Consider the following 57671-nt stretch of genomic DNA (forward strand, 5'->3'; position numbering starts at 1 on the left):
GTCACGCTGGACGAGTCGGTCAGCATGGCGTTCCTCGTCGTGCTCGAGTCGATGACCCCGGCCGAGCGGGTCGCGTTCGTCCTGCACGACGTCTTCCGTTACTCCTTCGCCGAAGTGGCCGAGGTCGTCGGCCGCACCCCGGCGGCCTGCCGCCAGCTGGCCTCCTCGGCCCGCCGTCGCATCCGCGACGCGCAGGCCCCCGCGACCCCGGCGGCCCGGCGCGCCGGCATCGTCAGGGACTTCAAACAGGCGTGGGAGGCCGGGGACATCGACGCCCTCATCGGCCTGCTCGCCCCCGGCGCCACGGCGACCGGCGACGGCGGCGGACTCGTCAGTGCCGAGCCGCGGCCGGTCGAAGGCGCCGAGCGGATCGCCCGGTTCTTCGCGGACCGGGCCGGTGCGGTGCCCGGCGTGACGATCGTGGAGCGCACGGTCAACGGCCAGCCCGGTCTGGTGGCCCGGCAGGACGGCGTCACCGTGTCGGTGATGGCGTTCGACGTCGCGGGCGACCGGATCACGCACATCTGGGCGGTGCTCAACCCCGACAAGCTCCGGCCGTGGACCACGCGCTGACGACGACGGCATCCGCGTCGACACGTACGCTTCATGACCGCAATCATGAGCAATCAGTCATTGCGGTATGTCAGATGATGTTGTTAGGTGGGGGGAGCGGGCCGCTCGACACATCGACCGTTTCCACTCTCGCAGGAGCGTGTCATGACAGAGGCGACACCCCGGTTGGCGACTTTCCCCCTGGCGCGCGAACGCGCCTTCGATCCACCGGACGAACTGGCGCGCCGCCGCGACGAGGCGCCGGTCCAGCGGATGACGTACGCGGACGGGCACGAGGGCTGGCTGGTGACCGGCTACGCCGAGGCGCGCGCGATCTTGGCCGACAACCGCTTCAGCACCCGCCCCGAACTGCTGCACTCGCCGATCCCCCAGCGCGGCGAGTTCAGCAAGGAGCCGCTGACCCCGGGGTTTTTCCTGCGCATGGACGCGCCCGAGCACACCCGCTACCGCCGTCTCCTGACCGGCCAGTTCACCGTACGGCGGATGAAGCAGCTCGAACCGAGGATCCACGAGATCACGGAGAGCCGGCTCGACGCCATGGAGCGTGAGGGCGCCCCCGCCGACCTCGTCGAGTCCTTCGCACTGCCCATCCCCTCGCTGGTGATCTGCGAGATGCTCGGCGTGCCGTACGAGGACAGGGAGAAGTTCCAGCGCGACTCGGCGGTGCTGGTGAACCTGGACTCGTCGATGGAGGACGTCCGGGCGGCGGTGCAGGACCTGCTCTCCTACCTGCACGGCCTCGTCGAGCTGAAGGCGAAGGAGCCGGGCGACGACATGCTGAGCGGTCTGGTCGCGGGCGGGGAGCTGACGACCGAGGAGCTCGGCGGCGTCGCGCTGCTGCTGCTCATCGCGGGGCACGAGACGACCGCGAACATGCTCGGCCTCGGCACGTTCGCGCTGCTGACCAACCCCGGACAGCTCGCCGTCGTGCGGGACGACCCGGCCGCCGTGGACAACGCGGTGGAGGAGCTGCTGCGCTACCTCAGCATCGTGCACATCGGGCCGACCCGTACGGCCTTGGAGGACGTGGAGGTCGGGGACGCCCTGATCAGGGCGGGCGAGTCGGTGACGCTGTCCCTGGGAGCGGCGAACCGGGATCCCGAGCGGTTCGAGGGCGGTGACACACTCGACGTGACCCGGCCGGCGCACGGGCACCTGAGCTTCGGGCACGGCATCCACCAGTGCCTGGGCCAGCAGCTCGCCCGGATCGAGATGCGCATCGCCTATCCCGCCCTGCTGCGCCGCTTCCCCAACCTGCGCCTGGCCGTGCCGGCGCGGGACGTGCCGCTGCGCGCCAAAATGGCGATCTACGGTGTGCACCGCCTGCCGGTGCTCTGGTGAGGAAGGCGCTGGGGGAACGATGAAGATCAAGGCGGACACCGGCCGGTGTGTCGGTGCGGGGATGTGCGCGCTCACGCTGCCCCAGGTGTTCGACCAGAGCGAGGACGACGGGACGGTCGTGGTGCTCGACGCCGAGCCCCCGGCCGCCCTCGGACCCGCCGTGAACAGGGCCGTACAGCTCTGCCCGTCCGGAGCGCTCTCCGTTGGGAGGTGAACGCGTTGAGGAGTGAACGCGTGGAGGGCTGAACGCGCGCGACACGCTGGGCCGGGTGACGCTCAGCGACTTGACGGGCACGATCCGATGCTGTTGGCTGGTAACCGGCTGTGCAAGCCATTCTTGTGGGTGACCCTGGAGCCCCGTCCCGGCCGTCGAAGGCCCGGGGCGGGGCTCTTCCCCTGTCCGGGGACGCTCTGTCTCAGGCCCCGACTGTCCGCAGCGGGGTCACGGCATCGGGCAGCGGCAGACCGCGGGCCTTCCACAGGCGGCGCATGCGGTCGGGATAGTCGGTGACGATGCCGGCCACCCCCATGTCGATCAGCCGGTCGGCCTCGTCGGGCTCGTTGACCGTCCACACCACGACCGGAAGGCCCTGCCGGGCCGCCCCGGTCATCAGCGCCTCGTCGACGAGCACACGGTCGGGGGACAGCGTCGTCGCCCCCACCGCCGCGGCCGCCGCCGCGAGGTCGCCGCCGGCCTCGCCGAGGCGGATGCCGTTCATCCAGGCGGGAGTCATCGTGTCGCGCTCGACCAGGGCGTAGCGCCGCTCGACCATCGGCCTGGCGATCTCCAGGATGCGCCAGTCGAAGCTGAGCAGGGACGCCTTCGAGAGCCGGTCGTGCCGGTCGAGTTCGTGCACGACCTCCTCGACGAACCGGCGCGGGTCGGCGCACAGGCCGGGACGGGTGGGATCGGACTTCAGCTCGACGTGGAGGCGCACGTTGTCCGCGCCGAGCGCGCCGATCAGGCCGAGCACCGCTCCGAGCGTCGGCATCCGGGTGTCCGGCAGCGGCACCTGCGTGAGCGCGAAGCGGTCGTCCGGCCGCTCGGGCAGCCGTACGCCGACGTCGAGGGTGCGCAACTGGGGCAGCGTGAGCGCGATGATCGGCTTGCCGACGTAGGGGAACATCTCGTCCCCCGGCGCGGCCATCCCCGTGTCGGCGCTGGTCACCGGGGACACGTGCAGGTCGTGGGTGAGCACGAGCTGCCCGTCCGCGGACATGGCGACGTCGAACTCCAGCGCGTCGACCCCCAGCTCCAGCGCGAAGGCCAGGCCGGGCAGGGTGTTCTCGGGCCTCAGGCCCCGGGCGCCACGATGCCCGTGCAGCTCAACGTATCCATGCACAGCGGCGTACCTTACCGCGTCGCCCGTCCGCGGCCCGGAACCCTCCGGTTCCGGGCGCGTACGCCACGAATCATCAGATGAGGGGACGAATCTGGATGGTCTGGGTCCGGCCCGGACCGACGCCGATGGCCGAGATCGGGGCGCCGCTCATCTCCTCCAGCGCCCTGACGTACGCCTGCGCGTTCGGCGGCAGGTCGTCGAACGTCTTGGCGCTGGTGATGTCCTCCTGCCAGCCGGGCAGCTCCTCGTAGATCGGCGTGGCGTGGTGGAACTCGGTCTGCGTCATGGGGATCTCGTCGTGGCGGACGCCGTCGACGTCGTACGCCACGCAGACCGGGATCCGCTCCAGCCCGGACAGCACGTCGAGCTTGGTCAGGAAGAAGTCGGTCACGCCGTTGATCCGGGTGGCGTACCGCGCGATGACCGCGTCGAACCAGCCGCAGCGGCGGTTGCGGCCGGTGGTCACGCCGTACTCGCCGCCGGTCTGGCGCAGCCAGTCGCCCTGCTCGTCCAGCAGCTCCGTCGGGAACGGCCCGGAGCCCACACGGGTCGTGTACGCCTTGAGGATGCCGATGATCCTGGTCAGGCGGGTCGGCGGGATGCCCGAGCCGGCGCACGCGCCGCCCGAGGTGGGGGAGCTGGAGGTGACGAAGGGGTAGGTGCCGTGGTCGATGTCGAGCAGCGTGCCCTGACCGCCCTCCAGCAGCACGACCTTGTCCTGGTCGAGCGCCCGCGAGAGCACGAGCGAGGTGTCGGCGATGTGCGGGCGCAGCCGCTCGGCGTAGCCGAGGTACTCCTCCAGCACCTTCGCCGGGTCGAGCCCACGGCGGTTGTAGATCTTGGTGAGGATCTGGTTCTTCTCGCCCACCGCGGCCTCGATCTTCTTGCCGAGGATGCCGGGGTCGAGCAGGTCCTGCACCCGGATGCCCATGCGGTAGATCTTGTCGCCGTACGCCGGGCCGATGCCACGGCCGGTCGTGCCGATCTTGGCCTTGCCGAGGAAGCGCTCGCTGACCTTGTCGATGGCCTTGTGCTGGGGCATGATCAGGTGCGCGCTGGCGGAGATCAGCAGCCGCTCGCAGGAGATGCCGCGCTCGGCCAGCCCGTCGATCTCGCTCAGCAGCACACCGGGGTCGACGACCACCCCGTTGCCGATGACCGGCACCACGTCGGGCGACAGCACACCCGTCGGGAGCAGGTGCAACGCGTACTTCTGGTCGCCGATGACGACGGTGTGGCCCGCGTTGTTGCCACCCTGGTAACGCACGACGTAGTCGACGTCACCACCCAGCAGGTCGGTGGCCTTCCCCTTGCCCTCATCGCCCCACTGGGCGCCAACGAGAACGACAGCCGGCATGGTCTAACTCCCGCACCAAGACGAAAGCCCCTGACGCAAGCGCGCAGGGGCCTCTTGCACACAGAGACTACCCGAGGGGCATGCCGCGGGTGAACGCGGTCTTAACTCGCGAGACGACCGCCGCGGCCGGGGCTCCGTGTACGGAAGTCCGTCAGTGGCCGGCCGTCAGTGGTTGGCGGACAGCGCCTCCGCGGCGGCCGCGCTGCTGTCACGCAGGAACTGGGCGCAGCGCTCGGCCTCGTCCTTCTCGCCGATGGCGTTCGCGGCCCGGGCGAGGGCGTTCAGGCAACGCAGGAACCCCTGGTTCGGCTCGTGCTCCCAGGGGATCGGCCCGTGGCCCTTCCAACCCGCCCGGCGGAGCTGGTCGAGCCCCCGGTGGTAGCCGGTACGCGCGAAGGCGTACGAGGTGACGGCGTGGCCCGCCGCGAAGTAGTCGTCCGCCAGGGCGCCCCAGGCCGCGGAGTAGGCGGGGAAGCGCGCGGCCACGTCGGCCGCCTTGGCGCCCGACTCGAGCATCTGCCGCGCCTCGGGGTTGTCCGGCAGCAGGGTGGGCGGCGGGCCGGCAAGGAGGTTCTCGTGCGTTTCCATGTGGACAGTTCTACCTGCCGAACACCCACAGGGGTATGGGCCGCCCGGCGGGAACGGAGATCGATACAAGAATGGATCTTCCGTTCCCGCGTTCTCCCTGGTCCGCGCCAGGGACGGGTGGCAGGGTCCCCGGCCGCACGGCCGGGGAGTGCGTCACTTGAGCTTGGTGCCCGCCGAGTTGAGCTGCTGGCACGCCTCGACGATGCGCGCGGCCATGCCGGCCTCGGCCGACTTGCCGTACGCGCGCGGGTCGTAGGCCTTCTTGTTGCCGACCTCGCCGTCGACCTTCAGCACGCCGTCGTAGTTGCGGAAGATGTGGTCGACGATCGGGCGGGTGAAGGCGTACTGCGTGTCGGTGTCGATGTTCATCTTCACCACGCCGTACGAGATCGACTCGCGGATCTCCTCGAGAGTGGAGCCGGAGCCGCCGTGGAAGACCAGCGAGAACGGCTTCTCCTTGCCGTACTTGGCGCCGACGGCGTCCTGGATCTCCTTGAGCACGCTCGGGCGCAGCTTGACGTGGCCCGGCTTGTACACGCCGTGGACGTTGCCGAACGTGGCGGCCACGATGTAGCGGCCGCGCTCGCCCAGGCCGAGGGTCTCGGCGACGGCCAGCGCGTCCTCCGGCGTCGTGTAGAGCTTCTCGTTGATCTCGCCGACGATGCCGTCCTCCTCACCGCCGACGACGCCGATCTCGATCTCGAGGACGACCTTGGCGGCGGCGGTCTTGTCGAGCAGCTCGGAGGCGATCTGGAGGTTCTCGTCGAGCGGCACGGCGGAGCCGTCCCACATGTGCGACTGGAACAGCGGGTCCTGGCCGCGCGCCACGCGCTCGGCGGAGATCTCCAGCAGCGGGCGGACGAACGAGCCGAGCTTGTCCTTCGGGCAGTGGTCGGTGTGCAGCGCCACCGTCACCGGGTACTTCTCGGCGACCACGCGGGCGAACTCGGCGAACGCCACCGACCCGGTGACCATGTCCTTCACGGTGGTGCCGGAGAGGAACTCCGCGCCACCGGTCGACACCTGGATGATCCCGTCACTTTCCGCCTCCGCGAAGCCGCGCAGCGCGGCGTGCAGGGTCTGCGACGAGGTCACGTTGATCGCCGGGTACGCGAAGCCGCCCGCTTTGGCGCGGTCGAGCATCTCGGCGTAGACCTCTGGAGTCGCGATAGGCATGCGAAGTCATCTCCTTCTGACGGTATGCGGCGTGGCAAGTATCCCGAAGGCCGAGCCGATCGGGAAAGCCGGGGCGGTTCAGGGCGCCGGAAAGCCGCGGTCATTCCGCGATTCGCGGTTTTCCACAGCTGCGCCGCTTCTCAGTCTCATCTCATCGGGGACAGGTAGGCTCGCCCCGTGGACGTGCTCTTGGACCTTATTGACCCGAAGTGGTGGCTGAGCATGCTCGGCGCCTTCGCGACGATCGGCGTCATCGCCATCGTATTCGCAGAGACGGGGCTGCTCGTCGGGTTCTTCCTGCCCGGTGACTCGCTGCTGGTGACCGCTGGAATTTTCAGCACCGCGGCCGCGGCGCACGGATTCGGGATCGCGCCCCTGTCGCTGCCCGCCCTGCTGATCGGCGCGCCGCTGGCGGCGGTCGCGGGGGCGCAACTGGGCCACTTCCTGGGGGCGAAGGTCGGCAGGAGGATGTTCGACAAGCCCGACTCCCGGTTGTTCAAGAGGGAGCACGTCGAGAAGGCGGAGTACTACTTCGAGAAGTTCGGCCCCGCCAAGGCCGTGGTCGCCGCGCGGTTCATGCCGATCGTCCGCACCTTCATGAACCCGGTGGCCGGTGTCCTGGAGATGGACGCGCGACGGTTCTTTCTCTGGAATGTCGTCGGCGGCGTCGTCTGGGTCGAGGCACTGCTGCTGCTCGGCTATTTCCTGGGCAGCAAGGTCGAGGGCATCGACAAGTTCATCCTTCCCGGCGTCTTCGTGATCGTCCTGCTGTCGATCATCCCGATCGTGCGCGAGGTGATGAAGAACCGCCGGGCCGCCGCCGCCGTCCCCAAGGGCCGCCACCACGCCGGCCGGTGACCTCGCCCCTCGCGGGCGGATGACCTGCGGGAAGTGCTAACGCACAAGAAGTGACCGACGAGTACTGAGATATGCCTCACAACCGCTACTCTCCCGGTTGTGGGACGCCACAGGTCTGATCCCCTCGGTATAGCCAGGCTGGCGCTGGTCGGCCTGGCGGTCGTGCTGCTGCTCGCCGTCGTCGTGATCGGCGCGAGGGCGCTGCTGTCCACGTTCGGATCGGAGGAGCCCGCGGCCGGCGCGTCCTCCACCCCGTCGGCGCAGCCCTCCGCCGAGCCTTCCGCGGAGCCCTCCACGCCCCGCGTGCCCACCGTGCGCGTGGTGTGCCAGGCCGACCGGTGCCCCGTGTTCGTCCGGGTGCCCGGCGGCGACGTGCTCATCGACCGGGACCTGGCCCGGGGCGAGCAGGCGTCCTACTTCGAGCCTGAGCTCGACGTCGTCCTCGACGACGCGAGCACGGTCCAGGTCTTCGAGAACGGAACCGCCAGGTCCCCCGGGCCGCCCGGCGAGCGGCAGGCGTTCAGCGTTAAGAAAGCCCCAGATCAGTGAGGGAGTAGGCGGAGCGATACGGCACACCGGTCGCGGCCAGCGCCTCGTCGCCGCCCCGGTGCACGATCGTCGCGATGCCCACGACCTGGGCGCCGGCCTCGCGCAGCGCCTCCACGGCGGTGAGGACGGACCCGCCCGTCGTGGTCGTGTCCTCCACCGCCAGCACCCGGCGTCCGGCGACGTCGGGGCCCTCGATCCTGCGCTGCAGGCCGTGCGCCTTGCCCGCCTTGCGCACCACGAACGCGTCGAGCGTGCGTCCGCGGGCCGCCGCGGCGTGCAGCATCGCCGTCGCCACGGGGTCGGCGCCCAGCGTGAGTCCGCCGACCGCCTCGTAGTCCAGGTCCTCGGTCAGATCCAGCATCACGCGGCCCACGAGCGGCGCCGCCACCCCGTCGAGGGTGATGCGGCGCAGGTCGACGTACCAGTCGGCCTCCTTGCCGGAGGACAGCACGACCCGGCCGTGCACGATGCCCTTGTTCTTGATCTCGTCCAGCAGTCTCTCGCGGTCACTCATGAGGCTCAGCGTACGGCCGGTCGCGCCACGCGGGCCGTACGGGTCCGGCGGCCGGACACGGCGTGCGACGACTACGGAGAGTAAAGAGGTCTCAGCGGTTTAGCCAGGACACGGACTGCGGAATGTATCGCCGTGCAACTCATCGTAATCGCGAGGTCGCAATGCGTAGAGAAGTCCGGCATACCGACATGGAACTGCTCGAGGCCGTGCGGGGAGGCGACACGGCGGCGTTCGGGACCCTCTATCGGCGGCACTCGGCCGCCGCGCGGTCGCTCGCGCGGCGGATCGCGCAGAGCGAGGACGCGGTGGAGGACCTCCTCGCGGAGACCTTCGCGAGAGTGCTGGAGGTGGTGCGGCAGGGCGGCGGCCCCGCCTCCGCGTTCCGGCCCTATCTCCTCGCGTCGCTGCGCCGCTACGCCGCCACCGGAGTGGCCGACCTGGCCGACGGCGACTCGCTCTACGTGGACCCGGAACTCGCCGGGCTGGAGCGCTCGCCGCTCGCCCGGGCGTACCGCTCGCTGCCGGAGCGCTGGCGCGCGCTGCTGTGGCACGTGGAGATCGAGGGCGGCAGCCCCGCCGACGCGGGTCCGCTGATCGGCCTGTCGGGCAGGGCCGCGGCCGACCTCACCCGCAGGGCCCGCCGGGGCCTGCGGGAGGCGTACGTGCGGCTGCACCTGGAGGACGGTCCCCGGGCCGAGTGCCGGCCGATCGTGTCGATGATCCTTCGCTATCTCGAGAGCGGCCTGCCCAAGGGGGAGGCCGCCACGGTCGACGCCCACGTGGCCGAGTGCATCGACTGCCGGTCGGTCTTCCTCCAGCTGGTCGACCTCACGCAGGAGTTGCGGGCCGTCGTCGGGCAGCTGGTCGCCGGGCCGGCCGTGGACGACTACCTCGCCGGCCTCGCCACCTCCACCACCGCGCGCTCGCGGACGTACGGCGGGGTGCGGACGTGGCTGGAGGCGGCCCGCCATCACCTGGGGGTGGTGAAGAGCCGCGCAGACCGCCACATGAGGGGGGTCCTGCGGGCCGCGCGCGACCGGCCCGCGGGGCGGGCGCACGAGCTGCTCCGGGGGGCGTACGCCCAGGCCCGGACGACGACCCGGCGCGCGTACGCGAGGGCCGGCGCGCTGCCGAGGGCCGCGTACGGCGGGGCGCGGACGACGGCTCGGCGCGTGTACGGGAAGGCCGGCGCGCTGCCGAGGGCGGCGTACGTCCGGGTGCGGGCGGCGCTGGCGCGGTTGTCCGCACTGGTGCGGAGCGTGCCGACGCCGCATCGGGCGGTGCTGGGAGGCATCGCCGTGGCCGGCCTCGCGACCGCCGCCTTCCTGCTCGTCGCGCAGCCGGCCGAGATGCTGTCCGCGGGCGGCTCCGGGGAACGCGCCCCGGACCGGCCGCGGCCCGCGGACGGCGCGGCTTCGTCGCGGGCCGCGGCCGGTGACACCGGATCGGCGGGGATTCCGGTTCCGTACGATCGGCCGAGGCCGCATGCGGTGACGTCCGGGAGCGCCGCCGACCAGCCGGACGCGGGCATCGCGCTCGGCATGCCCGAGATCACCGGCAGAGCCACTCCCGGTGCCGATCAGGGGGTGCCGCGCGAGGAGACCACGGAAAGGCGGCCCGCTCCCGACCGCGCGGGTGCGGAGCGCGCCGGCCGCGAGCGCGGTGAGCACACGGTCGCCGGCACGGGCGGCGGGGGACAGGTGAACCGGCGTCCGGCGGGCGGACGCCCGGTGGGGGAGCAGGGCACGGTCACGGCCCTCCCGCGCCGCGAGCAGGGTGCCGGCCACGCGGATGCCGCGCGGGGCCCGGTTCCCGAACGGCAACGGGTGCGGGGTCAGCTCTCCCGGCATCCCTACCAGGCACATCCCGAGCAGGCCCGTGCCCGGGCCGGCACCCGCGCCGCGGCGCAGGGCGGCGCGCAGACGGGCTCGCGGCAGGAGCTCGGGGCGACTCGTGACCGGCGCGAGGCACAGGCCCGCCAGGCCGCCACGGGGCGCACCCCGCTCGTACGGCAGGGCGGCTCGCAGGCCGGGGAGCGCGGCCGTGAGGCCCATGGGCCCGCCCGATCGACGGGCCGCAGCGACGCCGGCGCCCGGAAGGCCGCGGGAAGCCCGGGGAAGGCGAAGGAACCAGGGGGCGGGAGAAGGGCGAAGGAGGCGCTCGCCGTCGCCGTCGATCCGCTCGGCGCACTGCTGCGCGGCCAGCCCGGGCTCGTCGCCGTACGACTGCGCAACGCGGGCGACGCCGCCACCGATGACGTCACCGCCCAGGTGACTCTGCCGCCCGGCGTCCGTTACCTGGGCCAGGACGGGCGGGGTGGTGCGGCGGGCACCTCGCGACAGGGCCACGAGGCGAAGCCGGGCGCCCTCGGGCAGAACGGCGCACGGCAGGACGGCGCGGAGCGCGGCAAGGCCGGGCAGGGGAGCGCGGCGGATAGGGACGCGGAGCGTGACAAGGCCGGGCAGGGGAGCGCGGCGGATAGGGACGCGCAGCGTGACAGCGCCGATCGGGGACATGCGGCGGGCGAGGGCGCGGACCGCACGCGGACGCGGAGCGGAACGGGCGACGGCTGGTCGTGTGAGGGGTCGGGGCGTGTGGTGCGGTGTGCCCGGGGACCACTCGCCGCCGGTGAGGTCACGGCGATCTTCCTGAAGGTGGCGGTGGCCGCGGACGCTCCCACGGGACGGGCGTTCGAGGTGCGGGTGCGGGCGGGGCTGCTGGAGACCACCGCCGAATCGACCGTGGGCGTGCGCGGCTCGGGCGCGGCGGCGCGCTTCGCCGCGGACGGCCGCATCGCCGCGCGAGTCGTCGGCAACGTGCTCGTGGGCTCCGCGGCGTCGTCCGGCGGCTGCGGCGCAGACGCGGGCGGCCGCGGCCGGAACTCGGGCGTCAGCGTGCCGGTCGACCTCGACAGGGACCCCTCGACGGGCACGTCCAGTTGCGCCGACCTCCAGCTGCCGGCCGGAGGCGAGGTGTTGTGGGCGGGCCTCTACTGGGCGGGCGGTGGGCGGGGGGCGGTGCCCGCGAAGGACATCCGGGTGCGCGCTCCGGGCAGGCCCGGATACGCGACCCTGACCGCCGCCGAGGTCGCCCGGCGGGACCTGCCGGGCGGCTCCGGTTATCAGGCGTTCGCCGACGTGACCTCCCTCGTCCGCGCGGCGGGCGGTGGCCGCTGGTGGATCGCCGGCGCCCCGGCGCGTGCGGGTACGGTCCGGCACGCCGCCTGGGGTCTGGTGGTGATGGCCGCGGACGTGCGGCAGCCGTACACGCGGGTGGTGGTGCTGGACGCCGCGGCGGTGATCGGGAACGAGGAGAGGGCTCTGCGGCTCCCCCTCGACGGTCTCGCCCCGGACGGCGCGCCCGCGCGGATCGACCTGATGGTCTGGAACGGCGAGGGGGTCAGGGCGGGCGTCGTGACCATGGGGGATCGCGAGGACCGGCGCGGTCCGGGCACCCTGGGCCGCGCGGACGCCGGAGGCGTCGCGGTCGACACGCTCCACGCTCTCCTGGGACCACGTCCCGCGCTCCAACTCGCCACCAGACGCGACCCCGTCTTCTTCGGCGTCGCGGTCGTGAGCGCCCGGACGTGGTCTTGACATCCCCTGACTGGGCCGCCCGGCCGTCGCCGTCCCGCGTGTCCATGGACTCCGCGGCTCATACCCGTACGAGGGCGGCCGTGCGATAACAAATTGGTGGGAGGCGATACCTGGACAAACTGGTACGGTCGGCGTGAACGCTTCCGACCCCAGGGGTGTTGGCGTCCCCGATCCCCCACCAGGCGGGCGATGGCTGAATCGCCGGGATTCAGCCTCGCGGGAACACACGCTTGACTACCCTGAGAGGGCCACGTAGGAAGGGCGGTGTCGCGTGGATCGCTGCGCGCTGTTCGTTGACGCCGGCTACTTGCTGGCAGACGGCGCGATGGCCGTCCATGGGACCCGCCATCGCGAGGCCGTCTCCTGGGACTATCCGAGCCTGCTGCAGTTCCTGACGACCCTGTCAAGAGAGCGGACGGGCCTGCCGCTTCTGCGCTGCTACTGGTACGAGGCGACCGTCGAGGGCCGCCGTACGCCGGAGCACGACGTGCTGGCGGACATCCCCGGGCTCAAGCTCCGTCTCGGCCGCATCCGGCCGGGCCGCAGGGAGGGCGTGGACGCCCAGGTCCACCGTGACCTCATGACGCTGGCGCGAAACAACGCCGTCTGCGACGCGGTCGTGGTCAGCGGCGACGAGGACCTCACCCAGGTGGTGAGCGACGCACAGGACCTCGGCATCCGCGTGACCGTCATGCAGATCGCCACCGACGGCGCCTGGTCGGCGGCGCGCACCCTGCGCCAGGAGTGCGACGACCTCATCGAGATCGGGAGCGGCCATCTCCGGCCGTTCGTCACGATGCTCACCGGGGCGGACCCGAGCCCCGGCGCCGGCAACGGGCAGTCCCACGGCAACGGCCTCGTCCCCCACGGCGGAAACGGATCGCTGTCCAACGGGACCCACCTCAACGGATCCCAGCAGAACGGGACACAGCACAACGGGACACAGCACAACGGGACACAGCAGAACGGGACGCCTTCGCAGGGCAGCCACGCCGCCGGCCTCCACGGCGGCGCGGTGACGGGAGCGCACGGCGGCGCCCCGCCGCAGGACCTGAGCGTTCCCGGGACGGCCCTGAACGCCACCCAACCGCACCCCACGGGGACGCACACGGGAACACCGGGCACGGGAAGCCACAGCGCCGGGTCGCACGGTGTGGGCAGCCACGGAAGCGGCGCCCACGGCGCAGGCTTCCAGGACACCGGGTCCCAGGGCGCCGGGTCCCAGGGCGCCGGCTCCCAAGGCATCGGCTCCCAGGGCGCAAGCATGCACGGGACGGGCGCACACAGCGGTGGGCGTTCCTCCGCCGCGCACGCGCGTCCGGCTCTGCCGGCGCAGCCGTCCCCGCCGGCCTACAACGGATACTCGCCGGAGTCCCAGCAGCCGCCCGCCCAGCCGCGCCAGGCGCAGCCGCCCGTGAGCACACCGCTGCCGGCTCCCCCGGCGTCCGCCCCGCCGTCGCCGCCCTCGGGGGCCCAGCCGCCGTCGAGCAGCCCGCCGCCGAACACTGCGGTGCAGAGCCAGCAGTACGGGTCCGGCCACGCCGGCTACCCGCCCTCACAGCTGGGGCCGTACACGGGCCCGCAGCCCGCTCCGGTGCCGGTGCAGACCGGAGGCACCACGACGCTCGCCGAGGCGGTGAAGGCGGCGCACAAGGAGGGGCACGACTTCGGCGAGTCGGTCGCCCGTGACGCCCCCGCGCTGTGGCTGGAGGCCGTGCTCGCCCGCAAGCCCCGGATGCCGTCCGACCTCGAGGCCCGCCTCCTGCAGGGGTCCTCGCTGCCGATCGACTTCCTGCTGCACGACGAGGTCAGGCACGCCCTGCGCCGCGGCTTCTGGGACGCCCTCGAGCGCGCCCGCCGCTGACCCGGCCGTCCTTTCCGGGGCGGCTCATGGCGCGGCTCAGCCGAGAGCGTCGAAGCCGGCCCGCAGGTGGGCGACGCGTTCGGTCAGTTCGGCGACCGCGCCGTTGAGGGGCGCGTCGGCGGACTTGTCCGCCAGTTCGCGCACCCTCCGCAGCTCGTCCTCGACGGCGGTGACGCGGCCGGCCAGCTCGGCCAGTACGGAGGCGTGGTCGCCGCCTTCCGGCAGCTCGTTCGACAAGCGTTCACGCAGCAGTGCCGCCTGCTCGGAGAGCCGCCGGTTCATCGTGTAGAGCTCGACGAACACGGCGACCTTGGCGCGCAGCACCCAGGGGTCGAACGGCTTGGTGAGGTAGTCCACCGCCCCGGCGGCGTACCCACGGAAGGCGTAGTCGGGGGCGCTGTCGACCACGGTCAGGAAGATGATCGGGATGTTCCTGGTGCGCTCTCTCCGCTTGATGTGCGCGGCGGTCTCGAAACCGTCCATGCCGGGCATGCGTACGTCGAGCAGGATGAGGGCGAAGTCGGTCGACAGGAGGGCTTTGAGCGCCTCCTCCCCGGACCGGGCCCGTATGGGCACGACGTCCAGCGAGCTGAGGATCGCCTCCAGGGCGATCAGGTTCTCCTCACGGTCGTCGACCAGCAGGACCCTGGCGCGGTCAGCCATCGATCACGTCTCCTGGGCGTCTCGGGACTCCGGGGCCGGCACACCCCTCGTTCGTTCTGTGCCCCCGCCGCGGCCGCGCATGAGCCATCCGCGCAGCCGCTCGAGCAGCCGGTCGACGTCGACGGGCTTGGGCACGTAGTCGGACGCGCCGGACGCGATGCTCTTCTCGCGGTCGCCCCGCATGACCTTCGCCGTCAGCGCGATGATCGGCAGGTCGGCGAACTGCGGCATCGTGCGGATCGCCGAGGTCGTGGCCCAGCCGTCCATCTCGGGCATCATGATGTCCATCAGCACGAGCGCCACGTCCTCGTTGCGTTCGAGCTGCTCGATGCCCTCGCGGCCGTTCTCGGCGTACACCACGGTCGAGCCGTGCCGCTCCAGCACGCTGGTCAGCGCGAAGACGTTGCGGATGTCGTCGTCCACGATGAGGATCTTGGCCCCGGTCAGCGGGTCGTCGCCCTGCCAGTCGTGGCCGTCCACCAGCGGCGTGTACTGCGGGACCGGCAGGTCGGTCGGGAGCGGGATCTCCGGGAGGATGTCCCTGATGTGCAGGTCGGGCACCTCGTCCTCGCGTCCCTCCGGTTCGGTGGGCGTGGCGATCGCGCCGCCGTCGGGTGCGGCGAGCGGCCCCGAGTAGTCCGGGGGCAGGTACAGCGTGAACGTGCTGCCCTCCCCGGGAACGCTCTGGACGTGGATCTCGCCGCCGAGCAGGCGGGCGATCTCCCGGCAGATCGACAGGCCGAGGCCGGTTCCGCCGTACTTGCGGCTGGTCGTGCCGTCGGCCTGGCGGAACTGCTCGAAGATCACCTCGAGCTTGTCCGGCGCGATGCCGATGCCGGTGTCCACGACCCTGAAGGCCAGCATGTCCTCCGGTGAGCCCTGCAGCTTCTCGTCCACATAGGGGACGTCGGCGGGCGCGCGGGTCACCTCCAGCCTGACCTCGCCCTCGTGGGTGAACTTCACCGCGTTGGACAGCAGGTTGCGCAGCACCTGCTGCAGCCGCTGCTCGTCGCTGCGCACCTCGTGCGGCACGGAGGGGTCGACCTGGACCGCGAACGACAGGCCCTTGTCCTGCGCGAGCGGGGCGAAGGTCGCCTCCATGTAGTCGACCAGCGCGGACAGCGACATCGCCTGCGGGTGGATGTCCATGCGGCCCGCCTCGACCTTGGACAGGTCGAGGATGTCGTTGATCAGCTGAAGCAGCGCCGAGCCTGCGTCGTGGATCGTCCGGGCGAACTCGACCTGCTGCGGCGTGAGGTTGCCCTCGGCGTTCTCCGTCAGCAGCTTGGCGAGCACGAGCAGGCTGTTGAGCGGGGTGCGCAGCTCGTGGGACATGTTCGCGAGGAACTCGGACTTGTAGCGCGAGGAGACCGCGAGCTGCTCGGCCCGTTCCTCCAGCGTCCGCCGGGCCTGCTCGATCTGGAAGTTCTGGATCTCGATGGCGCGGTTCTGCTTGGCCAGCAGCGCCGCCTTGTCCTCCAGCTCGGCGTTGGACCGGCGCAGCTCCTCCTGCTGGCGCTGGAGCTCGTCGGAGCGCTCCTGCAGCTCGATCGCGAGCCGCTGCGACTCGGTGAGCAGGTCCTCGGTCCGGGAGTTGGCCATGATCGTGTTGATCGTGACGCCGATGGTCTCGACGAGCTGGGTGAGGAACGCCAGGTGGACCTCGCTGAACTGCCGGAACGAGGCCATCTCGAGGACGCCGAGCACCTTGTTCTCGAAGAGGATCGGCAGCACGACGATCTGGGCCGGGTTCGACCGGCTGAGCCCGGTCTCGACCGTGATCGAGTCGACCGGCACGTTCTCCAGGATGACCTGCTTGGCCTCCAGCGCGGCCTGGCCGATGATGCCCTCGCCCAGCTCGAAGCTCGGCTTGGGAGTCGAGCCCGGCTGGATGCCGTACCCGGCGATGAGGTTGAGCCGGCCGTCGTCGTACAGGTAGCAGGCGCCGTGGCTGGCCGAGACGAGCGGGGTGAGCTCGCTCATGATCAGCCGGGCGACCTCCATCAGGTCGCGGTGGCCCTGCATCAGGCGGGAGATCCTGGCCAGGTTGGACTTGAGCCAGTCCTGCTCCTGGTTGGTCTTGGTCGTCTCGCGCAGGGTGGCGACCATCGTGTTGATGTTGTCCTTGAGCTGGGCCAGCTCGCCCGGCGCCTCCACGGTGATCGACCGGGTGAGGTCGCCCCTGGCGACCGCGCTGGTCACCTCGGCGATCGCGCGCACCTGAGTGGTCAGGTTGCCGGCCAGTTCGTTCACGCTCTCGGTGAGCCGCTTCCAGGTGCCCTCGACGCCTTCGACGCGGGCCTGGCCGCCGAGCTGGCCCTCCGAGCCGACCTCGCGGGCGACGCGGGTCACCTCGGAGGCGAAGGACGACAGCTGGTCGACCATGGTGTTCATGGTGCTCTTGAGCTCCAGGATCTCGCCCTGGGCGTCGACGTCGATCTTGCGGGTCAGGTCGCCGTTGGCGACGGCGGTGGTGACCTGGGCGATGTTGCGCACCTGGTAGGTGAAGTTGTTCGCCATCGAGTTGACGTTGTCGGTGAGGTCCTTCCAGACGCCCGACACGCCGGGGACGCGCGCCTGGCCGCCCAGGCGTCCCTCGGTGCCGACCTCGCGGGCGACGCGGGTGACCTCGTCGGCGAAGGCGGACAGCTGGTCCACCATCGTGTTCATCGTGTCCTTGAGCTCCAGGATCTCGCCCTGGGCGTCCACGGTGATCTTCTTGGACAGGTTGCCCTGCGCCACGGCGGTGGAGACGACGGCGATCTGACGAATCTGCGACGTCAGGTTGTTGGCCATGAAGTTGACGTTGTCGGTGAGGTCCTTCCAGATGCCCGACACGCCGCGCACCTGCGCCTGGCCGCCCAGGCGTCCCTCGGTGCCGACCTCGCGGGCGACGCGGGTCACCTCGGAGGCGAAGGACGACAGCTGGTCGACCATGGTGTTCATGGTGCTCTTGAGCTCGAGCATCTCGCCCTGTGCGTCGACGTCGATCTTGCGGGTGAAGTCGCCGTTGGCGACGGCGGTGGTGACCTGGGCGATGTTGCGCACCTGGTAGGTCAGGTTGTTCGCCATCGAGTTGACGTTGTCGGTGAGGTCCTTCCAGACGCCCGACACGCCCTTCACCTCGGCGCGGCCGCCCAGCTTGCCCTCGGTGCCGACCTCGCGGGCGACCCGGGTGACCTCGTCGGCGAACGCCGAGAGCTGGTCGACCATCGTGTTGAGGGTCTCCTTGAGCTCCAGGATCTCGCCCTGGGCGTCCACCGTGATCTTCCTGGACAGGTCGCCCTTGGCCACGGCGGTGGAGACGACCGCGATCTGCCGCACCTGCGAGGTCAGGTTGTTGGCCATGAAGTTGACGTTGTCGGTGAGGTCCTTCCAGACGCCCGACACGCCGCGCACCTGCGCCTGACCGCCCAGCTTGCCCTCGGTGCCGACCTCGCGGGCGACCCGGGTGACCTCCTCGGCGAACGCCGAGAGCTGGTCGACCATCGTGTTGACGGTGTGCTTGAGCTCCAGCATCTCGCCGACGGCGTCGACGGTGACCTTGCGGCTCAGGTCGCCGCGGGCGACGCCGGTCGTCACCTCGGCGATGTCGCGGACCTGCGCCGAGACGCGGTCGGACATCGTGTTGACGGCCTCGGTGAGGTCGCGCCAGCTGCCCGACATGCCGCGCAGGTTGGCCCGGCCGCCCAGCTTGCCCTCGGTGCCGAGGTCGCGGGTGACCCGCGTCACCTCCGAGGTGAACAGCGAGAGCTGGTCGACCATGCCGTTGATGGCCTTGCCCAGCCGCCGTACCTCGCCCCGGGCCGCGCGGTCCACGTCGATCCGGCGGGACAGGTCGCCCTTGGCGACGGCGTCGATGACGTCCGCGGCGCCGCTGACCGGCGTCACGATGGCGTCGATGAGGTCGTTGACCGAGCCCACGCTCTCCGCCCACGCGCCGACGCCCGGCCCGGGGCTGAGCCGCTCGGTGAAACGGCCCTCCTTGACGATCTCGCGGCGGACCCGGGCCAGCTCGTTGGCCAGGTGCTCGCGCCGGTCCGCCACCTCGTTCAGCAGCAGCCGGATCTCGCTGAGGATTCCCGGCGGGGCGTGGGACACGCGCCGGCGGAAGTCGCCGTCCCGCCATGTGATGAGCGTCTCCAGGAAGGGGACGAGGTCGGATTCGCGGTAGACCCGTTCGGTCCCGGCCAGCTCGGCGTTGGCGGGCGACATTTAGCCTCCTTTACCCCGATCGGGGCTGACGCGACCAAGGCATAGGGCCTCATACGGCCTGTCCAGCCGCGGACTCCATGCCAGTCTGTCACGTTCGGAGGGATGCGGGGCCCCCTTGCTTGACCCGAGGTCAGCCGGAAGTGTGGTAAGCACAATGGTGGTGACAACTAGCCCTCGGGCCGTTCTGGCGGCATCCTTCACGCCAGGCGAGACGGCCGTACCCGAAGCGAAGCGGTTCACACGCGAAGTGATGACAGCGTGGGCCGCCATGTCGGTGTACCCCGAGGCCGAGCGCCTGGTGGGGGAACTCGTCGTGAAAGCGGCGGGCGCGCCCTTCGAGGTCGTGTGGCTCCACCACGGCGAGTCCATCCAGGTCGAGGTCAGGGAGAAGGCGGACGGCCAGGATTTCGGGCCGCCGGCCGACGCCGTCACCTGGGGCGTCACGTTCACCTCGTCGCTGCGCACCCGCTGGGCCCGGCTGGACCTGCCGGGCGGGGAGCCGGTGCAGAGCGACGAGTGGCTGCTCGAGGCCGCGCACGGCCCGGGCTGGCTGGGGTTCCTCGCGGACGCGAGCGACCTGCTCGCGGGCACGCTCAACCCGGAGATGGTCCCGGCGATCGTCGCGCAGATCGTGGTGCCGCGCCTGGCGAGCTGGTGCGCCGTCTACACCGCGCAGGACGGGTCGGGGGAGCTGCGGCCCGCCTATCTCTGGCACGCGGACGAGACCCAGATCGACGCCATGCGCGACGAACTGGAGGAGATTTCGCTGCCCGCGGACGACGACCCCGCCGTGCTGCCGATGAGCGAATGGCAGGCGCTGGCGTACCCGCTGACCGCGCGGGGGCGGCGGCTCGGCGTGATGTGCCTGGGCCGGCGCGACCGCTTCCCCGACGAGGCCATGCAGATCGCCGAGGACCTCAGCCGCCGCGCGGCGCTCGCGCTCGACAACGCGCGTCTGTACGCCCAGCAGGCGGCGGCCAACCGGGCCCTCCAGCGCAGCCTCCTGCCGCCCGACGAGCCCACCACGCCGGGGCTCGACTTCCACGTGATCTACGAGCCGGCGGGGGAGAACAACGAGGTCGGCGGCGACTTCTACGACCTTTTCCCGATCGCGGACGGGGTCTGGCGCTTCGCGATCGGCGACGTCTGCGGCACCGGGCCGGAGGCCGCCGCGGTCACCGGGCTGGCCCGTCACACGCTCCGGCTGCTCGCCCGCGAGGGGTACGGCGTGGCCGCCGTCGTGGGCCGGCTCAACCAGGCCATCCTGGAGGAGGGGGAGCGCGCCCGCTTCCTGACGCTGCTGCACGGCCAGATCACGGTCTCGCCGGAGGGTCTCGACATCCGTCTCGTCTCCGCCGGGCATCCGGAGGCACTGCGGCTGCGGCCGAACGGCGAGGTCGAGGTCGTCGCCTCGCCGCAGTCGCTGCTCGGGGTGTTCCCCGAGGCGAAGTTCCAGGAGGACAGCCTGCGCCTCACTCCGGGCGACGTCCTGCTGGGCGTGACCGACGGGGTCACCGAGCGGCGGTCGGGCGACCGGCTGCTCGACGACGACGGCGGCCTGGCCAAGCTCCTGGCCGAGTGCGTGGACCTGTCCGCCCGCGCGGTGGCCGAACGCATCCGCCGCGCCGTACAGGACTTCGCGCCCGTGCCGAGCGCCGACGACCTGGCCATCCTCGTCCTGCGCGCGCCCTAGACCCTAGGCACGGCCCAGGGCGCGGACGGCGAAGTCGATGGACGCGGCCATCCTGCGCACCCGCTCCTCGACGACCGGCGTGCCCGGATCGGCGTCGTACCGGTACACCGCCGCCTCCCGGCCGTGGCCGGCCAGGGCCCGGAGATAGCGCTCGACCTGCCGGGCCGGGCAGCGCCGGTCGTCCGCCCCCGTGATGATCAGGAGCGGCGCCTCCACCATGTCGGCGTACGTGATCGGGGAGGACGCGGCGTACCGCTCGGGCACCTCGGCCGGGGAACCGCCCAGCAGCGCCCGGTGCACCGCGCGCATGCATTCGGCCTCGTCCTCGTACGCCGCCGCGTGGTCGGCGATGGGGGCGGCGGCGATCCCCGCCGTCCACGACTTCGGCTGGGTGCCGAGCGCCAGCAGGGTCAGGTAGCCGCCCCACGCCGTGCCGGCGAGCACGAGGCGGTCCGGGTCGGCGATGCGGCGCTCCACCGCCCAGTCGCGCACCGCCGCCACGTCGGCCAGCTCGATGTGGCCGATGTCGCCGCGCAGCGCGTCGCGCCAGGCGGAGCCGTACCCGGCCGATCCCCGGTGGTTCACCCGGATCACGGCGAAACCGCTGTCGACCCACGCCGCGACCTGCGGCCGGAACGAGTCGTCGTCCTGGCCGCCGGTGCCGCCGCCGAACCCCGGCAGCGCGCTGCGCAGGAGGAACACCGTCGGGTACGGCGCGGCCACCCGCTCGGGCCGGGAGACGAGGGCGTGGATGCGCCCGCCCGGGCCCTCCACGTCGATGTCCTCCAGCGGCACGGACGGCGGCGGCGTGCGCCCGGGGCTGAAGACCACGTGGCCGTTGCTCGACCTGACGACCGGCGGATGGGCGGCGCTCGACCAGGCGTACTCGACGGTGCCGTCGGGGCGCGGCGCCGCCGCCTCGATCACCCCGTGCGGGCTCTGGATCGGGGTGAGGCCGCCGCCGGCGAGGTCGTAGCGCAGCAGTTCCGTGCGTCCCCGCTGGCTGTGGATGATGAGCAGGGCTCGTCCGTCGTCGTACCAGTCCGCGGAGATCTCGCCGCGCACCCGCAGCCAGATCTCCCGCTGCTCGCCGGTCACCGGGTCCCATACGAGGGGTTCGCGGCGGCCCCGGCGCTCGTGCAGGACGAGCAGGCGCCGGTCGCCGGGGACGGGGGCGAACCTGCAGCCGGTCACGCCTCTGCCCGGACCGTCGTTCAGCTCGGCGACCGTCGAGCCGTCCGCCCTGACGACCCGTACGGCCGGGTGCAGGGCGTCGCCGTGCTCGCTGTGGTTGACGGCGATGAGCGAGCCGTCGAGGGACATGTCCGCGACCGCGGCGTACTCGTCGTGGCGGTACACCGTGACCGGCTCGCTCCCGGGCCGCGCCAGCAGGATCTCGAAGCCGTCCCGCGAGGAACGGCCGACGGCCGCGGCGCCGTCCGAGGCGAGCGCGAGCCCGCACGGGTGGCCGGGCGGTATGGCCAGGGGCTCGTCAGGGCCGCCGTGGAACGGCTGGCGCGACCACACGCCGTATCCGTCGCCCCGGCCGTCGCGGGCCGTGCCGCCGTGCGTGTGGCGGTCCGTGTTGTGGCCGTCTGTGTGGCAGTCGGTGTCGCAGTCGGTGTCGCCGAACCACCAGATCCACCGGCCGGCGGGGTCGATCGCGCCGTACCGCGTGCCGTGGGCGCGGTCGGTGACCTGGCGGATCTGCCCGCTCGACCGGTCCCAGGCGTAGATCTCCCACGCGCCGGAGGCGTTGCCGCGGTAGACGGCGCGGTGCGGCGCCTGACGCGCCCACGTGGGCAGGGTCACCCGCGGTGCCCGGAACCTGGCCTGCCAGCGTTCCTCGGCCTTCATGCCGGCCCTCCCCTGTGCTCCTACGGGGTCGGGTTCAGTATGTCCCGCGAGAGACGCAAATGACTGACAAATAGGTGATGTCGGGACCAAGTCGGCGCGGACGCCGCGTCAGGACAGGTCCAATCCGGCGAGCTGGGCGCGGCTGGCCACGTTCAGCTTCGGGAACGCCCGGTAGAGGTGATAGCTGACGGTCTTCGGGCTGAGGAACAGCTGCGCGCCGATTTCCCGGTTGGTCAGGCCCTTGGCGGCCAGCCGTACGATCTGCAGCTCCTGCGGAGACAGGGCGGACAACGCCTCCCCACGCGCGGCCGGGGAGCCGGTGTCTCCGGTGGCGCGCAGCTCGGTGCTCGCGCGCTCGGCCCACGGACGGGCGCCCAGCCGCTCGAAGGTCTCCCACGCGGCCCGCAGATGCGGCCGGGCGCTGCCCTTGTCGCGCTCCCTGCGCAGGCGCTCCCCGAAGGCGAGCCTGGTGCGGGCCGCCTCCCAGGGGCGGCCGCTGCCGGCGTGCAGCCGTACGGCGGTGCGGAAGTGCTCGTGCGCCCGCTCCCCGTCGGGTTCGACCAGGGCGCGGCACCGGTGCAGGACGGCCGTCGCCCAGTCCTGCCCCGAGGCCGTCGCCCACTCCTCGAACCGGCACAGCGGCTCGTGTGCGGGCAGCCCGAGCCGTACGGCCGCCTCGATCTGGTCGGGGGCGAAGTAGACGGCCTGGATCTGGTGGCGCACCGGGCCGGTCATGGCGGCGTCGAGCCGGTCCAGCGCCTCGGCGTACCGGCCCCGGCCGAGGTCGAGCAGGGCCGGCGCCCACTCGGCCCAGGCGAGGCCGTTGACGATGTGGTTGGCGTCGAAGCGGTCGCGGCAGCGGGCGGCGAGCTCGGCGCAGCGGTCCGCCTCACCCCGTACGGCCGCGAGCCACGCCAGCGTGCCCTCCAGGTAGCCGGCCCGGTTGCGCTGCCCGGTGTCGGAGATGAGCCGCAGGCCCTCGGCCGCGGTGGCCTCGGCGTCCCTGAACCTGCCCAGGTACAGCTCCGCGGCGGCGAGCGTGACATGGACGAGGGGGAGCTTGCCGACGTCTCCGGCGGCCCGGCACTCGGCGGCCATCGCGGCCGAGATGTCGTGCCCGGTCCGGAAATCGCCGACGAGCGGGGCCACAAAGGCCGCGTTGATCCGGAACGTGTGCGCGCCGGAGGTCATCCGGCCGCCGCTGGCGACCATGTCGCGCATGATGGGCACCCCCTGCGCCGGTCCCTGCCGCAGCAGCACGGCCGCGCCGGTCACGGCCTGGACGGCGGGGTCGAGGCCGTCCCCCGGACGCAGGTCGAGCTCGTGCAGGCGTGCGGCCGCCTCGGCGACCCTGTCCGGGTCGCTGAGCTGCCAGGCGTTGCGCGCGGCGTCGGTCAGCATGAGCCCGGCCGCGATCCGGTCCTGACGCGACTGCCCGCCGGAGCCCTCGGCGTCCGTATCGGCATCGGCAAGTGCGGCCAGCTCCTCCGCGCCCTGCATGAGCAGGTCGTGCGCCAGGTAGGGGGCGCCCTCGTCGAACGCGATCCGGGCGCGCAGCTCACAGAGCCGGGCGCGCGAACGGGGGTCGGTGACCAGCTCGGCGGCGCGTTCGACCAGTTGCTTGGCCCGGCCGGCCTGGCCCGCGTCGGCGGCGGCGACGGCGGCCGCGGTCAGCCGCCCCGCCTTGCGCGCGCGGTCCTCGGTGAGCTCGGCGGCCCGTTCGAGTGCGGCACAGGCGGCCGCGTCGCCGTCGCGGTCCCGGGCGCGCCGCGCGGCCTGCTCAAGCGCCAGTGCCGCCGTCTCGTCGGGGCCGGTGGCGGCGGCGGCCAGGTGCCAGGCCCGCCGGTCCGGCTGATGCTCCAGCAGCCGGGCCAGGACCGCGTGGACCTCCAGCCGCAGGTCGTAGGTGCCGTGCCGGAAGGCCGCCGCGCGCATGAGCGGGTGGGTGAACGTCACCCGCCGGCCGTCGATCCTGATCAGGCCGGACTTCTCGGCCACGCCCAGGGCGGCGGGCGCGACCCCCAGCTCCCGCTGCGCCCGTACGATCACGTCCAGGTCGCCGCCGTCGGTCAGCGCGGTCAGCAGCAGCGCCTGCTGGGCGTCGGCGGGCAGCTCGGCGATGCGCGCCGTGTACGCCTGCTGGATGCGGTCGGGCAGCGGCAGCGGGCTCCGGTCGTAGGCGGGCGGGGCCGTACGCGGGAGTTCGAGCAGGGCGAGCGGATTGCCGCAGCTCTCCTCGATGAGGCGGTCGCGGGTGCCGGGAGCGAGCCCGGGGGCCGCGTGGTCGAGCAGCGCGGCGGCGCTGCCGGCGTCGATGCCCGGCAGCCGGTGCTCGGGCAGGCCGGAGGGGTCGAAGCCGTCACGCGCGGCGAAGATCATGACGATGCCCTCGGCGTGCAGCCGGTGGGCCGCGAACCGCAGCGCCTGCGCCGACTCCTGGTCGAGCCACTGCGCGTCGTCCACCAGGCACAGCAGCGGCCCGCCCTCGGCCAGCTCCGCCAGCAGCGACAGCACGGCCAGGCCCGTGAGGAGCCGGTTGGTCACCGGGGCCAGGCCGAAGGCGCCGCGCAGGGCGGCGGCCTGCGGCGCGGGCAGCGCGTCGAGCCGGTCGAGCCCGTGTCCGAGCAGCAGGTGGAGCGAGGCGAACGGGATCTCCGCCTCGGTCTCGACGCCGACGCCGCGCAGCACACGCATGTCGCGCACGTCCCTGGCGCGGTCGGCGGCGTACGCCAGCAGCGACGTCTTGCCGATGCCCGGCTCGCCCCGGACCACGAGCACGCCGGACCGCCCGACGAGCGCTTCGTCGAGCAGGCCGTCGATCACGGCTTGATCGGTCGCACGCCCCCACAGCACGCCGGAATCCTAGTGGCCCTGATCACGCCGAGGGCGGTGCATCCGGTGACGGCACCGGTCATGTGTCCGATACCGCCCGGACATCGTGATTCCTAGCGTGCTCAGGGTGGACAACACCCAAGCGGTCGATCTCATCGGGGTCACCAAACACTACGCACACGGCGTCACGGCGCTGGACGACGTCACGATCGGGTTCGGCGCCGGAACGTTCACGGCCGTGATGGGGCCCTCGGGGTCGGGCAAGTCGACGCTGCTGCAGTGCGCGGCCGGGCTGGACCGGCCCAGCGCCGGCCGGGTGGTCGTGGACGGCCGTGACCTGGCCGCGCTCGGCGACAGGAAGCTGACGCTGCTGCGCAGGGACCGGATCGGCTTCGTGTTCCAGTCGTTCAACCTGCTGCCCTCGCTCACCGCGGAGCAGAACGTCGGCCTGCCGCTGCGGCTGGCCGGGCGGCGCCCCGACCGGGAGCTGGTGGGGCAGAGCCTGGCCGCCGTGGGCCTGGCCGAGCGCGCCGGGCACCGGCCCGCCGAACTGTCGGGCGGGCAGCAGCAGCGGGTGGCCATCGCACGGGCGCTGGTCACCCGGCCCGCCGTGCTCTTCGCCGACGAGCCGACCGGCGCCCTCGACGCCAACACCAGCCGCGACGTGCTGCGCCTGCTGCGCACGCTGGTGGACCGGCAGGCCCAGACCATCGTCATGGTCACCCACGACGCCGTGGCGGCCTCGTACGCCGACCGGGTCGTGTTCCTGGCCGACGGCCGTGTGTACGGCGAGCTGCACGAGCCCACCGCCGAGCTGGTCGCCACCCGGATGCTGCAGCTGGAGGCGTCGTGCTGAGGATCGCCTGGTCCACGCTGCGTACGCGCTGGATCTCCTTCGCGGGCACGTTCGCCGCGCTGGCGCTGGGCGCCGCGCTGATCGCCGCGCTCGGCCAGGTGCTGGCCTCCGGGATCACCTCACCGCCGCGGGGGCCGCAGCGGTACGCCGCCGCGCCCGTCGTGGTCGTGCCCGACGGGACGCTCACCGTGGACACCTGGCGGGGCGGCAGCAGCGCGCCCCTGGCCGAGCCGCGCGGCCTCGCGGACGACCTGGTCGCCCGTTTTCCCGGCGCGGTGGTGGACCGGGTCTTCCCCGCGCGGCTCTCGGACGGGCCGCCGGCGATGGGCAGGCCCTGGGCGGCCGCCCGTACGGCCCCGCAGCCGCTCGTCGCGGGCCGAGCGCCCTCGGGGGACGGCGAGATCGCGATCAGCGCGGGGACGTGGCCCGGGCGGCGGGGGTCCGCCGCGGCGCGGGCGCCGGCCGGGACGCGGGTGCCCGTGGTCACCGCGACCGGGATCAGGACCTACCGGGTCGTGGGCGTCACGGAGGCGGGGCCGCAACCCACGGTCTTCTTCGCCGACGCGCACGCCGCCAGGCTGTCGCCGCGCGTGGACGCGCTCGCGCTGTGGCGGCCCGCCGCCGAGGTGACGAAGGCGGTCGCGGGGGCGGCGCGGGTGCTGAGCGGGCAGGACCGGGCGCTGGCCGATCCGTTCCGCGAGGCCGACGAGCGGGCGCGCAACAACGCCAACACGATCGCCGGCATCGCCGCCGGGTTCGCCGCCTTCATCGCGATCTTCGTGGTCTCGTCCACGTTCGCGTTCGCGGTGGGGCAGCGGCGGCGCGAGTTCGCCCTGCTGCGGACCATCGGCGCGACCGCGCGCCAGGTCAGGCGGATGATGTACGGCGAGGCCGCCCTCGTCGCGGTGGCCGCCTCCGCGGTGGGCGCGTTCCTCGGCCCGCTGGCCACCGGGCCGATCCTCGACCGGCTGACCGCGCTCGGGATGGCGCCGGAGTGGCTGGTGCCGTCCGAGTCGTCCGTACCGGCCTGGGTGGCCTTCGGCACCGGCGTGGTGGTCGCCCTGGCCGGCGTGGCCGCGGCCGCGCGGCGGGCCGGGCGGGTGCGGCCCGCCGAGGCGCTGCGCGAGGCGGCGGTGGAACCCCGCGCGATGACGTGGGGCCGGTGGATCGCCGGGCTCGGCCTGCTGGGCACGGCGCTGGTCAGCATGGCGGTGACCACGATCGGCGACCCGGGGTCGGCCACGAACAACAAGACCTTCATGCCGATCGTCATGCTGCTCATCGCCGCGCTGGGCCTGCTCGCGCCGGTCTTCGTGCGGCCCGTCACCCGCCTGCTCGTGGCGCCGCTGGAGCGGCTGCGCGGCGCCGGCGGCGTCGCGGTCGCGGGCGGGACGGCGGCCTCGGCCGGGCGGACCGCCGCCACCGCCGCGCCCGTCCTGGTCACCGTGGCGCTGGCGGCCTCCCTGCTGGGCGGGGCCGCGATGACCGACGCCGCCAAGGCCGCGGTGCAGTCCCGGCCGGTACGCGCCGGCTACCTGGTGCTCCCCGACGGCGACACCGGACTGGACCGGCAGCTCGTCCAGCGGCTGCGGGCCGTCCCCGGCGTGGACGTCGCCACCGAGACCGAGACCAGCGTGTACACCCTCGAGGGCGACACCCAGCTCATCCGCAGGCCGGCCCGGGCCGTCGAGCCCGCCACGCTCTCCACGGCGTTGTCGGTTCCGCTGGTCGCCGGGTCGGCGGCCGGGCTGCGCGACGACACGATCGTCGTCTCCCGGACCTGGGAGCTGAGCCTGGGGCAACGCGTGCGCATGTGGCGCGCCGACGGCAGCCCGGTCACGCTGACGGTGACCGGTGTGCTCGGGGACGACTCACCCGCCGACGCCTACGTCACGCCCGCCCACGCCTTCTCCGCCCTGCCCTCCGTCGCGTACGTGACGCAACGTCCCGGCGCCTCGGCTTCGGCCGTACGGGTCGCGCTGGAGGACGCCGTACGCGGCCACAACGCCCGCGCGATGAGCCGGGCGGAGTGGGCGCGGGAGTCCGGCGACCGGCAGGCCTCGGCCAGCCGGCTCGGCCTGCTGGCCGTGCTGGGGATCATGCTCTGCTACACCGTGATCGCGCTGGTCAACACGCTGCTGATGGCGGCCTCCGACCGGGCGGCGGAGCGCGGCGGCCTGCGGTTGCTGGGCGCGACGCGGGCGCAGGTGCTGCGGTACGTCGTGGCGGAGGCGCTGGCGGTGGTGGCCGTCGGAGTGGTGCTGGGGTTCGCGGCCACGGCGCTCGGCCTGCTGGGGCTGGGGGCGGCACTGCTGCGCCTGGCCGGCCCGTTCGCCTTCGACGTGCCCTGGCAACCGGTGGTCGCGGTGATCGCGGTCTGCTTCCTGCTCGGGGCGGTCGCGGCGGTCGTTCCCGCGATCCGCATCAGGGGTGCCGTGATACCGCGGTCGTGACCCGGTGACACCGGCGGCCGGGTCGGGAGCCGCACGTCGAGTCTCCGTGTGATGGCGGCGGTGCCGGTGGATAGTGGGACGGTGGACTGGCAGTCGATCTTCGCTCCGAGCATTCCGCTGCTGGAGGGGTTCGTCCGCGGCACGGTGACCTTCCTCGTGCTGCTCGTTCTCCTGCGCCTGGTCGGTCAGCGCGAGGCGGGCGGCCTGGGCATCACGGACGTGTTGCTGGTCGTCCTGGTCGCCGACGCCGCGTCGGCCGGTCTGCACGGCAAGGCCGAGTCGATCTCCGACGGTTTCGTGGTGGTCGTCACGATCCTGTTCTGGAGCGTGGCGGTCGACGCCGTCGCGTACCGGTTTCCGCGGCTGGCGGCGCTGCTGAAGGCCCGGCCCAGGGCGCTGATCGAGAACGGCAGGCTGAACCGCAGGGTGATGCTGCGGGAGTTCATGACCTACGAGGAGGTGCTGTCGCAGCTGCGGTTGCACGGCATCGAGGACATCGCGGTGGTCGACCGCGCGTACATCGAGCCGAACGGCCTGATCAGCGTCATCCGCGTGGACCGGGGGGAGAACGAGCCGGCCGAGCCGCCGGTCATGTAGACGCGGGCGGTCACGAAGGCACGGGGGGTTACGGAGCCGCGCGCGGTCAGGGAGACCGGCGGGTTCGCGAAGACGGGCGGGGTCACGGGGAAACGGCCCAGCGGGTGATGTGGAAGGACGCGGTCACCGGCACCGGGTCGGGCAGCGCGCCGATCTTCGCGGTCAGTTCCTCCGGGCGGGTGTGCCAGGCGCTCGGGCCCATGCCGACCACCGCCTCGACCTCGTCGTGGCGCAGCGAGAGCGCGATCTCCTCGGTCTCCTCCCCGATACGGATGAACCGGCCGCCCAGGGTGTCCTCCAGACGGCGGTCCTTGTCCTCGTCCACGTTCAGCAGGCCGAGCCGCTCGACGAGCGGGCTCAGGTGGCCGGGACCGGGCGTGACGACGACGAGGGAACCGCCCGGCCGCAGCACCCGGGCGAACTCCTCCGCGTTGCGCGGCGCGAAGACGTTGAGCAGCACGTCCACGCGGTGGTCGGCGACGGGGATCGGCCGCCACACGTCCGCCACGACGGCGCCGATGCGGGGATGCGCACGGGCGGCCCGCTTCAGCGCGTGCTTGGACACGTCGAGCGCGATGCCGGCCGCGGCGTCGCCGAGCGCCGCGGCCAGGTAGTAGCCGGTGCCCGCGCCGGCGTCGGCGACCACGGCGGCGCCCTCGCAGAGCCGGGCGAGGCGGCCGGCCAGCGGGGCGTAATGGCCCGCCTCCAGGAAACGCGCCCGCGCGGCCACCATGGCGGGTGTGTCGGCCGTGCCGGCCGGGCGGGTGAGCATGTTCACGTATCCCTGCCGCGCCACGTCGTAGGAGTGGCCGCGCGCGCACCTGACCGACCCGTCGGCAAGATGGATCGCCGTCCCGCAGGCCGGGCAGACGAGGTGGTCGATGACGTCGGCGAGCACCCGTCCATCATCCACCCCAAGCGGAGTGCGAACCGGCGACAAGCCGGCTGCAGGAGTACGGCAAGCCGCCGGAGTTTCCATGGACACGCAAGGAGCTTTTCGAAGGGGGAGACCGAGATGACCCGCACCCGCCGCCGCTGCCCGCGCTGCCGTACCGAGCTCGACGAGGGCCCGATCCTCTACCGCTGCGCCCACTGCGAGCGCGCCGTCTACGCCGCCGACCTCGACGACGACTACGCCCCCGTCGCGGCCGCCGCCCGCTGACCGACACCCGGCCTCTATGGTGGTGCGATGCCGCATGAGCCGAGAATCGTGTCCGGTGTCGAGATCGTCCCGCTCTGCGATGCCGTCGGCCCGATGAAGGAGCCGGTCCGCAAGCCGCTGCCCGAGATGTTTCCCGGCGCCACGTTCGCACCCGGCGAGGAATGGGTGCTGCACTTCCACTGCTACCTGCTGCGCGCGGCCGGCCGTACGGTCCTGGTGGACACCGGGATCGGTGGCGCGCACTCGCTCGCGACCTGGGCGCCGCTGCCCGGACGGATCGGCGCGGAACTGGCCGCCGTCGGGGCCGCTCCGGAGGACGTGGACGTGGTCGTGCTGACGCATCTGCACAGTGACCACGCGGGCGGCGCGGTCGTGGACGGCGCTCCCGCCTTCCCCGGCGCCCGATATGTGCTGCAGCGATCGGAGGTCGAGTGGGCCTCCGCCCAGGTGCGCGAGCTGATCCTCGATCCCCTGCGGGACCGGCTCGACGTCGTCGATGGCGACGCCGAAACCCTGCCCGGCGTCAGGGTGCTGCACACGCCCGGCCACACGCCGGGCCACCAGTGCGTCGAGGTGGGGGATGTGGTCATGAGCGGCGACGCCGTGCTCCACCCCGTCCAGCTCGCCGATCCCGCGATCCGCTACGTGTACGACGAGGACGCCGACCTCGCCGTACGGACGCGTGAGGACATCCTCGCCCGGGCCGCCGTCCTCGCCCCTTCCCACTTCCCCGACCCCTTCGTGTACCTGGAGTAATCACCTGATCGCTCTTCGCTCATCTTCTTGTTTTGCTCTTGGCTCTGGGTGCACAACGTACGTACGCGCTGGTCATGGGTGGCAAGGAGGAGCGCGTCAACCTGCGCGTGGACGCGGAAACCAAGCGGCTGCTGGAGAATGCGAGCGAGGCGGCCGGGGACACCGTCTCCTCGTTCGTCCTTGGTGCGGCGACTGCAGCGGCCCGCGAGCTGCTGGCGGATCGAACGGTGTTCCACCTCGACGAAGAGCAGTGGCAGGCCTTCGACGCGGCCCTGTCCCGGGAGCCTCGGGACGTGCCGGGGCTCGCCGAACTTATGAGAACTTCAACGGTTCTGGACGAAGGCCCGTGAAGCTGTCTCCGGTCGCCCCTGTCACGAGGGCCGACGATCTCGACGGCTTCGACTGCGGTTCTCCCGCCCAGAGCGAGTGGCTGACGCGTCATGCGCTGCAGGCGCACGCGAGCGGGGGGTGCCGCGTCTATGTCGTCCGCGACATGGGGTCCGGCAAGGTGGTGGGCTACTACTCGCTCACGGCCGGGACCGTCACTCCAGGCGAGGCTCCCGCGCGGCTGCTCAAGGGGGCCGGTCGTCATGCACAACCCGTGGTCATCCTGGCCCGGCTGGGTGTGGACAGAGCGGCACAGGGCATCGGGCTGGGACGGGCTCTCGTGGTGGACGCCCTCCGGAGGGTGGCGCGGGTGGCCGGCGAGATCGGTGTCCGAGCCATGCTCATCCATTGCGAGAGCGAGGCGGCGCGGGCCTTCCATCTGCGGCTCGCCGCGTTCGAGCAGAGCCCAAGCGACCCGCTGCACCTTCTGCTGCTGATGAAGGACCTGCGGCAGGTACTCGCCGGCGGCGCGTGGAATGACGTGATCGGTACGATCCCCGGCTTCACGGAAGCGGTGGACGTGGAGAGCAGCCGCGACAGCCGGCAGTCCAACGCCCTCTGACGTAGGAGGGCTCCGCTCAGGCGGGGGCCGGGGCCGGGGCGGGCGTGGGGTGAACGACGGCGCGGCGGCGGGTACGGGTCCTGTACCGGACGACCTGTACGGCCCCGAGCAGCCAGATCGGATACTGCACGGCGAACGCCCAGCGGAAGTCGTGCTGCAGGTCCATGACGACCCCGACGAGCGCGATCAGGGACATCGAGGCGGCGAAGCCGCCGCCGTTGACGATGCCGGTGGCGACGCCGATGCGCTCGGCCGGGTTGAACGTGCGGGCGTAGTCGAAGCCGATGACCGAGCCCGGCCCGTTCGTCGCGAGGGCCAGCATGAGCAGCCCGAGCGTCCACAGCGGGGCATGGCCGCCGGGCCAGAGCAGGACGAGCGTCCACGCGCCGGCCGTGACGCCGATGACCGTGAGCACCATCCACGAGCGGCGCAGCGGGAAGCGCCCGGCCAGATAGCCGAGCAGCGGCCCGCACGCCATCGCGAGCAGCGTCAGCGCGGTCAGCAGCACCCCGGCCGTACGCGGGGACAGGCCCTGTCCCTGCACGAGGAAGGGGTAGCCCCACAGCATCGTGAAAGCCGCGGACGAGCACTGGGTGGCGGCGTGCGTCCACATCCCGAGGCGGGTGCCGGGCTCGGCCCACGCCGCCCGCACTGCCGATGCTTGTGGTGCGCGCTCGGGCCGCCGGTCGCGGAGCCCGGCGGCGACGACGGCCAGGGCCACCACCCCAAGGCCCGCCGCGCACAGGAAGGTCGGCGTCCAGCCGTACGCGTGCAGGGAGCTGATCAGCGGCACGGCCGACACGACCGCGCCGAACTGGCCGATGATGCCGGTGAGCTGCACGAGCAGCGGGTTGCGGCGGGGCGGGAACCAGACGCTGACGACCCGGATCACGCTGATGAACGTCATGGCGTCGCCGCAGCCGACCAGCACTCTCCCGGCGGCGGCCGGCACCAGACCGGTGGAGACGGCGAACAGGAGCTGGCCGAGGGCCATGACCGCCGCGCCGGCGAGCAGCATGCGCTTGGACCCGAGGCGGTCGACCAGGACGCCGACGGGGATCTGCATGGCCGCGTAGACGAGCAGTTGCAGCATCGCGAGCGTGGACAGCGCCGCCGACCCGACCCCGAACCTCGTCGCCGCGTCGATCCCCGTCACACCGAGCGACTGCCGGTGGAAGACCGCGACCATGTACGCGAGCACACCGGCGGTCCAGTAGATCAGAGCTTTACGACTGTTTCCGCCCGTCTGCACCACGTGCACACATTTTACCGTTATGTACTTCTTACCCCTTGCGTGCCCCTATCTCAGGGAACAGCACGTGGCAGACGGAGCCGACCGGGCGGCTACCTCTTGCGCTTGGACGGGCGGCGTCCGCCCGGCTTGCCACCGCCGAAGAACGCCTTCACGCGCTCTCTGATGCTCTTCTGCTCCCCGGTGAGCCGGTTTGACGGCTCCTTGGCGAGCCAGGACAGGTTCTCGATGACGATCGCCTTCCTCCTAGGAGCCTCGTGGCGTGCGTTGTGGAGGGACACAAGCCTCCAGGCGAGCCAAGTAGTGATCGTGTGCTTCTTACCGAACGTCCGCTCGCTCGTGGTAAGGGCCGTCACGAGCAGAGAGTGCGCTCGCGCTTTCTCGCCATGTCCCGAAAGGGTGGTGGCGAGGCCGGCCATCGCCCTAAGCGTGTCGGGGTGGTGGTGGCCGAGGAGCCGGCGGCGGGCGTCGAGGACCTGTTCGTTGAGGGTGCGGGCCTGGTCGAGTTCACCTTGGTCGCGGAGGGTGGTGGCGAGGTTGGCCATCGAGGTGAGGGTGTCGGGGTGGTGGTGGCCGAGGAGTTGGCGGCGGGCGTCGAGGACGTGTTCGTTGAGGGTGCGGGCCTGGTCGAGTTCACCTTGGTCGCGGAGGGTGGCGGCGAGGTTGGCCATCGCGGTGAGAGTGTCGGGGTGGTGGTCGCCGAGGAGTTGGCGGCGGGCGTCGAGGACGTGCTCGGTGAGGTTGCGGGCCTGGTCGAGTTCACCTTGGTCGTGGAGGGTGGCGGCGAGGTTGGCCATCGCGGTGAGAGTGTCGGGGTGGTGGTCGCCGAGGAGTTGGCGGCGGGCGTCGAGGACCTGTTCGTCGAGGGTACGGGCCCGGCCCAGTTCGCCTTGTGCGTAGAAGGTGGCGGCGAGGCCGGACATGGCGTCGAGTGTGTGGAGGTGGTGGTCGCCGAGGAGTTGGCGGCGGGCGTCGAGGACCTGTTCGGTGAGGGTGCGGGCCTGGTCGAGTTCACCTTGGTCGTGGAGGGTGGCGGCGAGGCCGGATATGGCGTCGAGTGTGTGAGGGTGGTGGTCGCCGAGGAGTTGGCGGCGGGCGTCGAGGACCTGTTCGTTGAGGGTGCGGGCCTGGTCGAGATGCCCTTGCCTGCGGAGGGTGGCGGCGAGGTTGGCCATCGCGGTGAGGGTGTCGGGGTGGTGGTCGCCGAGGAGTTGGCGGCGGGCGCCCAGCACCTGCTCTTCCAGAATTCGAGCCTCTTCGTACTGTCCGGCGTCGGACAGGAGGGTCGCCTGATAGGCGACGGCGGTGATGGTTTCGAGATCATCCCGCCCGAGCGTCACGGTGAACTCGTGGACAAGGCGATCCTGTAGCTGCTTGGCCTGTGTCAGGTGACCTTGGTGATAGAGCGCCTCGACCAGGTCCCGGCCGACACGGAGAGTGTCGATGTCGTGAGGCCCGAGGGCGCGGGTCCGGGTCTCGTAGACCTCCTCCTGTGCCTTCCGGGCCGCTGCTAAACGGCCCTGCGCCAACAAGAGCAGACCCTGGGTGTTGCGGCAGCGGAGATACTCGGGGTCGTCGTGCGGCATTCGTCCGGCCACGGCCAGGGCGTCCTCGATCACGGACTGTGAGTGGTCCAGCCGCCCGCGCTGCAGCAAGTATCGGGCGACCCGTTCCAGCAGGCCGGCCGTCTCCTCCGGTGCGACGCCCAGCCGTACGACATGCTGCGCGGCGGCGACGGCGTGGGCGAGCATCGTCTCGCAGTCGGGCCAGATCTTCGGATCACGGACGTCGTCGGGGAACGCCACGGCGATGGTGGCCAGCGCGAGCCCCGCCCAGCGCGGCTCCTCCGCGCCGAGGTCGGCCCGGGTGACCGCCTGCACGATGCGGTGAATGGACAGCAGACCGTCTTCGGTGTCGGCCAGCGAATACTTTCGCAGGGCCCGCGTCACGTCGAGACGGCGTAGGGGATCGGTCAGGGCCTCGGCGAGGTCGGCGGGCGTGTCCGGCACCGGGGTGAGCCGGGACAGCGGGATGGCCTCGGCCCCGAGAAACGCGGCGAGGCGGAGCAGGGCCACCGCCGCGACGGACTGGGACGCCAGGCGTTCGAAGGACACTCGCCAGGTCGAGGCGATCGTCGCCTCGTTGTCACCGGCGCGGCCCTGTCTGAACAGTTCCGGCGACTGCTGCTGCAACTGGCCGAGGTAGTCGGCCGCCGACATGCCCTCGGCGATGACACCGGCCGCCTGGGCCAGCGCGAGAGGCAGGCCGCCCAGGGCCTCCGCCAGCTCTCGCGCCGTGTCGGCGTTGGTGACCCTGCCCTTCCGCTGCAGGTATTCCACTGCGGCGGCGGTCGGCAGGACCTCCAGGTGCCGCGCCTCCGCATGGCGCCAGTCCCGCAACCGGGAAGTGATCAGCACGTGGCCCAGGAGCCGGTCGGGGAGAAGCGGGAGGATCTGCTCCGGGTCCTCGGCGTTGTCGAAGATCAGCAGCCAGTCGCGGCGGCGGTGAAGCATCTGACGGAGCGCAGGGACCGCCTGGTCGTCCTGGTCGAACGGCAGGCCCAGCTCCTTGGCGAGCTCCGCGTAGTCCCCGCGCAGGGTCGTCGGGTCCTCGGCCCGCACCCACCACACCACGTCGTACGCGCTGCCGTACCGATGGGCGTACTGGATGGCGAGCTGGGTCTTGCCCAGGCCGCCGAGCCCGGTGATCGCCTGGATGGCGGAGGCCGGGCGGTTCGCGCGGAAGGCGCGGTACAGGTCCGTGAGCTCGTTGTCCCGCCCGACGAAATCCGGGTTCGGGCGTTGCCCGCGCAGCTGCCACGCCTCCGGGTCGGCGGCGGGGAACCGGACACGCTTTCCCGCTGCCTTGGGGAAGCCGCCGCTCGCCACGCGTTCGGCACGTTCGGCCACCCCGTTCAGCAGGCGCCGCCGGGCCTCGTCCTCGTCCACGTCGCGCAGGTCGATCGGCACGTACGCCGCCAGCAGCGGCGGTCTCTCGCACTCGGCCACGAGGACGGGGATGAGGGCCCGATCCTTGCCCTCCGCATCCTGCGACTGAGCGGCGGCCCGTACGGCCGCTTGGACGGCCTCGGCGGCGCCCGACAGCAGGCAGAGCGTGTGGCGGCTCCGGGCAAGGGCCTCGTCGAGCTTCGCGAGCAGGTTGTGCCCGGGCCTGAAGTCCCATGGCTTGAGGATCACGCCGTAGCCGGCGCCTTCCAGCTCTACGGCGATCCACTCCGCCCACTGCACGTCGTCGTCCGCGTGACAGATGAAGAAGTCCGCGGTGTGGTCGTCCCGCACGTGACCTCCGAGACTCACCGGCGTGCGCCGCCCGGGAATCCGGGAACGCGCGGGGTCCGGGCGATCGAGGGGGAGACCCCGGACAGGAGCCGGTCCCGCGCCTCGGCCTCCTCGACTTCCACCAGGTCGATGTAGACCAGCGGTCCGAGTAACGGGGCGACGTCGCATTCGGCCACCCGCACCGGTATGAATCCGCGTTCTTTGCCGAGCAGCGTCTGACGATAGGCCGCGGTCCATTCGGCCTGGGTGAACATGGAGCTCAGGTAATGGGGAGACAGCACGCCCAGAACATGGCGGCAGCCGGACAGCGCCTTGTCCATTTCCGCCATGAAGTTGTCCCCGGGCCGGAAGTCCCAGGCCTGGATGGTCGTGCGGTAGCCGGCATCCTCAAGGGTGCGTGCGATCCACTTCGCCCAGGTTTCGTCCTTGCCGTTATAGGTGACGAAGAAGTCCTTTTCCCTGTTTTCGGTCGGGCCGTTCTCCGTCATGACGCCTCCGTCGCTGCCCTGATGTCAAGCGCCCCCGTCGCCGGTAACTTACCGGGAATTTCGCGCGAGAACGGTCCACACGAAAGAGCGCGGTGAACAGCGATGCGCCGGAACGGCAGGATCACCGTTCCGGCGCTTGCGGGCCGGAGTGTCAGACGAGGGCGGGAACCCGCTCCTCGGGGGCCTCCTCGGGCTCGTCGTCGCCGTGCGACAGCCGCGGCAGCCAGTCCAGCCATCGTGGCAGGTACCAGTTCCAGTCGCCGAGCAGTTTCATCGTCGCGGGCAGCAGCACCGCGCGGACGATCGTCGCGTCGATCAGCACGGCCGCCGCCAGGCCGACGCCCAGCTGCATGAACGTCAGCAGCGACAGCGTGGCGAACGTGGCGAACACCGCCACCATGATGAGCGCGGCGCTGGTCACCACGGCCGCGGTGCTCCTGATCCCGAACGACACGGCGTCCTCGGTGCTCATGCCCCTGTCGTACGCCTCCCTGATCCGGCTGAGGATGAAGACGTGGTAGTCCATCGACAGCCCGAAGAGGATCACGAACAGGAACAGCGGCAGCCAGTTGGTGATCGTGCCCGTCGAGTGGAATCCCAGCAGGCTCTCGCCGTACCCCTTCTGGAAGACGAGCACGAGCACGCCGTACGCCGCGGCGACGGACAGCAGGTTCAGCACGATGGCCTTGACCGCCACGACCACCGAGCGGAACGAGACCAGCAGCAGCACGAACGCCAGCAGCAGCACGAACCCGAACACCAGCGGGATGCGGCTGGTGAGCTGCTCGTTGAAGTCCATCGAGCCGGCCGTGTTGCCGGTGACGTGGGCGCCGGGCAGCGTGGCCGGCACGACCTTCTCCCGCAGGGTGCGGATCGCGTGCTCGGAGACCTCGTCCGCGCCGGTGCCCTTGATGCCGATGCTGATTCTCGCGACCGTCTTGTCCGGGTTGACGGCGACGGCGAAGGGCTCGTTGGCCTCGCCCGTGGCCAGCGCCTGCCGTTTGAAGTCCTCGATCCTGGCGGTGAACGCCGGCGTCGTCACGTCGGCCGCCTTCACCACGACCACCGCCGGCTCGTTGCCGCCGGGGAACGCCTTGTCGATCCGCTTGAACGTCTCGGCGATCTGGTAGTCGCCCTGGAGGTCGTCGATGGTCTGGGTGCCGGTCTTCAGGCCGAAGGCCGGGATGGCCAGGGCGGCGAGCAGCCCGCCCGCGAGGACGGCGGAGATGAGCGGGTGCCGCAACACCGGCCGCAGGATCGCGCCCCACACGCGGCTCTCACCGCCGCGCACCCCGAGGATCCGCCGCCAGGTGAGCCGGCCGCCGGTGAGGACGCGCGCCGTGCCGTGGATCAGCCGGGCGTCGATCTTGTCGCCGATCAGTGACAGCAGCGCGGGCAGCACGGTCAGCGAACCCACGACGGCCGTGAGCACCACGAGGATCGTGCCCTCGGCGAAGCCCATGAAGATGCCGTTGCCGGTGAGGAACATGCCCGCCATGGCCACGATGACGGTGATGCCGGAGATCAGCACGGCGCGTCCCGACGTGGCCGCGGCGATCTCGATGGACCGCTTCTTGTCGCGGCCCCTCGCCCGTTCCTCCCTCTCGCGCATGATGTAGAAGAGCGAGTAGTCGACGCCGACGGCCAGGCCGATGAGCAGCATGACGTTGGTGGTGGCCGAGTCGACGTGCAGAAGATGGCTGGTGAAGGCCAGCAGGCCGGTGGCCGCGAAGATCGCCGTCATCGCCAGCGCGACCGGGACGACCGCCGCCAGGAGCGCGCCGAACGCCGCGAGCAGGATGCCGATCGTGATGGGCAGCGAGAGCTGCTCGGCCCGGACGAAGTCCGCGTCGATCGCCTCGCCGATCAGCTTCTCGGAGCTGGCGGCGCCCGCCTCCTCCACGCGCAGGTCGGGGTGTGCCCCCTGCACCCCGGCCACCGCGTCGAGCACGGGCTGGATCCGTTCCTCCGCCGTGCCGCCGTCGCCCTTCATGTCGAACTGGACCAGCGTCGTCCGCCGGTCCTGCGTCACCGGCGAGGGCTCCTTGTCGTACGGCGTGCGCACGTGCTCGACCTGGCCGGTGGCCTCGACGGCCCGCTTGACGTCCTCCACGGCCCGGCGGAAGGCCGGGTCCGCCACCGTCAGCGTCCCCGTACGCGACTGGACCAGCACCACCTCGCCGGCCACGTCCGGGAACCTCGCGCCGTCGAGGATCTGCCCGGCCTGGCGCGAGTCGCCGTTCGCGGACTCGTAGCCGCGCATCTCGGTGGTGCCCACGGCGTTGCCCCCGACCGTCGCGACGGCGACGAAGGCGACCCAGATGAGCAGCGCCCACCACCGATGGCGTGCGCTCCAGCCGCCGATGGTGGCGGCGATGTTCCTGCGGCGTTCCATGACCTCCCCTTTTACGTCTGCCTCAGACGGTAGGGAACGATCAAGGGCGGCACATCGGACGCGGAGACCAGTTCGCGCGTACTGCTCGGGGCGTACACCCCTCATCCCCGCGATCTAGGGGACATCCCCTACTAGGCTCAGGGCATGAGATCGGAGCTGCGATGATCCCCGCGGACGCCTTCTACGCGGGGCTGTTCAAGGTGGCCGCCGCGGCGGCCGGTTTCATCACCGATACCTCGGACCGGGTCCTGCTCGTCAAGCCGGGCTACCGCGACCACTGGGGCTGGCCGGGCGGCCACGTCGACGAGGGCGAGTCACCCGAGGCGGCCTGCCGCCGGGAGCTGGCCGAGGAGCTGGGCCTCACCCGGCCGGTGGGCCGTCTGCTCGTGGTCCAGTGGGTGCCGCCGCTGGACGACCGGCCGATCCCGCTGGTCCACTTCCTGTTCGACTGCGGGACGTTCCGGGACGGCGCGGGCGTGGTCCTGCAGCAGGAGGAGCTGGACGACTACGGCTTCTTCACCGCGGACCAGGCCGCCTCCCTCATGCCGGCCTACCTGGTGGCCCGGCTGACGGCCGCCCAGCGGGCCCGCGACACCGGCGAGACCGTCTACCTCCCTGCCGCCGTCGCCGAATAGTTTCCCGTCCTCGTGGAATGTGGTGGACGAAAGCGCCATCGCGAACGCGAGTGACCGAACGGGACGGTGAGGCATGGACGACCCTGAGCTCGGCAAGGAACTCGAGGAGGTGGACGCCCAGATCGAGCGTCTGCGCAAGCAGGCCGCGCAGATGCGCGAGGAGATCGGGCAGAGCTGGGACGCGCCGACGGACATGGCGGAGAGAGCCACGCTGCTGACCAACGTCGAGCAGCAGGAGGCGCTCATCGACGACCTGCAGGTCAGGCGGGAGCAGATCCTGCGGCGGATGAAGGGCTGAGCCCACCGGGGCGCTCCGGAAGGTCCGGGGCGTGGTTTGTACGGTGGTATGTGCCACAGCGTCGTGGCGCACCGGACGACGGGGGCGGCGTGGGCTCATGACCGCTATGCGAACGAGGGGTGCCGGAGGGGAACCGGCGGGGCTGCCCGCCGAGGTGACCAGCTTCGTGGGGCGCCGGCACGAGCTGGCCGAGCTCAAACGCCTGCTGGGGACCTCGCACGTGGTCACCGTGGTCGGGGCGGGCGGGGTGGGCAAGACCCGCCTCGCGCTGCGGGCGGCCGAGGAGGTCCGCAGGAGCTTCCCCGGCGGCGTACGGCTGGTCGAGCTGGCCGCGCTCGAAGATCCCGCCCTGCTCGTGCAGGCCGTGGGCGAGGCGCTGTCGGTCACCGACTATTCGGCCCGCCCGCCGCTGGACGCGCTGGTCGAACGCCTGCGGGACCGGCAGACCCTGATCGTGCTGGACACCTGCGAGCACGTCCTGGCCGAGTGCGCGAAGCGCGTGGACACGCTGGTCCGCGCGCTTCCCGGCCTCCGTGTCCTCGCCACGAGCAGGCAGGCGCTCGGCATCGACGGCGAGCGCATCGTCGAGCTCGCGCCGCTGTCGACGCCCGCCCCCGACGGTGCGGCCGCGGTGCCGCTCGCCGAGTCGGACGCGGTCCGCCTGTTCGCCGAGAGGGCCGCGGCGGTGGTGCCCGAGTTCGAGGTGACCGAGGAGAACGAGGAGGTGGTGGCCGAGATCTGCCGCCGCCTGGACGGCCTGCCGCTGGCGATCGAGATGGCCGTCGTACGGCTGCGCGCCCTGTCGGTGCGGCAGGTGCTGGAGCGGCTGGACGACCGGTTCCGGCTGCTGACCGGGGGATCGCGGGCCGCACTGCCCCGGCAGCGTACGCTGCGCGCGCTGTTCGAGTGGAGCTACGAGCTGTGCACCGAGCAGGAACGGCTGATGTGGCAGCGTGTCTCGGTCTTCGCCGGGGGGCTGGACCTGCAGGCCGCCGAGCACGTGTGCGCGGGCGACGGAATCGCGCGCGAGGACGTGCTCGAACTCGTCGCGGGGCTGGTCGACAAGTCGGTGCTGTTGCGGCGGGAGTCCGAGGGAGTGGTGCGTTACCGCCTGCTCGACACCGTCCAGCGGTTCGGGCGTGAGCTGCTCGCCGCGTCCGGGCACGAGGAGACGCTGCACCGGCGGCACCGCGACTACTACCGGAAGATCACCTCACGGGCCTGGGCCGAGCTGTTCGGCGCCGCCCAGCAGACGTGGGTGGAGCGCCTTCGGCGGGACCACGCCAACCTCCGCAAGGCGCTGGACTGGTCGCTGCGCCAGCCCGGGGAGGCGGAGACGGGCCTCGCGATGACCGCGGAGCTGCTCTACCACTGGAGCGGATACCACCTGTCGGAGGGGTCCGGCTGGTTCGACCGGAGCCTGGCCGCAGCGACCGAACCCGGCGAGGTGCGGGCCCACGCGCTGTGGGCGGGCGCCTGGATCGCCCTGCTCCGGGACGACCACGCCACCGCGCTCGCACGGCTGGAGGAGGCCACGGCGATCGCCGAGCGGCTCGGGCTGCGGGTGACGCACGGCTACATCGCGTTCCTGTCCGGCATGGCGGCCGTCTGCGCGGGCGACCTGGAGACCGGCATGCGGCGGTACGAGGAGGCCGCTGCCGCCCACCGCGCCGCCGGCAACCCCATCGGCCTGGCGCTGTCCCTCAACCGGCTCGCCCTGGCCAACGCGTTCCTGGGCCGTCCGGCCGCCCGCGACCTCGCCGAGGAGTGCATGGCCCTGTGCGACCTGTACGGCGAGGGCTGGCACCGGGCGTACGCGCTGCTGGCGCTGGCGATCGACGCCTGGCGCAGGGGCGACACGCGCGCGGCCTGCGAGATGGACAACGAGAGCCTGCGCTACATCACGGCCGTGGGCGACCAGCTCGGCATGGGGATGAACCTGGAGGCCCACGCCTGGTTCGCCGCGGGCGAGCACAGGTACGAACGGGCGGCCCGGCTGCTCGGCGTCGTACGGACCTCCTGGCGGGCCGCCGGCGCGCGGCTGGGGGAGTTCCGCTACATGAGCGGCTGCCACGACGACTGCGTCGCGGCCGCGTGCGAGGCGCTGGGCGAGCGCGCCTTCCAGGCGGAGACGGCCCGGGGCGCGGCGCTGACGCGGGAAGAGGCCCTGGCCTACGCGCTCCAGGAACGGACACCCGCCGCCCGCGAGCCCGCGCCGTTCGAGGGCCGGATCACGCCGCTCACGCGCCGGGAGACGGAGATCGCGCACCTCGTCGCCGAGGGACTGAGCAACAAGGACATCGCCGGACGGCTGGTCATCTCCCAGCGCACCGCTGAGGGCCACATCGAGCACATTCTCGACAAGCTCGGGTTCAAGTCCCGCGCCCAGGTGGCCGCCTGGATCAAGGAGCGGCTGAGCGGGCGGCCCGACGGCCCGGCCGCCGACAGGGCGGACGGCGCGGACGGGCCGGTCAGCGAAGGGCGTACGCCGGCAACTCGAACCACATGATCTTGCCCCGGCGGGTGCGCTCCGCGCCCCAGCAGCAGGCCAGCGAGTCGAGCAGCAGCAGTCCGCGGCCGTTCTCGGCACCGGCGGAGGGCCGGGCCACCTCGGGGAGCACGCCGTCGCAGTCCTCGACCTCGCAGCGCAGCAGCCCCTCGACGGCCGACAGCCGTACGACGAGGTCGCCGCAGCAGGTGTGGCAGACCACGTTGGTGACCAGCTCGCTCACCAGCAGCTCCGTCACGTCGGACAGCCTCTCCAGATCCCACGCGCGCAGGCGCTCGCGGGTCAGTCGCCGGGCCCGGCCGACGGAGGCAGGGTGGGCGGGCAGCCGCCAGGAGGCCGCCTCCACGTCGGGCTCGTCCACGAGCCGGATCGTGAGGTCGCCGACCCGCTGCCGCAGGGTCTCCCACCGGTGCCGGACCGAGGAGTGCCGGCGCTGCGGGGCGGCGGGCGCGTCGCCGCCGTGCGGGAGCGACCGTGGTTCGTCCCGGACGGGACAGTAGAGCAGACTCATCACTTCTCCTCGCCTTCGGCTCGGAGTCCGGCCGTACCGGAGGCGTGCGGTTCGACGCCTCGCCAGTCGCTGTGCCGCCTGGTGCGCCGGCTCATGCGGCGCATCCCAGTGAGGCGCGGGCCGGGATGCTGCGACCGTCCGGCATGAGCTCGCCGCTGTCGTCGAAGAGCACCACGCCGTTGCAGAGCAGGCCCCATCCCTGCTCCGGGTGGAAGGCGATCAGACAGGCCGCGTCGCGGTCGGGCGCGTCCGCCGGCGGGCACTGCGGGTGGTGCTGGCACATGATCGGTCCCCCTGACTCTCATGCACTCTTTGAGACGTTTTCAGACTGCCTTCTCGCTTCTTGGGGTGAGGAGGGGGAAAACACCCGTATCGATACCTGTTCGAGGGATACGTAGGTAGTGGGTGGAGGGCAGGTAGACGGCGGGTAAACCCTCACCCGTGCAGGGGAGATCACGTCCCAGGCCCGGCCCGCCCGGCGGGACGGGAGTCGCACCCCTCGTGAGCGAGTCACGGATGGTCAATAGAGTTACGGCATGAGTCCGAGGATCGCGACCGCCGAGAAGGTGTCCCGTGAGCAGTTGCTCGACTTCGTCCGTGATCGCCATCGGGCGATCCTGATCACGGCAAGACGTGACGGCGGCCCCCAGGCGTCCCCCGTGTCGTGTGGCGTCGACGCCGAGGGCCGCATCGTCGTGTCGACCTATCCCGAACGCGCCAAGACCCGCAACGCCCGCCGCGACCCGCGGGTGAGCGTGGTCGTGCTGTCCGACGACTTCGACGGGCCGTGGGTGCAGGTGGACGGCACCGCCGAGGTGCTCGACCTGCCGGAGGCCCTGGAGCCGCTGGTCGAGTACTACCGGTCGATCTCCGGCGAGCACCCCGACTGGGAGGAGTACCGCGCGGCCATGGTCCGCCAGGGCAAATCGCTGGTGCGGATCACGCCGACGTCCTGGGGGCCGGTCGCCACCGGCGGGTTCCCGCCGCGCCTGGCCTGACGCGCTTGAACGGCGCGCGCCTGTGGCCGTTGTACGCCGCAGGGTTCACCACGGCCTTCGGCGCCCACGGCATCGCCGCGAACCTCGCGGTGACGGATGACGGCGCGGGCGCGTCCCTGCTCCGGCTGGGCGTGCTGCTCGCCCTGTACGACGGCGCCGAGATCGTGCTCAAACCGGCGTTCGGCACGCTGGCCGACCGGATCGGGCCGCGCCCGGTGCTCGTGGGCGGCCTCGTCGCGTTCGTCCTCGCGTCGGGCGCGTACGCCCTGGCCGCCGGGCCGGACGGCGCCGCGGGCACCTGGTGGCTCCTGGCGGCCAGGCTGGGGCAGGGCGCCGCGGCCTCGGCGTTCTCGCCGTCGGCGTCCGCTCTGGTCGCGCGCCTGACGCCCGAGAGCGCACGGGGCCGGGCCTTCGGCTCGTACGGCTTTTACAAGAGCATCGGCTACACCCTCGGACCACTCCTCGGCGGGGCGGTCGTGGTGGCCGGCGGCCTGCGGTCGCTGTTCGCGGTCATGGCCGTGCTGGCCGCCGTGGTGGCCTGCTGGGCGGCTCTCGCGGTGCCCCGGATGCCCCCGCTGCCGCGTGCCAGGCAGAGCGTGGGCGACCTCACCAGGAGGCTCACCGATCCCGGGTTCCTGCGGCCGGTGACGGCCCTGGCGGCGGGGACGGCGGCGCTGTCGGCAGGGGTCGGCTTCCTGCCGGTCTCCGGCCGGGCCGACGGGCTCGGGCCCGTCGTGACCGGTGCGGCCGTCTCCCTGCTGGCCGCGTGCGCCGCCGTCGCTCAGCCTCTCGCGGGCCGGGCGCTCGACGCGGGGAGGATCACCGCGGTCCGCGGTCTGGGCGCCGGGCTGCTGCTCTGTGCGGCGGCCTTCGCGCTCGCGGCCGTCCCTGGCGTGGCTCCGCTGGTCCTCGCGGCGGCGACGGCGGGCGTGGGGATCGGGCTGGTCACCCCGCTCGGGTTCACCGTGCTGGCCGGCGCCACACCGCCCGAACGCATGGGCCAGACCATGGGGAGCGCCGAGGTGGGCCGGGAGATCGGCGACGCGGGCGGCCCGCTCCTCGTCGGCGCGGTCGCGACCGCGCTGTCCTTGACCTGGGGTTATGCGCTTCTCGCCGTCCTGCTCGCCGCCGGCGCCGGGTATGCGGGCAGGCGGGGGCGTGCGGCGGCCTGAGTCAGGCTCCGAACAGGGGCAGGCAGGGCTCGAGGCCGTGGATCTCGAACCCGTCGGGGGCCGTCCACTCGTCGCGGGACAGGCGCACCCGCTGCTGCAGGACGGCCTGTCCTCTGCGCTTCTCCACGGCGAGCCCGTCCTCCCGGTAGCCGAGCCGCCGGGAGATCGCCAGCGACCGCGGATTGTCGACGAAGGCGGACGACGTGGCGTACCGGGCGCCGAGACCGGCGAAGGCGAGATGCAGGACGGCCGCGCGCATCTCGGTGCCGATTCCCCTGCCCTGGAAGCGCAGGCCGATCCAGGAACCGGTGGCGACCTCCCGGGTGACCGCGAAGTCGCGGCCACGCATCTCCTGCACGCCGACCACCCGGCCCTCCCACACCGTGACGAAGGAGCAGCTCCAGTCGCCGGGAGACCAGGTGCCCCACTGCCGGAAGTGGACCTGGACGGTCGAGCGGGCGCGCTCGTGCGGCGGGGCGTCCGTCCACGGCACGCCGAACGGCATCTCCGCGGGGTCGTGAACGCCCTCGGCCGCCCGGTCGGCGAGCTCGTCCAGGTCGTCGAGGCCGGGCAGGCGCAGCTCCAGCCGGGGCGTCGTCAGTCTGAGCGCGAAGAGCGGCCAATGTCGCATGCCCCGATCCTGGCAAGATCCGGAGCCTGCCGGACACCGGTTTTCCCGGCGCCGTGGCCAGGGAAACCGGTATCCGCAGGGTGCGTGGTGCGGTTAGCCTCGGAGGCCGCCACGAGAGCGCCGGGGCCGTGAACCGGTGCGGACAAGGACACGCCCACATGCCCGACCCGCTCACCACACCGGCCGCCGAGCTTCCGGTCCGCCGGCTCGGACCCGAGGACCTGGATCGCTGCCTCGCACTGAGCCAGGACAGGGCCTGGGCCCGGGAGGAGCGCAAGTGGCTGTTCCTCCTGGAGAACGCCGAGGTCCACGCGATCGACGCCCCGTCGGGCGAGCTGGCGGGCACGGTCACGCTGACCCGGTACGGCACGGCCGCGGCGGGCATCGGCATGATGCTCGTCGCCACCCGGTACGGCGGACGCGGGCTGGGCCGCCAGCTGATGACGCACGTGCTGGACACGGCCGGTGACGCGGCCGTCTTCCTCTGGGCCACCGAGCTCGGCCGGCCGCTGTACGAGAAGCTCGGATTCGAGACGCTGGGCGTGACGGAGGCGCGCGTGGGGCGCCTGCGCCCCGGGAACGACCCCGTCCTGTCGAGGCCGGCCGACCTCGACGGCGACCTCGACGCCCTGCTCGCGCTCGACGCCGAGGTTTTCGGCGCGGACCGGGCCGCGCTGCTGGCGCGGTTGTTCGCCTTCGCCGAGGAGGTCAGGGTCGTCGAGGACGAGACGGGGCCGACGGGCTACGCCGTGTCGTGGCGCAGCATGAACACGCTGTTCATCGGGCCGGTGGTCGCCGGCGGCGAGGCGGACGCCCGCGCGCTCGTCACCGACCTCGCGCGCAACGCCGACGGCCTGGTGCGGCTCGAGGTCGAGCGCACCCGGCCGGGCCTGCTGGCCTGGCTCGGCGAGCGGGGCGTGACACAGGCGTTCTCGACGTCGTTCATGGTCCACGGCGGCAGGCCGCTGCCCGGCGACCGGACCCGCATGTTCGCTCCGATGATGCTCGCGATGGGCTGACTCTGCTGCTCCCATCGGGGCTGCTCCCATCGGGGCTGCTCCCATCGGGGCTGCTCCCATCGGGCTGCTCCCATGGGGGTTGCTCCCATCGGGGTTGCTCCCATCGGGCCCGCTCCCACCGGCGGCTCGCGGGGGCGTTCTGATCCGGCTCTGATCTGTGCCGCCTACCCTCGCGACCGCCGGTGGGACACCGGCCGCCCGCGCCGCGGCGGGTCGTGTCGTCGCCGCGGGCGGGTGCCTCGCGAGACGAAGGAGCCGGACATGCGCGATCCCCTCACCCGCGCCGCCCACCACGAGAGCGGCGATCCCGCCGGCCGCGGCGGGCCCGGGCACGCCGCCGGCGCGTTCCCGCACCTGCTGCTGGAGGCGCTGCGCGACTCACCCGGCACCGCTGCCTTCGAGCAGGGCGGCAGGATCGTCTCCAGGGGCGAGGTGCTGGAGCTCATCGGACGCATGGCCGGCGCGCTGCGCGACGTGGGACTCGGCCCCGGTAGCGGCGTCGCCGTCCGCACCGGCCTGTCGCCGGAGGCGTTCGCCGCCCAGATGGCCGCTCATGTGCTGGGCTGCCGCGTCGTGAGCGTGAAGCCCGGGTACACGCCCGGTCAGCTCGCCGACGTCCTCGGCGTGGGAGTCGACGCCGTGATCCTCGACCGGTCGACGGCGACACCGGACCTGCTCAACGCCGCCGGGCCGGCCACGGTGCTGTCGCTGGGGCCCGCCCCCGCAGCGGCCGGGGCGGCCGACATCCTGGCCCATCCCGGCGACGGCCGTCTCCCCGCCGTCACGGCGCGCCCGGACGACGCGGCCCTGCTGACCTTCACCAGCGGCAGCACGGGCAGGCCGAAAGGATGCGTGCTCACCTATCGGGCCCTGGCCGCGCACTGGTCCAGCCATCGCGGCTGGTCGTCGATCGCGCCCGGCTTCGACGAGTCCTTCCGGCGCTACATGCTGTTCGGCACCCTGTCCAGCCTGGTGGTGCTGGATTTCCTGGCGCCGTGCCTGCTCGGCGGCGGCACCGCGGTGATCCCCGACGACGACGGCCGGCCGCTGTTCCCGTACGCGATCGAGCGGCACCGGATCACCGGTGCGATCGTGACCGTGCCCCGGCTGTGTCAGATGCTCGACGTGCTCCGTGAGGAGCCGGTCGACGTCGGCAGCCTGCGCGCGCTGACGGTCTCCGGATCGCCCGTCAGCCCGCATCGGCTGATCGAGGCGCTGGACCGGCTGGGCCCCGTCGTCTACGTCGGGTACGGCGCGACCGAGGCCGGGGTCATCTCCATGCTCCCTCCCGGGGAGGGCCGCGACGCGCCCACCTCGGTCGGCCGCCCGCACCCCGGCGTCGAGATCAGCGTGCGCGACGAGGAGGGCCGGCCGGTCGCCGCGGGACGCACCGGCGAGATCCACGTGCGCGGCCCCTTTCTCATGGCGGGCTACTGGAACCAGCCGGAGGAGACCCGCGACGTGCTCCGGGACGGCTGGCTGCGCACCCGCGATCTCGGCCACCTCGACGAGACCGGTCTGCTGTACCTCGCCGGCCGGACCAGGGACGTGATCATCGTGAACGCGATCGTCGTCTACGCCGGTCCCATCGAGAAGGCGCTGGCGGGCCACCCCGACGTGGCCGAGGCGTACGTGACCGGCGCGCCGGACGAGCGGACCGGAGAGGCCGTCCACGCGTTCGTGGTCCCCGCTCCGGGCCGCACTCCGGACCACGCCGCCCTGGCAGAGCTGGTACGCGCCGAGCTCGGCGCGGACAGCGTCCCCCGGACGATCACGACGGTCGCCTCCGTGCCGGTCGCGCCGAGCGGAAAACCGGACAAGCGTGCCCTGGTGGAACGGCATCTGTCCACGGCGCTCTGATCCGCCTCTGAGAATCGCCCGCCAACACTGGTGAAACTTCAACCATCCCAGTGAGGGAGGCGTCAGTGCCGGACAACATCCTGGACTACCTGGTGGTCGGCGCCGGACCGGCGGGCCTGCAGATGGGCCACTTCCTGCACCGGGCGGGGCGCGGCTACCGGATTCTCGAGGCGGCGCCCGAGCCCGGCGCGTTCTTCCGGACCTTTCCCCGCCATCGCACGCTCATCTCCATCAACAAGAAGCACACCGGATGGGACGATCCGGAGCTCAACCTCCGGATGGACTGGAACTCGCTGCTGTCGGACGACCCGCGTCTCCTGTTCACCCGCTACAGCGACCGTTACTTCCCCGCCGCCGAGGACTTCGTCCGCTACATCGAGGACTTCGTCGCCTTCCAGGGCCTGCACGTCACCTACGACGCGCGGGTCGCCGAGGTCGCGCGCCCGGGCGCGGAAGGCCCGTTCCTCGTGACCGACGAGTACGGCCGGACGTACCGGGCGCGGCGGGTGATCGTGGCGACGGGGGTCTCCCGGCCGAACGTCCCGCCCATCCCCGGCATCGAGACCGCCGAGCAGTACAGCACCCATTCGACCGATCCCGCGGACTACACGGACATGCGGGTCCTCGTCATCGGCAAGGCCAACTCGGCCTTCGAGACCGCCGACAACCTCATCGAGACGGCCGCGGTCGTCCACGTGGCCGGACCGCACCCGGTCAAGCTGGCCTGGCGGACCCACTTCGTCGGGCACCTGCGCGCGGTCAACAACAACTTCCTCGACACCTACCAGCTCAAACTGCAGAACGCCGTCCTGGACGGCGACGTCAGGAGGATCGAGCGCCTCCCCGACGGCTCCTACCTGGTGACGGTGGCCTTCGTCCGGGCCGACGAGGTCACCAAGGACATCCCGTACGACCGCGTGATCGTGTGCACCGGGTTCCGGTTCGACGGCTCCATCTTCTCGCCCGAGTGCCGTCCCGAGCTGACCATCGGGGACAGGTTCCCCGCGCTGACCCCGGCCTACGAGTCGGTCAACGTGCCCGATCTCCACTGCGCCGGGACGATCACCCAGTCGCTCGACTTCAAGCGCGGCACCAACGGCTTCATCCACGGTTTCCGGTACGGCGTCCGCGCCCTGCACCGCCTGCTGGAGAACAGGCATCACGGCGTCCCCTGGCCGGGCCGCGACCTCCCCGCCGATCCGGACGTGCTCGCGGCGGCCGTGCTCGAACGGGTCAACCGCAGCTCGGCGCTGTGGCAGCAGTTCGGGGTGCTGGCCGACGTGATCGTCCCGGACGGGCTCGGCGGCATGCGCTACCTGGAGGAGCTGCCGATCGACCTGCAGGGCCCGCCGGTCGGCGGCGAGGGCCGCTTCATGATCACCCTGGAGTACGGCCCGCACCACGACCAGGTCGACCCCTTCGACCTCTCGGTGGGGCGGATCAGGCAGAGCGACGCGGATCGTGCGGACGAGGGCCACTACCTCCACCCGGTCGTACGCCGCTGGCGGGGCGGAGCGGTGGAGGCCGTCCACCACGTCACCGAGAACCTGGAGAACGACTGGACCTCGGAAGAGGTGCACCTGCGCCCGCTCCGGGACTTCTTCAAGCGCCAGAGCCTCCCGGCCTCGGTGTGACGGCCGTGCCGGCGACCATCAGGGAGTTCGAGGCGGTGGCCCGCGACCGGCTGGACCCCGCCCACTACGACTACTTCGCCGGCGGGGCCGGCGACGAGGTCACGGTGAGAGCCAACGAGGCGGCGTTCGCCCGGCTCGCGCTGCTGCCGCGGGTCCTTCGCGGCGCAGGGAGTCCGGAGATCGGGGTCACCCTGCTGGGCAGCCGCGCGGAGATGCCGGTGCTGGTGGCGCCGACCGCGTTCCACCGGCTGGCCGACCCCGAGGGGGAGAAGGCCACGGCACGCGCGGTGGCCGCCGCGGGGACCATCATGATCGTGAGCATGGCCGCCACCGTCGCCGTCGAGGACGTCGCGGCCGCGGCGCCGGGCGCCACCCTGTGGTTCCAGCTCTACGTCCAGCCCGACATGGCCTTCACCGAGGCGATCGTCCGGCGCGCCGAGGCGGCCGGGTGCGCGGCGCTGGTCGTCACCGTGGACTCCCCTGCCCGTGGCCGCAGGGACCGGGAGGTGCGCCGCGGCTTCGACGATCTCCCCGAGGGCATGCGCTGCGAGAACCTGCGCGACGACGGCGGCGAGTCGGTGCGGCCGATCGTCATGTCACCCGCGATCTCCTGGGAGCACGTCGACGCGCTGAGGCGGATGACGAGGCTGCCGCTCGTGCTCAAGGGCGTCACGCACCCCGCCGACGCGCGCCTCGCCCTGGAGCACGGCGTGTCGGCGGTGTACGTCTCCAACCACGGAGGACGGCAGCTCGACACCGTCCCGGCCACCGTCGATCTGCTGCCGGACATCGTGGCCGCCGTACGCGGGGCCGTACCGGTGCTGGTGGACGGAGGGATCCGGCGCGGCACCGACGTGGTCAAGGCGCTGGCGCTGGGCGCGTCCGCCGTCGCGGTCGGCCGTCCGGTCGTCTGGGGCCTGGCGGCGGACGGCGAGTGCGGCGTGGCCCGCGTGCTCGGGCTGCTGCGGGACGAGGTCGAGCACGCGCTCACGCTGTGCGGCCTCGCCTCGTCGCACGACCTGGAGCCGGGGCTGGTGCGGCGATGCTGACGGCGGTGTGGGTGGCGCTGTGGGCGGCCGCGGCCGTCGTCGTGATCAGCTTGCCCCGGTGGCTCCCCGGGCGCGTCGTGGCGCTGCGCGGGTGGGTGTTCACGAGGATCAACGGCGAGGAGAGCATCGCGGTCCCCGGCGACCTGGTCGGCGTGGACCGGTTCAGGGAGGTCTACTCCCACCCGGCGGCCTCCGGCCGGAGCGAAGGCGCCGTCCTGTCCGACCTGTTCTGGTACTGGCTGTCGCCGGGGCCCGAGATGCACCAGGAGCACCTGGAGGCGGGGGAGCGGTACGACGCCGTCGCCATGGCCACCCGCCGCATCCTGTCCCTGCCGCGCGCACAGGTGGAGGAGCTCACCCGCCGGTGCGTCGGCCGGGCGCTGGAGGGCGGGCGCGGAGTGGTCCGGCTGCGCGACCTGATGATGCCGGCCTGGGCCGAGTTCGCCTACGAGCTCGTCTTCGGCGAACCCTGCCCGCCGCACGCCCGCGACCTCGTCGTCGGCAACGCGGACGACGTCGCGACCGCGCTCAAGTGCTGCGGCCTGCGGCACATGGACCGGCGTGACCGGCTGACCGCCTATCTCCTCGAGTCGCTGCCCCGGGTGAGGCACGAGCTCCCCGCGGGCCTGACGCCCCGGGAGCAGGCGCTGTATCTCCATGGGGCCTTCTTCACCACCGCCGTCGTGCAGATGTCGGAGGCCACGGCTCACGTGCTGATGGCCCTGGCCCGGCATCCGGACGTACAGGACAGGGCGCGGGGCGGTGACGACCGCTACCTCGACCAGGTGATCGCGGAGACGCTGCGGCTCTATCCGCTCTTCGGCATCGCCCACCGCGTCACCAAGGGCGACATCCTCCTGGGCGAGAGGGGCACGATCCCGGCCGGCTCGGTGCTGTGCTTCGACTACCCCGCGTTCCACCGCGCGGGCTTCCCCGATCCGGAGCGTTTCGATCCCGGGCGCTTCGCCCCCGGGCACGCCCCGCTCAAGGAGCTCAACCACATCCCGTTCGGCATGCCGGCGAACCGTCCCTGCCCGGCGTGGCGGCTCGCGCCGCTCGCCATGCGGGTCGCCGTACGGGAGGTCCTGCGGGCGTACGCGCTCGGCTCCACCGCGGCGCACACCCGGTCGATGCCCAACCGGGGACCGTGCCTGCTCACTCCGCCCGGCGCGGGACGGCGTGGGCCGGGACGGCGCCTGACGCTGCTGTCCATGCGCCTGCGGGACGGCTGGGAGGACGTCTGGCGCAGCCTCGTGCAGCTCGTCCTCGGCACGTACATGGTGTGGGACGCGCGCAGGCTGCGGCTGTGCGAGCGCCACTTCTCCGGCGACGCCCGCCCCGAGGGCACGTAGACGACCGGCCGATCTCAGGTTCCGACCACGAACGGAGGCACGAGCCATGCCTGTTCCCGCCCTCCTTTCAATAGAGGCGCACACCGCCGACCCCAACCTGGAGCTGGCGCTCAGGGTGCTGCCGGCCCTGGCCGTCATCTTGCTGACCGCGGCTCTGTGCGGCCGGCTGGCGCTCCTCGTGATGCAGCCGCGCGTCGTCGGCGAGATGATCGCCGGCGTCCTGCTCGGGCCGACGCTCCTCGGCGCGCTGTTCCCCGACGCACAGGCGGCCCTGTTCCCCGCCGAGGTCCGACCGGTCCTGTACGTGCTCAGCACCCTCGGCCTGACGTTGTACATGTTCCTGGTCGGCGCCGGGATGGACCACGACGCCCGGGCGCCGGGCGAGCTGCGCAAGGCGAGCGTGCTGGCGGCGTCGGGGATCTTGTCCCCGCTGGTCCTCGGCGGCGCCGCCGGTCTCGTCCTGTGGGAGCGCCTGTCCCGCCCGGACGTCGGCCGGATGGAGTTCGCCCTGTTCCTCGGGGGAGCGCTGTCGCTGACCGCGTTCCCCATGCTCGCCAGGATCCTGTACGAACGCGGGCTGCAGAACTCCCGCATCGGACGGATCGCCCTGCTGGCCGCCTCCATCGACGACGCCGTCGCGTGGTGCCTGCTCGCGGCGCTGTCGGCGGTGCACCTGGGCGGCGGCACCGGTGAAACGGTGCGCACCATCGCCCTGGCGGCGGTGTTCGCGGCGGTGATGCTCGGGGTGGTGGCTCCGCTGCTGCGCCCCCTGGGCCGCCGCGTCGCGCGTACCGGACGCCTCGGCGCCGGCGCCGTCTACGTGATCGTGCTGGTGCCGCTCACGGCCGGATGGATCACCGACGCGATCGGCGTCTACTCGGTGTTCGGCGGATTCGTCGCCGGGTTGGCCATGCCGCGCGAGCCGGAGTTCCGCGCCGCTCTGCACGGCCGGATGATGGATGTCGTATCGACCCTGCTGCTGCCGGTCTTCTTCGCGTTCTCGGGGCTGAACACCCATCTCGGCGGCATCGCCGGGGGCTCCGCGCTCTGGATATTCGTGCTGATCCTGGCCCTGGCCTTCTCCGGGAAGTACTTCGGCTGTTCGCTGGCGACGCGGGTGATGGGGTTCGGCTGGCGCGAGTCCTGGGCCATGGGCGCGATGATGAACGCCCGCGGACTGATGATCCTCATCTTCATCAACATCGGCCTGGCGCAGGGCATGATCACGCAGGAGCTCTTCGCGATGCTCGTCCTCGTGGCGGTGCTCACCACCGCGGGAGCGCTGCCGCTCTACAAACTGGCGCTGCCGGAGCGCCACGAGCGGGCCGATGCGGGGAGCGTGGGGAGCGCGGCTTCGGTGGGTGTGGCGGCTGGAGAAACCGGTTTCATCTAATTTCACGTGAAAGTCGGACATTCGCGAACTATGGAGCGGTTTTCCTGCAGTGAAATTCAGAAGTCTGGATATTTCCTGATATCGGTGCCACGGTTGTGCGGTGGCACGGATACCGGGGACATCCGAACCGCGCTCCCGGCGCCTGTTGCTCGTGGAGGACGACCGCGAGCTGGGAGACATGCTGGTCGAGGTGTTCACCGACCAGGGCTACACGGTCGACCTGGCGCTCGACGGCCAGCGAGGCCTGCACCTGGCGCTGAGCCGCGGCTACGACGCGATGGTCATCGATCGCGGCCTGCCCGTGGTCGACGGGCTCGACCTGCTGCGCCGGCTGCGCCGCCGGGCGGTCACCGTGCCGGTGCTCATGCTCACCGCCTTCGGCGCCCTCGCCGACCGGGTGACCGGACTCGACGCGGGCGCCGAAGACTACCTGGTCAAGCCGTTCGAGATCGACGAGCTGCTGGCCAGGGTGCGCGCCCTGCACCGCAGGAACCTGGACCAGGCGGCGCTGCTGCCGCTCGGCGACGGCTGGCTCGACTCCGCGTCCTGTGTCGTACGGCTGCCATCCGGCGAGCAGGTGACCCTGTCCGGCCAGGAGTGCCGGCTGCTCCACGCGCTGGCGGCCCGCCCCCGGCAGGTGCACACGCGCACCTCGCTGCGGCAGCGGGTCTTCGACGGCGCCAGGACCGAGTCGATCGTGGACACCTATGTCTACTACCTGCGCACCAAACTGGGGCCCGGCATCGTCCGTACCGTGCGGGGCGTGGGGTACCGCCTGGGTGAGCTGTGAACACGAAACGGTCCTTCGACCCGGAGCGGCGGCTGCTGATCCGGACCCGTCGCCGGATCACCGCGCAGGTGGCGGCCGTGTTCACGCTGGCGATCGCCCTCCTGGGCGCGATGGTCTACTGCGTCGTGGTCGCCGAGCAGGACGCCACCGCCCGGCGCGACCTGGCCGTGGCCGCGATGTCGGCCCCGATGGACCACCCGCCGCCCTGCGTATGGCTGTTCGAACTCCGGGCGGACACCGTGCGGAGCTCCCCCGGGGCGCCGGCGGGCCTGCCGGTGCGCGAGACCCTCGACCGGGTCGCCGCCGACGGCCGCACCCGGGTCGACGTCGCGGACATCGGCGGTCATACGTACCTGGTCCGTACGCAGCGGCGCGGCGACGTGCTCCTCCAGGCGGTGAGGGACCTGTACTACCCCGTCACCGAGCGGCAGCGGCTGCTGCGCACGCTCTGCGCGGCCGAGGTCGCGGCCCTGCTCGCGGCGTTGCTGATCGGTCAGGTCCTCGCCCGCCGGGCGATCGCGCCGCTGGGCGAGGCCCTCGACCGGCAGCGCCGGTTCACCGCCGACGTCAGTCACGAACTGCGCAGCCCGCTGGCCCGGCTGCACGTCCGTGCGCAGCTCGCCGCCCGGCGCCTGAGACGGGAGCCCGATCCTCGTGTCATCGCGGGCGACGTCGAGCGGCTGGTCACCGGCATCGGGCAGCTGGGCGAGGTGATCGAGGACATGTTGCTGTCGACCCAGCTCAGGCAGCACCGCCGGCCGTTCGGGCCCGCGGACCTGGCCGCCCTGGCGGAGGAGGCGGCCGACGCCGAGGCGGCCCGCGCCGGGCAGCGCGGGGTGACGATCGACCTGCGGCGGGATCCGGGGGATCACGTCGTGTGCGGAGCGCCGTCCGCGCTGCGCCGGGTGATCTCCGCGCTCCTCGACAACGCACTCCGCCACACCTCGGCGGGCGGCCACATCTGGGTGACGGTGTGTTCGGGGCCGGGGACCGTTCGGCTCAGCGTGCGGGACGACGGCGTGGGGCTGGACCCGCGTGACGGCGAGCGCCTGCTGGCCAGACATGCCGGCGTGCCCCACACCGGAGGCCTCGGCATCGGCCTGGCTCTCGTGCGCGAGGTGATGGACGCGCACGGCGGCACGATCGACGTGGACGGGCGGCCCGGAGCCGGAGCGACCTTCACCATCCACCTTCCTCGGGCGACGCCGGACCCCGCCCCGCGCCTTTCCCCGGTCGGTCCTCCTGCCCCGGCAGCCCGGGAGCGGGACGGACACAACGCCGGAGGCGACGGTCTCCGGCCCCGGCGACGCCTCCCTGTGGTGCTGCGGGGATGGCGGAGCGTGCTCACGAGGGCCGGTGCGCGCTGAGGGGGTGACCGGGCGCGGTCGCGGCGTCGAGAAGCGCACGGGCGGCGGACCGGGCTCGCTCCGCCGGGCCGGCGGCCGTGCCCATGGCGGCGGCGACGATGGCCCCCTCCACCAGCAGCAGAAGCTGGTCCGCGAGCAGGTCCGGGTCGGCGGCCCCCGCCTCGGCCGCGAGCGTGCGAAGCCTTGCCCGCAGCGTGCTCTTGTGGGCCCGAGCCGCCGCCGCGACGGGCGGTGACGCCGGGCCGAGCTCGCCGAAGGCGTTGATGAACGAGCAGCCGCGGAAGTCGGCCGTACCGAACCATTCGGCGAGGAAGCCGAAGACGGCGAGCACGCGCTCCCGGGGCTCTCCGGCACGACCGAGATGGTCGTTCAGGGCGTCGTTCCACCGCCGGTCGCGATGCTCCAGGTACGCCTCCACCAGCGTGTCCTTGGAGGCGTAGCACTGGTAGAGCCGCTTGAGCGAGACCCCCGCGGCGTCGCGGACCTGGTCCATGCCCACGGCCTGGATGCCCCGCGCGTAGAACAACCGCTCGGCGGCGTCCAGGATGCGCCGGCGCGCCTCATCTCCGTCCATCCGCACCCGTCGGGTCCCGTCCACCGGCCCCTCCTTGCCGAGGAAAACGCTCGTTCTCTAGGATACGTAGGGAGAACGATCGTTCTCTCGCTGGGAAGGAATGCACGATGAGCACACGTCCGCCGCTTCCGCCGTTCACCGAGGAGACCGCCAGGCAGAAGGTCCAGGCCGCCGAGGACGCCTGGAACACCAGAGACCCGGAACGCGTCGCGCTCGCGTACACGGAGGACTCGGTGTGGCGCAACCGGTCGGAGTTCCTGACCGGACGCGAGGAGATCGTCGCCTTCCTGCGCCGCAAGTGGGAGCGCGAGCAGGACTACGCCCTGCGCAAGGACCTGTGGACGTTCGGCGGCGACCGCATCGCCGTCCGGTTCCAGTACGAGTGGCACGACGCCGACGGCCGGTGGTGGCGCAGCTACGGCAACGAGCTGTGGGAGTTCACCGCCGAGGGCCTGATGAGCCGCAGGGAGGCGAGCATCAACGACGTGCCGATCGAGGAGGGCGATCGGCGCATCCGCGGGCCGCGCCCCGAGTCCGAACGCGGCGCCGGCCTTCCGCTCGCCTGACCGCGGCTCGGGTGCTCGGCGGGCCGTGCCGGCCGTTTTGTCGTATGGCTCGGATACGTTCCGGATCATGACAGAGCGTTCCCCCGA

At 72.3% G+C, this 57671-nt stretch carries 48 protein-coding genes (2 of these 48 running past the window's edge); 30 read left to right on the forward strand and 18 right to left on the reverse strand.

The features are described from left to right. From sigJ to AAH991_RS22625, 3 genes are all read left to right on the forward strand, one after another. A protein-coding gene (gene sigJ, locus AAH991_RS22615) for an RNA polymerase sigma factor SigJ (protein ID WP_346227880.1) crosses the window boundary here: on the forward strand, window positions 1-573 show its 3' portion. Its footprint begins 357 nt before the window's first position; the window shows 573 of its 930 coding nt (coding positions 358-930); its start codon lies beyond the left edge, outside the window; its stop codon occupies window positions 571-573. Between the two features lie 144 nt (window positions 574-717). Beyond that, on the forward strand, window positions 718-1914 hold the full coding sequence (locus AAH991_RS22620; RefSeq protein WP_346227881.1) for a cytochrome P450: 1197 nt from the start codon (window positions 718-720) through the stop codon (window positions 1912-1914). A 19-nt stretch (window positions 1915-1933) separates the two neighbouring features. Beyond that, entirely contained in the window at window positions 1934-2128 is a 195-nt protein-coding gene (locus AAH991_RS22625; protein ID WP_346227882.1) for a ferredoxin, read from the forward strand. 202 nt (window positions 2129-2330) lie between these two features. Here AAH991_RS22625 and AAH991_RS22630 read toward each other — a convergent pair whose 3' ends face one another. From AAH991_RS22630 to fbaA, 4 genes are all read right to left on the reverse strand, one after another. Then, window positions 2331-3257 (reverse strand): glycerophosphodiester phosphodiesterase family protein, encoded by a 927-nt coding sequence (locus AAH991_RS22630; protein ID WP_346227883.1) that lies wholly within the window; start codon window positions 3255-3257, stop codon window positions 2331-2333. Between the two features lie 73 nt (window positions 3258-3330). Beyond that, window positions 3331-4614, reverse strand: coding sequence for an adenylosuccinate synthase (locus tag AAH991_RS22635; RefSeq protein ID WP_346227884.1), 1284 nt, complete (start codon window positions 4612-4614; stop codon window positions 3331-3333). 165 nt (window positions 4615-4779) lie between these two features. Beyond that, window positions 4780-5202 carry a DUF3151 domain-containing protein gene (locus AAH991_RS22640; RefSeq protein ID WP_346227885.1) on the reverse strand — a complete coding sequence of 141 codons (423 nt, stop codon included), beginning with the start codon at window positions 5200-5202 and terminating at the stop codon, window positions 4780-4782. Window positions 5203-5355: 153 nt separating this feature from the next. Beyond that, window positions 5356-6378 carry a class II fructose-bisphosphate aldolase gene (fbaA, locus tag AAH991_RS22645; RefSeq protein ID WP_346227886.1) on the reverse strand — a complete coding sequence of 341 codons (1023 nt, stop codon included), beginning with the start codon at window positions 6376-6378 and terminating at the stop codon, window positions 5356-5358. Between the two features lie 177 nt (window positions 6379-6555). On the opposite strand from fbaA, the gene AAH991_RS22650 reads away from it, so the two are divergent. Continuing rightward, window positions 6556-7236, forward strand: a complete 681-nt coding sequence (locus AAH991_RS22650; RefSeq protein ID WP_346227887.1) for a DedA family protein — start codon at window positions 6556-6558, stop codon at window positions 7234-7236. A gap of 99 nt (window positions 7237-7335) precedes the next feature. Further along, the gene (locus AAH991_RS22655) at window positions 7336-7785 is read left to right on the forward strand and encodes a hypothetical protein (RefSeq protein WP_346227888.1); all 450 of its coding nucleotides are present in this window, start codon (window positions 7336-7338) and stop codon (window positions 7783-7785) included. Here AAH991_RS22655 and pyrE read toward each other — a convergent pair. After that, window positions 7763-8299 carry an orotate phosphoribosyltransferase gene (gene pyrE / locus AAH991_RS22660; RefSeq protein ID WP_346227889.1) on the reverse strand — a complete coding sequence of 179 codons (537 nt, stop codon included), beginning with the start codon at window positions 8297-8299 and terminating at the stop codon, window positions 7763-7765. The two genes, AAH991_RS22655 and pyrE, sit on opposite strands and share 23 nt — an antisense overlap. 188 nt (window positions 8300-8487) lie before the next feature. On the opposite strand from pyrE, the gene AAH991_RS22665 reads away from it, so the two are divergent. Then, window positions 8488-11895, forward strand: a complete 3408-nt coding sequence (locus AAH991_RS22665; RefSeq protein WP_346227890.1) for a sigma factor — start codon at window positions 8488-8490, stop codon at window positions 11893-11895. 271 nt (window positions 11896-12166) lie between these two features. Continuing rightward, window positions 12167-13759, forward strand: a complete 1593-nt coding sequence (locus AAH991_RS22670; RefSeq protein ID WP_346227891.1) for an NYN domain-containing protein — start codon at window positions 12167-12169, stop codon at window positions 13757-13759. Window positions 13760-13795: 36 nt separating this feature from the next. On the opposite strand, the gene AAH991_RS22675 is transcribed toward AAH991_RS22670, so the two are convergent. Beyond that, window positions 13796-14422, reverse strand: a complete 627-nt coding sequence (locus AAH991_RS22675; protein ID WP_346227892.1) for a response regulator — start codon at window positions 14420-14422, stop codon at window positions 13796-13798. 3 nt (window positions 14423-14425) lie between these two features. Then, on the reverse strand, window positions 14426-18637 hold the full coding sequence (locus tag AAH991_RS22680; RefSeq protein ID WP_346227893.1) for a HAMP domain-containing protein: 4212 nt from the start codon (window positions 18635-18637) through the stop codon (window positions 14426-14428). 268 nt (window positions 18638-18905) lie between these two features. Between AAH991_RS22680 and AAH991_RS22685 the strand changes: the two genes are divergently transcribed. Then, window positions 18906-20330 carry a PP2C family protein-serine/threonine phosphatase gene (locus tag AAH991_RS22685; protein ID WP_346227894.1) on the forward strand — a complete coding sequence of 475 codons (1425 nt, stop codon included), beginning with the start codon at window positions 18906-18908 and terminating at the stop codon, window positions 20328-20330. Window positions 20331-20333: 3 nt separating this feature from the next. Here the strand turns inward: AAH991_RS22685 and AAH991_RS22690 are convergent, their stop codons facing one another. After that, complete coding sequence (locus AAH991_RS22690) at window positions 20334-22187, reverse strand: S9 family peptidase (protein ID WP_346227895.1); 1854 nt, start codon at window positions 22185-22187, stop codon at window positions 20334-20336. A gap of 108 nt (window positions 22188-22295) precedes the next feature. Next, window positions 22296-25040 (reverse strand): helix-turn-helix transcriptional regulator, encoded by a 2745-nt coding sequence (locus AAH991_RS22695; RefSeq protein WP_346227896.1) that lies wholly within the window; start codon window positions 25038-25040, stop codon window positions 22296-22298. Window positions 25041-25137: 97 nt separating this feature from the next. On the opposite strand from AAH991_RS22695, the gene AAH991_RS22700 reads away from it, so the two are divergent. The 3 genes from AAH991_RS22700 (at window position 25138) to AAH991_RS22710 (ending at window position 28925) form a co-directional block, all read left to right on the forward strand. Beyond that, window positions 25138-25875, forward strand: a complete 738-nt coding sequence (locus AAH991_RS22700) for an ABC transporter ATP-binding protein (RefSeq protein ID WP_428834008.1) — start codon at window positions 25138-25140, stop codon at window positions 25873-25875. Then, window positions 25869-28328, forward strand: coding sequence for an FtsX-like permease family protein (locus AAH991_RS22705; protein WP_346227898.1), 2460 nt, complete (start codon window positions 25869-25871; stop codon window positions 28326-28328). Before AAH991_RS22700 ends, AAH991_RS22705 begins: the two co-directional genes overlap by 7 nt. A gap of 81 nt (window positions 28329-28409) precedes the next feature. Further along, on the forward strand, window positions 28410-28925 hold the full coding sequence (locus AAH991_RS22710; RefSeq protein WP_346227899.1) for a DUF421 domain-containing protein: 516 nt from the start codon (window positions 28410-28412) through the stop codon (window positions 28923-28925). A gap of 82 nt (window positions 28926-29007) precedes the next feature. Here AAH991_RS22710 and AAH991_RS22715 read toward each other — a convergent pair whose 3' ends face one another. Next, on the reverse strand, window positions 29008-29823 hold the full coding sequence (locus AAH991_RS22715; protein WP_428834011.1) for a putative RNA methyltransferase: 816 nt from the start codon (window positions 29821-29823) through the stop codon (window positions 29008-29010). 117 nt (window positions 29824-29940) lie between these two features. On the opposite strand from AAH991_RS22715, the gene AAH991_RS22720 reads away from it, so the two are divergent. The 4 genes from AAH991_RS22720 to AAH991_RS22735 all read left to right on the forward strand — a co-directional run bounded on the left by AAH991_RS22720 (window position 29941) and on the right by AAH991_RS22735 (window position 31792). Continuing rightward, entirely contained in the window at window positions 29941-30087 is a 147-nt protein-coding gene (locus AAH991_RS22720; protein WP_346227901.1) for a hypothetical protein, read from the forward strand. Window positions 30088-30114: 27 nt separating this feature from the next. Continuing rightward, a complete protein-coding gene (locus AAH991_RS22725) occupies window positions 30115-30843 on the forward strand; it encodes an MBL fold metallo-hydrolase (RefSeq protein WP_346227902.1) in 729 nt (242 codons plus the stop codon). A 74-nt stretch (window positions 30844-30917) separates the two neighbouring features. Then, window positions 30918-31193, forward strand: coding sequence for a type II toxin-antitoxin system TacA family antitoxin (locus tag AAH991_RS22730; RefSeq protein ID WP_346227903.1), 276 nt, complete (start codon window positions 30918-30920; stop codon window positions 31191-31193). Further along, window positions 31190-31792, forward strand: a complete 603-nt coding sequence (locus AAH991_RS22735; protein ID WP_346227904.1) for a GNAT family N-acetyltransferase — start codon at window positions 31190-31192, stop codon at window positions 31790-31792. Before AAH991_RS22730 ends, AAH991_RS22735 begins: the two co-directional genes overlap by 4 nt. Before the next feature lie 16 nt (window positions 31793-31808). On the opposite strand, the gene AAH991_RS22740 is transcribed toward AAH991_RS22735, so the two are convergent. The 4 genes from AAH991_RS22740 to AAH991_RS22755 all read right to left on the reverse strand — a co-directional run bounded on the left by AAH991_RS22740 (window position 31809) and on the right by AAH991_RS22755 (window position 39226). Further along, window positions 31809-33047, reverse strand: a complete 1239-nt coding sequence (locus tag AAH991_RS22740; protein WP_346227905.1) for an MFS transporter — start codon at window positions 33045-33047, stop codon at window positions 31809-31811. An 89-nt stretch (window positions 33048-33136) separates the two neighbouring features. Next, complete coding sequence (gene fxsT, locus AAH991_RS22745) at window positions 33137-36343, reverse strand: FxSxx-COOH system tetratricopeptide repeat protein (RefSeq protein WP_346227906.1); 3207 nt, start codon at window positions 36341-36343, stop codon at window positions 33137-33139. A gap of 14 nt (window positions 36344-36357) precedes the next feature. Further along, window positions 36358-36831 (reverse strand): toll/interleukin-1 receptor domain-containing protein, encoded by a 474-nt coding sequence (locus AAH991_RS22750; RefSeq protein ID WP_346227907.1) that lies wholly within the window; start codon window positions 36829-36831, stop codon window positions 36358-36360. Between the two features lie 151 nt (window positions 36832-36982). Next, the gene (locus AAH991_RS22755) at window positions 36983-39226 is read right to left on the reverse strand and encodes an MMPL family transporter (protein ID WP_346227908.1); all 2244 of its coding nucleotides are present in this window, start codon (window positions 39224-39226) and stop codon (window positions 36983-36985) included. 161 nt (window positions 39227-39387) lie between these two features. On the opposite strand from AAH991_RS22755, the gene AAH991_RS22760 reads away from it, so the two are divergent. The 3 genes from AAH991_RS22760 to AAH991_RS22770 all read left to right on the forward strand — a co-directional run bounded on the left by AAH991_RS22760 (window position 39388) and on the right by AAH991_RS22770 (window position 42668). Further along, window positions 39388-39861, forward strand: a complete 474-nt coding sequence (locus tag AAH991_RS22760) for an NUDIX domain-containing protein (RefSeq protein ID WP_346227909.1) — start codon at window positions 39388-39390, stop codon at window positions 39859-39861. A gap of 73 nt (window positions 39862-39934) precedes the next feature. Continuing rightward, window positions 39935-40159 carry a hypothetical protein gene (locus tag AAH991_RS22765; protein WP_346227910.1) on the forward strand — a complete coding sequence of 75 codons (225 nt, stop codon included), beginning with the start codon at window positions 39935-39937 and terminating at the stop codon, window positions 40157-40159. Window positions 40160-40265: 106 nt separating this feature from the next. Next, window positions 40266-42668 (forward strand): ATP-binding protein, encoded by a 2403-nt coding sequence (locus tag AAH991_RS22770; protein ID WP_346227911.1) that lies wholly within the window; start codon window positions 40266-40268, stop codon window positions 42666-42668. On the opposite strand, the gene AAH991_RS22775 is transcribed toward AAH991_RS22770, so the two are convergent. Beyond that, the gene (locus tag AAH991_RS22775; protein WP_346227912.1) at window positions 42631-43179 is read right to left on the reverse strand and encodes an ATP-binding protein; all 549 of its coding nucleotides are present in this window, start codon (window positions 43177-43179) and stop codon (window positions 42631-42633) included. The genes AAH991_RS22770 and AAH991_RS22775 overlap by 38 nt on opposite strands. Before the next feature lie 91 nt (window positions 43180-43270). Continuing rightward, window positions 43271-43462, reverse strand: a complete 192-nt coding sequence (locus tag AAH991_RS22780; RefSeq protein WP_079314569.1) for a DUF5999 family protein — start codon at window positions 43460-43462, stop codon at window positions 43271-43273. A 253-nt stretch (window positions 43463-43715) separates the two neighbouring features. On the opposite strand from AAH991_RS22780, the gene AAH991_RS22785 reads away from it, so the two are divergent. Both AAH991_RS22785 and AAH991_RS22790 read left to right on the forward strand, forming a co-directional pair. Beyond that, window positions 43716-44177 carry a PPOX class F420-dependent oxidoreductase gene (locus AAH991_RS22785; protein ID WP_346227913.1) on the forward strand — a complete coding sequence of 154 codons (462 nt, stop codon included), beginning with the start codon at window positions 43716-43718 and terminating at the stop codon, window positions 44175-44177. Between the two features lie 5 nt (window positions 44178-44182). Beyond that, window positions 44183-45349 (forward strand): MFS transporter, encoded by a 1167-nt coding sequence (locus AAH991_RS22790; RefSeq protein ID WP_346227914.1) that lies wholly within the window; start codon window positions 44183-44185, stop codon window positions 45347-45349. Window position 45350: 1 nt separating this feature from the next. On the opposite strand, the gene AAH991_RS22795 is transcribed toward AAH991_RS22790, so the two are convergent. Next, window positions 45351-45980 (reverse strand): GNAT family N-acetyltransferase, encoded by a 630-nt coding sequence (locus tag AAH991_RS22795; RefSeq protein WP_346227915.1) that lies wholly within the window; start codon window positions 45978-45980, stop codon window positions 45351-45353. Between the two features lie 158 nt (window positions 45981-46138). Between AAH991_RS22795 and AAH991_RS22800 the strand changes: the two genes are divergently transcribed. The 8 genes from AAH991_RS22800 (at window position 46139) to AAH991_RS22835 (ending at window position 56444) form a co-directional block, all read left to right on the forward strand. Beyond that, a complete protein-coding gene (locus AAH991_RS22800; RefSeq protein ID WP_346227916.1) occupies window positions 46139-46999 on the forward strand; it encodes a GNAT family N-acetyltransferase in 861 nt (286 codons plus the stop codon). A gap of 261 nt (window positions 47000-47260) precedes the next feature. Beyond that, on the forward strand, window positions 47261-48859 hold the full coding sequence (locus tag AAH991_RS22805; protein ID WP_346227917.1) for a class I adenylate-forming enzyme family protein: 1599 nt from the start codon (window positions 47261-47263) through the stop codon (window positions 48857-48859). 65 nt (window positions 48860-48924) lie between these two features. Further along, on the forward strand, window positions 48925-50493 hold the full coding sequence (locus AAH991_RS22810) for an NAD(P)-binding domain-containing protein (protein ID WP_346227918.1): 1569 nt from the start codon (window positions 48925-48927) through the stop codon (window positions 50491-50493). A gap of 5 nt (window positions 50494-50498) precedes the next feature. Next, window positions 50499-51542, forward strand: coding sequence for an alpha-hydroxy acid oxidase (locus AAH991_RS22815; protein ID WP_346227919.1), 1044 nt, complete (start codon window positions 50499-50501; stop codon window positions 51540-51542). Further along, complete coding sequence (locus AAH991_RS22820; RefSeq protein WP_346227920.1) at window positions 51536-52894, forward strand: cytochrome P450; 1359 nt, start codon at window positions 51536-51538, stop codon at window positions 52892-52894. Before AAH991_RS22815 ends, AAH991_RS22820 begins: the two co-directional genes overlap by 7 nt. A 46-nt stretch (window positions 52895-52940) precedes the next feature. Beyond that, a complete protein-coding gene (locus AAH991_RS22825) occupies window positions 52941-54287 on the forward strand; it encodes a cation:proton antiporter domain-containing protein (protein WP_346227921.1) in 1347 nt (448 codons plus the stop codon). Window positions 54288-54387: 100 nt separating this feature from the next. Beyond that, a complete protein-coding gene (locus AAH991_RS22830; RefSeq protein WP_346227922.1) occupies window positions 54388-55077 on the forward strand; it encodes a response regulator transcription factor in 690 nt (229 codons plus the stop codon). Continuing rightward, the gene (locus tag AAH991_RS22835) at window positions 55074-56444 is read left to right on the forward strand and encodes a sensor histidine kinase (protein WP_346227923.1); all 1371 of its coding nucleotides are present in this window, start codon (window positions 55074-55076) and stop codon (window positions 56442-56444) included. Before AAH991_RS22830 ends, AAH991_RS22835 begins: the two co-directional genes overlap by 4 nt. Here AAH991_RS22835 and AAH991_RS22840 read toward each other — a convergent pair. After that, window positions 56422-57042: a TetR/AcrR family transcriptional regulator gene (locus tag AAH991_RS22840; protein WP_346227924.1), complete on the reverse strand. Its 621-nt coding sequence runs from the start codon at window positions 57040-57042 to the stop codon at window positions 56422-56424. The two genes, AAH991_RS22835 and AAH991_RS22840, sit on opposite strands and share 23 nt — an antisense overlap. An 83-nt stretch (window positions 57043-57125) precedes the next feature. Here AAH991_RS22840 and AAH991_RS22845 point away from each other — a divergent pair, with 83 nt between their 5' ends. Both AAH991_RS22845 and AAH991_RS22850 read left to right on the forward strand, forming a co-directional pair. Further along, entirely contained in the window at window positions 57126-57584 is a 459-nt protein-coding gene (locus tag AAH991_RS22845) for a nuclear transport factor 2 family protein (RefSeq protein WP_346227925.1), read from the forward strand. Window positions 57585-57651: 67 nt separating this feature from the next. Then, on the forward strand, window positions 57652-57671 hold the beginning of the coding sequence (locus tag AAH991_RS22850) for a hypothetical protein (RefSeq protein WP_346227926.1). Its footprint extends 484 nt past the window's final position; 20 of the gene's 504 nt are visible here — the first part of the coding sequence; its start codon is at window positions 57652-57654; its stop codon lies off the right edge, out of view.

This window comes from Microbispora sp. ZYX-F-249 (genome assembly GCF_039649665.1).
GTDB classification, from domain to species: Bacteria; Actinomycetota; Actinomycetes; order Streptosporangiales; family Streptosporangiaceae; genus Microbispora; species Microbispora maris.

Excerpts from the sequence above, each read along its gene's own strand:
- AAH991_RS22620 (WP_346227881.1), top strand. The coding sequence starts at position 718 with ATGACAGAGGCGACACCCCGGTTGGCGACTTTCCCCCTGGCGCGCGAA.
- AAH991_RS22625 (WP_346227882.1), top strand. The coding sequence starts at position 1,934 with ATGAAGATCAAGGCGGACACCGGCCGGTGTGTCGGTGCGGGGATGTGC.
- AAH991_RS22635 (WP_346227884.1), bottom strand. The coding sequence starts at position 4,614 with ATGCCGGCTGTCGTTCTCGTTGGCGCCCAGTGGGGCGATGAGGGCAAG.
- AAH991_RS22640 (WP_346227885.1), bottom strand. The coding sequence starts at position 5,202 with ATGGAAACGCACGAGAACCTCCTTGCCGGCCCGCCGCCCACCCTGCTG.
- fbaA (WP_346227886.1), bottom strand. The coding sequence starts at position 6,378 with ATGCCTATCGCGACTCCAGAGGTCTACGCCGAGATGCTCGACCGCGCC.
- pyrE (WP_346227889.1), bottom strand. The coding sequence starts at position 8,299 with ATGAGTGACCGCGAGAGACTGCTGGACGAGATCAAGAACAAGGGCATC.
- AAH991_RS22665 (WP_346227890.1), top strand. The coding sequence starts at position 8,488 with ATGGAACTGCTCGAGGCCGTGCGGGGAGGCGACACGGCGGCGTTCGGG.
- AAH991_RS22675 (WP_346227892.1), bottom strand. The coding sequence starts at position 14,422 with ATGGCTGACCGCGCCAGGGTCCTGCTGGTCGACGACCGTGAGGAGAAC.
- AAH991_RS22680 (WP_346227893.1), bottom strand. The coding sequence starts at position 18,637 with ATGTCGCCCGCCAACGCCGAGCTGGCCGGGACCGAACGGGTCTACCGC.
- AAH991_RS22685 (WP_346227894.1), top strand. The coding sequence starts at position 18,906 with ATGTCGGTGTACCCCGAGGCCGAGCGCCTGGTGGGGGAACTCGTCGTG.
- AAH991_RS22690 (WP_346227895.1), bottom strand. The coding sequence starts at position 22,187 with ATGAAGGCCGAGGAACGCTGGCAGGCCAGGTTCCGGGCACCGCGGGTG.
- AAH991_RS22720 (WP_346227901.1), top strand. The coding sequence starts at position 29,941 with ATGACCCGCACCCGCCGCCGCTGCCCGCGCTGCCGTACCGAGCTCGAC.
- AAH991_RS22725 (WP_346227902.1), top strand. The coding sequence starts at position 30,115 with ATGCCGCATGAGCCGAGAATCGTGTCCGGTGTCGAGATCGTCCCGCTC.
- AAH991_RS22730 (WP_346227903.1), top strand. The coding sequence starts at position 30,918 with ATGGGTGGCAAGGAGGAGCGCGTCAACCTGCGCGTGGACGCGGAAACC.
- AAH991_RS22750 (WP_346227907.1), bottom strand. The coding sequence starts at position 36,831 with ATGACGGAGAACGGCCCGACCGAAAACAGGGAAAAGGACTTCTTCGTC.
- AAH991_RS22755 (WP_346227908.1), bottom strand. The coding sequence starts at position 39,226 with ATGGAACGCCGCAGGAACATCGCCGCCACCATCGGCGGCTGGAGCGCA.
- AAH991_RS22760 (WP_346227909.1), top strand. The coding sequence starts at position 39,388 with ATGATCCCCGCGGACGCCTTCTACGCGGGGCTGTTCAAGGTGGCCGCC.
- AAH991_RS22765 (WP_346227910.1), top strand. The coding sequence starts at position 39,935 with ATGGACGACCCTGAGCTCGGCAAGGAACTCGAGGAGGTGGACGCCCAG.
- AAH991_RS22770 (WP_346227911.1), top strand. The coding sequence starts at position 40,266 with ATGCGAACGAGGGGTGCCGGAGGGGAACCGGCGGGGCTGCCCGCCGAG.
- AAH991_RS22775 (WP_346227912.1), bottom strand. The coding sequence starts at position 43,179 with ATGAGTCTGCTCTACTGTCCCGTCCGGGACGAACCACGGTCGCTCCCG.
- AAH991_RS22780 (WP_079314569.1), bottom strand. The coding sequence starts at position 43,462 with ATGTGCCAGCACCACCCGCAGTGCCCGCCGGCGGACGCGCCCGACCGC.
- AAH991_RS22785 (WP_346227913.1), top strand. The coding sequence starts at position 43,716 with ATGAGTCCGAGGATCGCGACCGCCGAGAAGGTGTCCCGTGAGCAGTTG.
- AAH991_RS22795 (WP_346227915.1), bottom strand. The coding sequence starts at position 45,980 with ATGCGACATTGGCCGCTCTTCGCGCTCAGACTGACGACGCCCCGGCTG.
- AAH991_RS22800 (WP_346227916.1), top strand. The coding sequence starts at position 46,139 with ATGCCCGACCCGCTCACCACACCGGCCGCCGAGCTTCCGGTCCGCCGG.
- AAH991_RS22805 (WP_346227917.1), top strand. The coding sequence starts at position 47,261 with ATGCGCGATCCCCTCACCCGCGCCGCCCACCACGAGAGCGGCGATCCC.
- AAH991_RS22820 (WP_346227920.1), top strand. The coding sequence starts at position 51,536 with ATGCTGACGGCGGTGTGGGTGGCGCTGTGGGCGGCCGCGGCCGTCGTC.
- AAH991_RS22825 (WP_346227921.1), top strand. The coding sequence starts at position 52,941 with ATGCCTGTTCCCGCCCTCCTTTCAATAGAGGCGCACACCGCCGACCCC.
- AAH991_RS22845 (WP_346227925.1), top strand. The coding sequence starts at position 57,126 with ATGAGCACACGTCCGCCGCTTCCGCCGTTCACCGAGGAGACCGCCAGG.